The organism is Dyella sp. 2RAB6 (genome assembly GCF_052115385.1).
Taxonomy (GTDB): Bacteria; Pseudomonadota; Gammaproteobacteria; order Xanthomonadales; family Rhodanobacteraceae; genus Dyella_D.
The window spans coordinates 280,568-335,427 of sequence record NZ_JBFRGP010000004.1; the positions used below are offsets into that span (position 1 = coordinate 280,568).

Sequence of the window (54,860 nt, forward strand, 5' to 3'; positions counted from 1 at the left end):
ATCGGGTGGTCATCGCTGAATCCTCATGAGTAGGTGGCAAAGGACGCCGCAATGTGGCGTTCCATCCAGGCGACGAACGGGGAAATCGGGAATCGACCAGGGGACGGAAAAATATTTCGTCCCCTGGTCGTGAGCTTCAGCGCGCGAAATCGATCCCGGCCAGGCCTTGCGCCTTGGCCTCCGCCAGCACGTGGGCGACCGACTGGTAGGCCGCGCCGTCGGCGGCATCGATGACCAGGCGCGGCGGTTCGGCCTGTTGCGCGGCCACCGCGAGCTGGGTGTCGAGCTGGGTCTGGTCGATCGGTGTGTCGTTCCAGTACAGCGAGCCGTCGGCCTGGATCGCCAGCCGGATCGGCTCGGCCGCCGGCAGCGCCTTGCCGCCTGCGGTGGGCAGGTCGATACGGGTGCGGTGGGTGATCACCGGCGCGGTGATCATGAAGATGATCAGCAGCACCAGCAGCACGTCCACCAGGGGCGTGACATTGATGTTGGAGATGGCACTGCTTTCGGCACGAACAGAGAAAGCCATGTTCTTCCTCCTGGGCGAAGCGTCGATGTGGACCTGCGAATGCCGCGGCCAATGGGGGATGCCGCGGCGATTGCAGGTTACTGCGGTCCGCGCGGCGCTTGCCATGGGGGGCGCCGCGGCCACGCGGGATGAACCATCCGGGACCGGGCCAGTCTCACCCTGGGGGTCTTGAAGCTGAGGTGCGAAGCAGTGAAGAAGCAGCAGAACTCGTTCGGTGCGTGGTTGTTGGCGGTGATCGTGATGGCGGCGGCCATCGCCGGCGGCATCTATCTCTGGCGCAAGGGCCTGCAAGGCCCGCAGAACGCGCCACCCTCACCCGTTGCAGCGACCAGCAGCGCCACGCCGGCGTCGTCGTCATCGGTCATCCGCCACCCGATCGCCGACGCGGGCCCGGCGTCCGCTTCCACGGCGCCGCTCCCAGCGCTGGACGGCAGCGACGGCACCGTCGCCGACCAACTGGCGCAACTGGGCGGCGACGATCTCACCGGCCTGCTGCTGCGCGAGCAGATCATCCCGCGCATCGTCGCCACCGTGGACGCGTTGCCGCGCCAGGGCGTGGCCACGCGGATCCTGCCGCTGCGCACGCCGCGCGGTGCGTTCGCGGTGGACGAGCAGGAGGGCAGCATCGAACTGTCGCCGCGCAATGCAGAGCGCTATGCCCCGTACGTGCGCGTGGTCGAGGCGGTCGATGTGCACAAGGCGGTGGCGTGGTACGTGCGCTATTACCCGCTGTTCCAGCAGGCGTATCGCGAACTCGGTTATCCCCATGGCTACTTCAACGACCGCCTGGTCGCGGCGATCGACGACATGCTGGCCGCGCCCGACGGCAACGCGCGGATCGCGCTGGTGCGCGGCGATACCTACTACCGTTACGCCGATCCTTCGCTGCAGGGACTTTCCGCGGGGCAGAGGCTGATGTTGCGCATGGGGCCGGCGAATGCGGGAAAGCTGAAAGCGAAGCTGCGCGAGATCCGCGCGGCGCTGGCGGGGCAGGGGCCTGCAAAAACGTGAGGCGTAGGTTGGGGTGAGCGCAGCAAACCCCAACGAAACCTTGCCAGGCCGCCGCAGCGTTGGGGTTCGCCTTAGGCTCACCCCAACCTACGCCGGTCGCATAGGGTAAATTCCCATTTGCTCCGCCGCGCAAGGCGGCAGGCTTGCATTTCTATACCTGTTGGTTCAATAATTCGCGCCTCGCCGAGGCTTCTCTCCGTGCCGCCACGCCAGCCTGTCCTGACGGTTCCGGCGGTGCCGCCTCGTCCGTTGCATTCGCTCTCGCAAGGAACCCCCCACCCATGAATACCCGGCTTTTCGGGGCGGCGCTCATTCTGGGCCTGCTGTCGGCCATCGGGCCGTTCGCCATCGACATGTACCTGCCGGCGCTGCCGACCATCCGCGAAGCGCTGCACACCAACGTGGACACCGCGCAGCTCAGCCTGATGGTGTTCTTCGCCGCGGTCGGCATCGGCCAGCTCATCTATGGGCCGGTGTCGGACATGGTGGGGCGCAAGCCGCCGATCTATTTCGGCCTGGTGCTGTTCGCGCTCGGCAGCATCGGCTGCGCGATGGCGCCGGATATCCACACGCTGATCCTGTTCCGCTTCGTGCAGGGCCTGGGCGCCTGCGCCGGCATGGTGATCCCGCGTGCGATCGTGCGCGACATGCACACCGGCCATGACGCCGCGCAGCTGATGTCGCTGCTGATGCTGGTGTTCAGCGTGTCGCCGATCCTGGCGCCGTTGACCGGCAGCCTGGTGATCCGCCTGGCCAGCTGGCGCGGGATCTTCTGGACCGTGGCCGTCGCGGCCGTGCTCGGCCTGGTGCTGGCGGCAACCGCGCTGAAGGAAACCCGGCCGCGCGAAGCGCGCGTAGCGAGCAACCTGCGCAGCGCGGTGGCTGCCTACGGCACGCTGCTGCGCGATCCGCATTACCTGGGGCTGATCTTCATCTGCTCGTTCGGCGTGGCGAGTTTCTTCGCCTACCTGGCCAACTCGTCGTTCGTGCTGATCGACCACTACGGCCTGTCGCCCACGCTGTACGGCCTGGCGTTCTCGGTGAATGCAGTGGCTTTCATCGGCGCGGCGCAATTCACCGGCGCGCTGGGCAAGCGCTACGGCCTGCCGCGGCTGGTGCGCACCGCGGTGGTGGGCTACAGCGTGGTGATGGTGGCGCTGCTGCTGCTCAATGTGGCGGGCGTGGACAACCTGGGCGTGCTGATGGCGCTGCTGTTCGTCGGCTACGGCTTCCTGGGCCTGGTCATCCCCAGCTCCGCCGTGCTGGCGCTGGAGGAGCACGGCAAGATCGCCGGCACCGCCTCGGCCTTGCTCGGCACCATGCAGTTCGTCACCGGCGCGTGCGTGATCGGCGTGGTCGGGCGCTTTCTCGACGGTACCGCGCGGCCGATGCTGGCCGGCATCGCGGCATGCTCGGTGATTGCCCTGGTGCTGGCGCAACGCACCCTGCGCCACCGGCCGGCGCCGGCGGTGGCGGAAGCCTCGGCGGACTGACCGGCTCAGGTCAGCCAGCTTTAAGTGAGCGCGGTATGCGCGTGGAACGGCAATAGCGTGGCGCCGGTGCGCGCCACCGCCGGTTCGGCCAGCTCCAGTTTGTCCCTGCGCGCGTCGAGCACGACCAGGATGTGACCGGAAGCGATTTCATCGCGGAAGCGGCGATGGATCACGTCCGGCACTTCGCTGCCGATCAGCGCGCCGGTCCAGCAGCCCACCGCCGCGCCGGCCACCGCCGCGAAACCGGCGCCGACCAGCGGCACGCCCAGCGGCGGCACCGCCACTGCAAGCAGGCCCAGCAGCAGGCCGGAACCGCCGCCGCAGGCCACGCCGCGCAGCGCGGACGGCATGAAATCGGTGCGGCCGGTCATGCGGTGATCGGGGATCCCGGCCAGCTCGATATCGTCGCGGGCGACGAAGCAGATATCGCCGTCGTCGATACCGGCATCGAGCGCGGCACGCATGGCGGCGCGCGCCGCATCCAGGTTCGGCGTGCTGAACACGCAACGGGTCTTCATGGCGACCTCCCGCCGGCGAACCGGCGCGGTGTGCCCCGCGCACTGCGGTCGTCCAGGCCGCCGCGCGAGGCGTGGCTTCCTGGCGGGCATTGTTGGCCCGCATAAGTGAGCACGATGTGCGCTGCGTGTTATCGCCGCGTGGCGCTCCCCGCGCTGGAACGCTTGCGCTAAGGTGCGTGCCGATGCACAGCGAATGTCGCCATGACGCCCAACCTGTTTGATTCGCCCCAGCTGGACCTGCTGGGTGGCCAGGCCGAACCCGCGCAGACTCACCGCCTGTTCTTCGCGCTGCTGCCGGACGAAGCCACGCGTGCCGAGTTCGCGCGCGTCGCCGACACGCTCAAGGCCAGCCAGCCCGGCCTGCGCGCGCGCTGGGTGGCGCCGGCGCGCTACCACGCCACCGTGCATTTCCTCGGCGACCATCCGATGCTGCGCGGCGATATCGTGCAGGCCGCCACGCGCGCCGGCGCCGCGCTGCAGGCGGGCGCGTTCGACTGGACGCTCGATTGCATCGCAAGTTTCCACGGTCGCGAGCCGCCTTGCGTGCTGCGTTCCAATGAAGTGCCCGCGCCCTTGCAGCAGCTATGGGTCCAGCTGCGCGAAGCGCTGATCCGTGCCGGGCAGGGCGCGCACCTGTCGCGCAGCTTTACGCCGCACGTCACGCTGGGCTACAGCCGCGGCGGCCTGTTGCCGGAGCTGCCGGTGGGGCCGTTGGCATGGCGGGTGGATCAGCTCGCGCTGGTGCACAGCGTGGTCGGGCAGGGGGATTACCGGTTGCTGCACGCCTGGCCGCTGTCCTGAAGCGCGGCTCGACCTGCTGGTGTTTCCATGGGCGCCGGCGCATCACTGTGCCGAAGGTCCTGGCTCCGCACCTGCGGTTTAGGCGCACAATGCCGCTCCCAACCGATCGCGGAGTTCCGTCATGCGTACGACCGTTCTCGCTGCGTTGATCGCCATCGCGCTGCCGCTCGCAGCCGCCGCGCAGCCGCCTAAGCCCGCCGGCGCCATTCCCGCCAATGTCTCCGCTGCGGTCGCCGATCCGGCGCGCAAGGGCGATGCCGCCAACGACGCGCGCCGCAAGGGCGGCGAGTTGCTGGCGTTCGCCCAGGTCAAGTCCGGACAGAGCGTGGTCGACCTGATTCCCGGCGGCGGTTACTTCACCCGCTTGTTCAGCGCTGCCGTCGGCGACGGCGGACAGGTCTATGCCGTGTGGCCCAACGAGTACGCGCAGGAAGCCGATTCCGACGTGAAGGGTTCCAAGACGCTCGCCGCGCAGCCGCACTACAAGAACGTCAGCGTGCTGCTGCAGCCGGGCAACCAGTTCAGCGTGCCGCATCCGGTCGACATGGTGTTCACCTCGCAGAACTACCACGACTATCCGGACAAGTTCATGGGCAGCATCGATCCGGCGGTGCTCAACAAACAGGTATTCGATGCGCTCAAGCCGGGTGGCTTGTTCGTGATCGTCGATCACGTGGCCGAAGCCGGCTCCGGCATGCGCGACATCGAGACGCTGCATCGCATCGATCCGGCCATCGTGAAGAAGCAGGTGGAAGCGGCCGGCTTCGTGTTCGATGGCGAGAGCAACGTGCTGCGCAATCCCGCCGACACGCACGGCATCAAGGTGTTCGACAAATCCATCCGCGGCCATACCGATCAGTTCGTGTACCGGTTCCGCAAGCCGGGTTGAGCGGTTGACCGATTCTGACGAGCAAGCGCCAGGAGGCTCCGTGCCTCCTGGCGATCCACGGCCGGTAAAGCCCATCGAGCCCGATGCGCTCGACTGCTGCGGCGAGGGCTGCGTGCCCTGCATCTACGATCTCTACGAAGCAGCGCTGGACCGTTACAAGGCCGCGCTGGCGGCGTGGCTGGAACGCCATCCGGAAGCGCCGAAGGATTAAAGCCACGAACGAGTTGCGACCCCGTCACCCCAGCTTGACCAGCTTCGCTGTTGAGAAGCGCCTCGCTGGGGTGACGGTGGTTTTCTCGCGAGTCTAGAAGCCTTTCTCGCGCGGCACCGAATCGAACTGGTGCTGCAGGTCCTGCTGGCAGCGCGCGACCTGCGCGGGTGCGAAGCGCGCCGGCCAGGCTTCGCTCAGATCGGGCATGCTGTCGAGCGCGCGATGGTCGCGCAGCAATTGCGCCATCGACAGGTAATGCGCCACGTGCAAGGTCTTGCCCAGCGGCGAGAGTGTTTCGGGCGCTTGCTCCTGCGCGTGTTCCGACAGCGCCTGGATCACCGCGCCGGGCAGGTCCCAATGGCGCGCGGCACGCAAGGTCAGGCTCGCACCCAGTTGCGCGCAAGCATCGAGGAAGACCGGGCTCAGCGTGTCGGGCCTGGCGATCTCCTCCATGCTCAGCAGGTGGATCATCGCGCCGGTGCCGGTATTGCACACGATGCCGGCGAGATAGGCCTCGAACGGATCGCAGCCGGCGAACTTGCCGAGAAAGGCGCTGGCATGCGCGCAGCGTTCGGCGTGGTCCCACAGCCGCTGTCCCGCCACCAGGCCGTGCACGCCGGCGCTGGCCTGCAGGATCGGTTTCATCATGTGCTGGGTGGCGACGCGGCGCAGCCCGTCCTGGCCGAGCAGCACCACGGCGTGCTGCAGGCTCTGGATCGAATGCAGGGTGCGGTAGTAGATGCTGCGGCTCACCCGCATCACTTCGCCGACCAGCATCGGGTCGCGTCCGACCAGCCGTGCCAGCTCGGCGCCGGCGACGTCGTCGTTCTTCAGCGCCAGCAGCAGCTGCGGCAGCACCGCGGGCAGCCGCGGCAGGCTGCGCACGTCGAAGCGTTCGGCCACGATCTGCAGGCGCCGCTGCAGCGCGGCCTCGTTCGGGTTGGCGCCTTCGCGCGCATCGGGCAGGCCCAGCATGAAGCGCTGGAAGCGTTCGGCCAGCGCCGCCAGTTCGGGTGCAGGCGTGGGCACGGGCGGCGCGGCGGACACCGCCGGCATCCGTGCCGGGCGCTGGAACTGCGCGCGTGCCAGCGGCTGCACGGCGGGCAGGGGCGAGGGGGCGAAAAAGCGCCTTAGCCAATACATCGTGTCGTTCTCCCCAGCCGCCGCGGACGCGGTCTCCCCGCCGGGTTATCGGCGCTCCGGATGAAACCTGTAGATCGGGCGCGGCCCGGATCGCCCGCTTTGCAGGCTGGGCCACATTTTCTGTACCGGCGAGGCTGGCAATGCCCGGGTCCGCCCCCAGATCGGAAGCTTCGTCGCGAGGACACTCCATGATTCCGTTTTCCGTACTCGATCTGGCGCCGGTCACCCAGGGCAGCACGCCGGCGCAGGCCTTCGCCAACAGCCTGGACCTGGCCCGCCTGGCCGAGCGCCTGGGCTACCAGCGCTACTGGCTGGCCGAGCACCACAACATGCCCGGCATCGCCAGCGCCGCCACCTCGGTGCTGATCGGCCACATCGCCGGCGGTACCTCGACCATCCGCGTCGGCGCCGGCGGCATCATGCTGCCCAATCACGCGCCGCTGCAGGTAGCCGAGCAGTTCGGCACGCTGGCCTCGCTGTATCCCGGACGGATCGACCTGGGCCTGGGCCGCGCGCCCGGTACGGACCAGCCGACGGCGCGCGCGCTGCGCCGCTATTACGAGAGCGCGGATGCCTTCCCCGAGGACGTGCAGGAATTGCTGATGTATTTCCAGCCCGCGCAGCCGGGGCAACCGGTGCGTGCGGTGCCCGGCGCGGGAATCGACGTGCCGGTGTGGATTCTCGGTTCCAGCCTGTTCGGTGCGCGCCTGGCCGCGGCGCTGGGCCTGCCGTATGCATTCGCCTCGCACTTCGCGCCGGATGCGATGGACGAGGCGCTGGCTCTGTATCGACGCGACTTCAGGCCGTCGGAACGATTGGCGCGACCGCACGCGATGCTGGGCATCAATGTGATCGCGGCAGAAAGCGATGCGGAAGCGCGCCGCCTGTTCACCACCCAGCAGCAGAGCTTCATCAATCTGCGCCGCGGCATGCCGGGGCTGATTCCGCCGCCGATCGACGATATCGAGAACTATTGGGCGCCGGCGGAGAAGTTCGGCGTGGAGCGCGCGCTGGCCTGTTCGGTGGTCGGCGATGCGCGTTCGGTGCGCGAAGGCTTGCTTGCGTTTATCGAACGGCACCAGCCGGATGAGTTGATGATCACCGCGAACGTCTTCGAGCACGCCTTGCGGCGCAGGTCGTACGAGATGGTGGCGGCAATCCGCGAAGAACTCGCCGCCGCGGCCTAGGCCATACCGCCGGCGTAGGTTGGGGTGAGCCGCAGGCGAACCCCAACGTGTGCCACCGCCATGCGTATCGCAATGTTGGGGTTCGCCTGCGGCTCACCCCAACCTACGGCTGGCTATTGTCGACGCGCCCCTGCAGCGCCATCGCCGCGGCCGGATTCAGATGCTTCGCCGCACTGATGAAATAAATAAACACGTCGCGCGGCTCCGCCTTCGCCAGCGGCGCCGCGAAGTGCGGCAGCTCTTCGCAATCTTCCCCGCGCGCCCAGCGGTGCGCACGATCCGCCCACGCATCCAGTGCATCGGCGGGATAACCCGCCGCTTCGCCATCCGCACTACGCATCAGCCGCGCATAGCTGAAATCGCCGGTCAGGTCGGCGAGATTCGGATACTCCGGCGAATCGGTGTACACCGTGGGAATGCGCTGGGCGCGCGCCAGCGTCACATACGCTGCGCTGAGAAAACTGCGGTGGCGCACTTCCAATACGTGGCGCAGCGGCTTGCCGTTCAAGCTGCGCGGCAGCAGTTCGAGAAACGCGGCGATGTCGTCCGCATCGAAGGCGCGCGACGGCGGCAGTTGCCACAGGATCGGCCCCAGCCGATCGCCCATCTCCGCCAGGCCGCCATGCACGAAGCTGTCGATGCCTTTGCCGGTGGCGGCCAGGCGCTTTCCTTCCGTGACGTAGCGCGGCGCTTTCAAGGAAAACACAAACCCTTCCGGCGTCTCCGCCGCCCAGCGCCCATAGGTCTCGGCTTTCTGCGCGCCGTAATACGTGCCGTTGATCTCGATCGCGCGCAGGTGCCGGCTGGCGTATTCCAGCTCGCGGCGCTGGATCAGCCCATCCGGGTAGAAGTTCTTGCGCCAGGGCGCGTAGTTCCAGCCGCCGATGCCGGCGCGGATGCGTTCGGCGCGGGGCGTGGCGCTGCTGAAGAGATCGTCCATCGGTGGGGATCGCAGAGGTTGCGTGGGCGGCGATCATGCCATGGCCGCGCGTGAACCCGCGGTCGTGACTTCAGGCACGCGCCGCGCGCCGGGCCGAAGCGTATCCAGGCGCATTGCCGTTACGGCATCGACGGGTCCGTCCATGAAGCCGCTCGCTTACGCCTTGCTGTCCCTGGGTCTTGCCATGGCGGCGAACGCCATCGCCGATACGCGCGACGCCGCGCCGGAGATCTTCGCGCCGGGCGTGGTTTCCGGGCCCGCCAACGAAGACTCCGCGGCGTTCTCGCCGGACGGCCATACCGTGTTTTTCGATCGCATCAGCTGGCCCAATGCGGTGATCCTGGAATCGCACAAGATCGGCCACGCCTGGTCGGAGCCGAAGATCGCGCCGTTCTCCGGGCAATGGCTGGACCACGATCCGGCGATGGCGCCGGACGGCTCCTTTATCGTGTTCACTTCCAACCGCCCCGACACACCCGGCGGCAAGGCGCTGGACGGGGTGATGGCGAACGGCAAGGTGCAGCACGCGGCGGGCGGGCATCTGTGGCGGGTGGAGCGCAAGGGCGACGGCTGGGGCGAGCCGGTGCGCCTGCCGGATGCGGTCAACAGCAGCACGCGTACCTATGCACCCAGCATTGCCGCCGATGGCAGCGTGTATTTCCAGCGCCCCGGCGAAGACGACGATTTCCGCTTGTACCGTTCGCAATACAGCGGCGGCGCTTACCAGGCGCCCGAGCTGGTGGTGCTGGGCGATCCGGCGGCGCACAAGCTCGATCCGGCGGTCGCGCCGGATGAATCCTTCATCGTGTTCGACGCCGACTACGCGGGGAAGGGCAAGTCCGACCGCCTGTACATCGCCTTCCGCGAAGGCCGCGGCTGGGGTGCGCCGGTGGACCTCGGCGATGCGGTCAATGTCGGCGACCCCTGGGGCGCGCACCTGGGGCCCGACGGCCGCACGCTGTACTTCAGCAGCCATCGCGCGGAAAAGGTCAGCTATCCGCGTTCGCGCGAACAGGCCGAGAAGGACCTGGCGCGTATGCAGGCCTGGGACAACGCCAGCGAGAACATCTGGTCGGTGTCGCTGGCGCCGTGGCTGGAAGCCCGCGGCAAGGCTGCGCACGACTGAGTTGGCAAATGCCGGCAGCAGCCCCGTGACTTCCCGCGCTGGCGCCGGCGCGGCTTTGCCGCGATAGTTGGCCGCTTTCGCCAAGCTGGAGCCGACGATGTCCCGACCCGTCCTGTCCCTGCGCCTGGCCTGCTGCGCCGCGCTGCTGGCCTTTACCGCGGCTCCCGCATGGGCGCAGCCGCCGCTGCCGGATGCCGTGCCCGCAGCCGCCGGCAGCGCCGCCTTGCCTGCGCAATTGCAGGACTTCAGCGCCTACGTCGACAGCGCCCGCAAGCAGTTCGAGGTGCCGGGCATCGCGGTGGCCATCGTCAAGGATGGCAAGGTGGTGCTGGAGCAGGGCTTCGGCGAAAAGGAAGTCGGCAAGCCCGGCGCGGTCGACGCGCACACGCTGTTCGCCATTGCTTCCAACACCAAGGCCTTTACCGCGGCGGCGCTGCAGATCCTGGCCGAGCGCGGCAAGCTGAAGATGGACGACCGGGTGATCGACCATCTGCCCTGGTTCCAGATGTCCGATCCGTACGTCACGCGCGAGATGCGCATCCGCGACCTGCTGGCGCACCGCAGCGGCTTGGGCCTGGGCGCGGGCGACCTGCTGTACTGGCCGCCGACCAAATACAGCACCAAGGAAGTGGTGCAGCGCCTGCGCGAGGTGCCGCTGGCCACCAGCTTCCGCAGCGCCTACGCCTACGACAACATCCTGTTCGCGGTGGCCACCCTGGTGATCGAGGAAAGCTCGGGCCAGAGCTATGCGGACTTTATCCGCGACAACCTGTTCAAGCCGGTGGGCATGGACGAGTCGCTGGTCGACATGACCTACCTCAAGCCCGGCATGGACGTGGCTATGGGCCACGCCAAGTTCGACTTCAAGGACTTGAAGCCGGTGCCGCCGATGGCCTGGGTCAACAATCCCGGCGCCGGCGGCATCTACGCCAGCGTGCACGACCTGGCCAAGTGGATGAATGCGCAGCTCGCCGGCGGCGCACTGCCGGACGGCAAGTCGCGGCTGTTCAAGGAAGACAGCCAGAAACAGATGTGGTCGATGCTCACCCCGATGCGCATCGGCGAGCCGCCGGTGCCGGAGCTGGCCGCGATCAAGCCGAATTTCGCCGGCTACGGCGAGGGCTGGTTCCTGTCCGACTATCGCGGGCAGCGCCTGGTGTGGCACACCGGCGGCTGGCCGGGCATGGTCTCGCGCCTGACCCTGGTGCCGGAGCTCAAGCTCGGCGTGGTGGTGCTGACCAACCAGGAATCCGGCGCCGCGTTCAACGCCGTGACCTATCGCGTGCTCGATGCCTACCTGGGCCGCGACAACACCGACTGGGTGGCCGTCTATGCCGCGGCGGTGAAGAAGTCGGAAGCCAAGGCCGACGATAGCTGGAGTAAGCACGAGGCCGCGCGCGACAAGAACAGCAAGCCCTCGCTGGCGACGGCGAAGTACGCCGGCACCTATCGCGACCGCTGGTACGGCGACGTGGTCGTCGCGCAGGAAGGCGGCAAGCTGCGCCTGCGCTTCAGCAAGACCCCGCAGCTGGTCGGCAGCATGACGCCGTGGCAGCACGACACCTTCGTGGTGCGCTGGGACGACCGCTCGCTCAACGCCGATGCCTTCGTTAGCTTCACCCTGGATGCCGATGGCACGATCCGCGAGGCGCGCATGCAGCCGATCTCGCCGCTTACCGACTTCAGCTTCGACTTCCAGGATCTGCGCCTGGCGCCGGTCGAGAACGCCAAAGAAGATTGAACCGCTACGGCGGCGGCGCAGGGGGCTGCGCCGCCGCTTCTTCGTCCAGCTTTTCAGGGAGAACGCCATGCTGCTTCGCCGTCCCGTCGCCGCCGCGCTGCTGGGCCTTGCGCTCATCGGCAGTGCGCAGGCCCGCAACGATGCGCCGAGCGCGCATCACTATGTCCAGGTGCAACTGGGCGGTGCGCAGAACGCGCCCGTCGGCGGCCGCCTGCTGCTGTTCGTCACCAGCGCCGCGGCGGCCAAGGCCGAGGCGAAGGATGGCAAGGTTGAGGAAGTCGACGTCAATCCGCTGCAGCCGAACCAGACCCTGGTGGCCGGACGCGAAGTGACGCGGCTGGCGCCGGGCGAAGCGGTGACCATCGATGCGGACGACGTCGCCTTCCCCGGTCCGCTGGCCAAGCTGCCGCCCGGCGATTACCTGGTGCAGGCGGTGCTCGACGTCAATCGCAACTACAACTACAGCGGGCGCGGCGCCGGCGATCTGGTCAGCGAGGTGACGCCGCTGCATCTGCCCGCGGCCACGCTGCCCGCCTTGCAGTTGAGCAAGACGCTGCCGGTGCGCGAAGCGTGGACGTTGCCGCCTTCCGCGTCGAAGGAGCTGCACGATGCGCTGGCGGGCGCGCGCGAACATGCGCAGGCGATCGACTTCGTCAGCCCCGCGCTGTCGGCGTTCTGGGGCCGGCCGATCCATATGCGCGGCTGGGTGCTGCTGCCGCCGGACTACGACGCGAAGAAGGCCGAGCGTTATCCGGTGGTGTACTACACGCACGGTTTCGGCGGCGGTGGCGATCGCCTGTACGGTCCGATCGTCAACAGCTACGCGGCTACCGCCAAGGGCGAGATGCCGCCGATGATCTGGGTCTTCCTCGACGAGTCCAGCGCCACCGGCACGCACGAATTCGCCGACTCGGTGAACAACGGACCCTGGGGCAAGGCGCTCACCGAGGAACTGATCCCGTCGCTGGAAAAGCAATACCGCATGGACGGCAAGCCGCAGGGGCGTTTCCTCAACGGCCATTCCTCCGGCGGCTGGGCCACGTTGTGGTTGCAGACGCGTTATCCGAAGGTGTTCGGCGGTACCTGGTCGACCTCGCCGGATCCCAGCGATTTCCACGACTTCACCGGCGTCGACCTGTACCGGTCCGACGCCAATGCTTTCCATAAGCCGGATGGCTCGGCCAATCCGCTGATCCGCGACAAGGGCAAGGTGCTGGCCACGTTCGAGCAGTACGCCAAGCTGGAGCGCGTGCTCGGCGAATACGGCGGCCAGCTCGCCTCGTTCGACTGGGTGTTCTCGCCGCGCGGCGCCGACGGGCGGCCGCAGCCGATGTTCGATCGCGATACCGGCGCGGTGGATCCGGCGGTGGCGAAGTACTGGATCGAGCATTACGACATCGCGCATCGCCTGCAGCAGGAATGGCCGGCGTTGAAGCCGGACCTCGACGGCAAGATCCATTTGATCGTGGGCACGGCGGATACGTTCTATCTCGACGGCGCGGCGCATCGCTTGAAGGCAGTGCTCGACGGCCTGCATGCGAAGGCCGAGGTGCGGTTTATCCCGGATCGAACGCATTTCGATCTGTATGTGCAGGGTGAAGATCGCTGGGCGCTGCTCAAGCAGATCACCTGGGAGATGTATGGGATTGCGCGTCCGGGTTCGAAGTTGAAGCCGCCGGCGAAATAAGGCGTGCGGCGTAGGTTGGGGTGAGCCGCAGGCGAACCCCAACACGGCCAGATTCAGAGGTATCGCATCGTTGGGGTTCGCCGACGGCTCACCCCAACCTACGCCGGCCGGTTTGCGACGGGCCGGTGAAAGCCCCGCGCAAAACCTTGCGAAACAGCACGATGAATGATGAACGCGCCATGCCTTCACGGATGGCGCGTCGTTTTTTTTGAGGCATAGTCGCGCCGCGTGCGCCGGTCGGCGCATGTGTTTCGCGGCGGCATGGGGCACCGAATTCATCGGGCATGGACGGCACCGCGGCGAAGCAACGGAAGGTCAATCGCGCTGGAGGGAGTACTGATGAAATCGTTCGTTTCGATCGCAGTGATGGCGGCCTGCCTGTTGGCCGGTCCGGCGGTGTTCGCGCAGCAGGCGTCGGCGCCGGCTGGTTCCACCGGTCAGTGCAAGGACGGCAGCTATACCGATCACGCCACCAAGAAGGGTTCCTGCTCCGGCCATAAGGGTGTGAAGGAGTGGTACGCCGCCACCGCAGCAGCTGCGGCCGCCGCACCCGCTGCCGCATCGGCCGCAGCGCCGGCGGCTCCTGCAGCCGCGGCTCCCGCGCCCACGCCGCAGGCCGCGCCTGCCGCTCCGGCGCCGACGGCCGCCGCCGCGCCGAAGAAGCCGATGCCGATGCCGCCTTCGCCGAACTCCACGCCGGCGCCGGGCGGTGGTCCGGGCATGGTGTGGGTGAATTCGAGCAGCAAGGTCTATCACTGTCCGAGCGACAAGTGGTACGGCAAGACCAAGCAGGGCTCGTATATGAGCGAAGCCGATGCCAAGGCCAAGGGCTATCACGGCGATCACCAGAAGGCCTGCACGCCGTAAACGTCCGGCACAGGTTGGGGTGAGCGCAGCGAACCCCAACGCTGGTGGCGCAGAAACAGAAAGGGCTGGCGTATTCGCCAGCCCTTTCTTCGTGTTGATCAAGGCGGATGCATGAAGCGTGGCGCGAAGTTGGGGTTCGCTGTGCTCACCCCAACCTACGTCACTTCACCACCGGCAAGCTGATCGCGCTCATCGTCCCCGGCGCATGCCACACGCGCTGCGTCGCCTTGCGGTAGTCGCCCGGCTTGGCATCGAAGATATTCGGCACGAAGGTCTGCGGATTGCGGTCGTACAGCGGGAACAGCGTCGACTGCACCTGCACCATGATGCGGTGGCCGGGCTGGAACACATGGTTCACCGTCGGCAGGCCGAAGCTGTACAGCAGCGGCTGGTCCGCGGCGATCGCCTGCGGATGCTCGAAGCTGGTGCGGTAGCGGCCGCGGAAGATATCCAGCGAGATCGGCAGCTCGTAGCCGCCCATGTCCGGAGCGGAGGCCATCGTGTCCGGATACACGTCGATCAGCTTCACCGCCCAGTCGCTGTCGGTGCCGCTGGTCGATGCGTACAGGTTCACCTGCGGCGCGCCGCCCACGTGCAGCGGCGTCTTCAGCGGTTCGCTGACGTAGGTGAGCACGTCCGGACGGCCATCGACGAAACGCTGGTCGGTGACCAGCCAGCGCGTCCATGCATCGTGATCGGCGAAATGCACCGGGCGCGGCAGGTACGGCACCGGCTTGGCCGGGTCGGAGACGTATTCGTCGTACTTGGCCGCGCCGTCGGCCGGCGCCTCGAACGACAGCTTGCCGTCGGCCTCCAGGTACAGCGCCTTGGGCTTGCTGGCGCAGCCGCTGTCGCAGCTGAGCGGCCAGGTCTTGTAGCGGTCCCAGTGGTTTTCGCCGGTGTTGTAGATCAGTACCGGCGGCGTGTTCGCCTTCGGCGCACTGTCCACCAGGTACTGGTCGAAGAACGGCTTGAGCACGTCGCGGCGGAACTGCAGCGCGGTGTCGCCGTCCCATTTCAACGGGCCGAGCGAGGTGCCGTCGTAGTTCACCTGGCTGTGGCGCCACGGGCCCATCACCAGGAAGTTCTTGTCGTTGCCCTTGTCCTTGGGCTCGGTCGCCGCGTAGCTGTGGATGGCGCCCCACATGTCTTCCTGGTCCCACAGGCCTTGCAGCCACATGGTCGGCACCTTCAGCGGCTGCTGCGCCATGATCTTGTCCAGCGCCTGGCCCTGCCAGAACGCGTCGTAGGCCGGGTGCTCGTCCAGCTTCTTCCAGAACGGCAACTGCTCGAAGCCGTTGGCGCGCGCGTAGTCGCCGGCGGAACCGGCGTCCAGGAAATTGCTGTAGTCGTCGTAGCCGTCGCGCGGCGCGCCGGAGCCCTTGCCCTTCTGCGCGGTCTGGCCGCGGATGTAGTCGAAGTTGGTCTGGCGCCAGGCGCCGTAGTGGAACCAGTCGTCGCCCATCCAGCCGTCCACCATCGGGCTTTCCGGCGCGGCCACCTTCAGCGCGGGATGCGGGTTGATCAGCGCCATCACTACGGTGAAGCCCTCGTAGGAGGAGCCGAGCATGCCGACCTTGCCGTTGGATTCGGGCAGGTTCTTCACCAGCCAGTCGATGCTGTCGTAGGCGTCGGTGGAGTGGTCGACTTCGCTGGAGTTGAGCGGGCCGCGCAGCGGGCGCGTCATCACGTACTCGCCTTCGGAGCCGTACTTGCCGCGCACGTCCTGGAATACGCGGATATAGCCGCCGCGCACGAACACCTCGTCGCCCTGCGGCAGCTGCGAGAGCATGTTCGACGACTCCAGCCGCGCGGCGCGGCCGCTGGCGTTGTACGGCGTGCGGGTGAACAGGATCGGTGCGTATTTCGCGCCCTTGGGGATCACGATCACGGTGTGCAGCTTCACGCCGTCGCGCATCGGGATCATCACGTCGCGCTTGATGTAGTCGAAGCCGCCGGTGGGCGCATCGAACTTGGCGGGGATGTCCGGCGTGAGCGGCGCGGTCTGCGCCTGGGCCAGGCCGGCGCCGAGGACGGCAGTGAGTGCGGCGGCAAGAATGAGCGGACGGTTGATCGACATGAAACCTCCAGGCAGGGCCGCAAGGCGGTCCATCGCGGGCGGCGAGAAGGGGACGGAAGAATGAACGCCGACTTTACGGGCATCGCCGGATGGTGCCCACCATGACTTCTTGCCTAGGTACTGCCGGTGGTGCCTGATGCGCAGGATCGGAACCGCGTAGGGCAGGGCGCTGCCGCGATCCTTGCGATGGCTTGGGGTTGCCACCTCATGGAGAGCCCGCATGAAAGACCAGACACGCCATCGTTACATGCAAGGCATCGACCGCGCGGTCGCCCTGCTGCAGCGCGCCGTCGACAGCGGCAGCGAGCTGCGCGACCTGCGGCTGTTCCACCACTACCTGGACGACCCCGAGCAGACGCCGGAGGCGCTGCTGCGCACCGATATCTACCTGCCGCTGGCCTGGCGCCTCAGCCGGTGGGCGGCTGCGTGGTGGTTGGCGGCGGCGTGAACTGCACGTCGCCGGCCATCCGCGGATCCGACGGCGGGCGGTGCAGCATCATGTCCTGCGGCGTCGACATCGGCAGCTGCGCCGCCGCCAGCCGGTCGAGCATCTCGAACAGCAGGTCGCTCTTCACCGCGGCGACTTCGCGCGGGCTGCCCACATAGGCGGTGCAGACGAAGATCAGCGACTGCCCGTCGATGGTGTCCAGTTGCACGCTCGGCTTGGGCGTTTCCAAGGTCGACGGATGTTCGCCCATCACCCCCAGCAGCACCTTGCGCGCCTTGCCCGCCTCGGTGCTCAGCGGCAGCGGCAGGCGGATCTGCACGCGGCCCAGCGCGCCGGCCTGGGTCACGTTGCGCACGTTCTGGGTGATCAGCTGCGAGTTCGGCACGATCACGGTGGAGCGGTCGCCTTGCTGGATCTCGGTGGCGCGCACGTTGATGCGCTTGATGTCGCCTTCCACGCCGGCGCCGGGCAGGCTGACCCAGTCGCCGACCTTCACCGGGCGCTCGGCCAGCAGGATCAGGCCGGAGATGAAGTTCTGCACGATCGCCTGCAGGCCGAAGCCGATGCCCACCGACAGCGCCGAGGCGACCCAGGTGATGCTCTGCAGGTCCACCTTCAGCGCGCCCAGCACCAGCACGAACACCAGCACGCTGCACACATAGCCGAGCAGGGTGACGATGGACATCTGCATGCCCGGTTCCAGCGCGGTCTTCGGCAACAGCTGCTGCGACAGCCAGCGCTTGACCAGGCGGATCGCCGCCACGCCGGCCACCAGCACTGCCAGCGCGGTGAAGATATTCTCCGGCACGATCGACAGCGTGCCGATGGTGCGACCGGCGAACAGCTGGCTGCCGCGTTCGAACAATTCCTCGGGGCCTGCGTTGTAGGGCGACAGCAGCGATGAGATCGCCAGCAGCAGCAGGAGGGCGCGGGTCACCCCGGACAGCACCACCGCGGCCTGCTCCATCCGCACGGGCGACACGCCGAAGGATTCGTGCATGCGCGCGCCGGTGCGCGACTGCGGCGACAGCAGGCTCTCGAACACGTCGTTGAGGAGGTGCATCAGCAGGTACACGGTGCCGACGATGACGCCGCCGCGCAGCATCTGCCGCGCCTCGAAGAAGGCCAAGGCGATGTAGCCGGTGAGCAGGCTCAGTGCCACCGTGACCACGCCGGCGAACGCCAACGCCACCAGCAAGCCTACCCAGAGCGGCCGCTTGCCCGGCGCGTTGCCGGCGGCGAGCAGGGCGCGCCGCGCGCGGCCCATGCGCAGCAGCGCCACCGCGATCAGCCCGGCCACCAGCAGCGAGAGCAGGCCGTTGACGGCCACGGTGGCCGAGAGGGACGCGGAGACCTGCGCGGTGATGCGCTCGGCCAGTCCGATCAGCAGGGTGCACCAGGCCAGCAGCGGCGGGAACGGACGCAGGCGGCGCGCGAGATCGTCCCTCAGCGCCGGCATGCGCCACGACGGACGGCCGGAGCTGAGCAGCGCGCGGCCCAGACCGGCGATATACGCCGCGACCCAGGCCAGGATCACCAGCGAAGCGAACAGCCCGCCGATCTCCTCGCCCAGAGTGCCGTTCCAGTCCAGCGCCAGGTACAGCAGATAGGCGGCGAAGCCGAAGGTAAGCGTGGTGCCCAGGGTGATGAACAGCGCCAGCGCGCTGCGCCGCAGATGGCCGGCCGGCATGCGGTCGCTGGTCAGGCGCAGCAGGGCTTGTTCCAGCAGGCGGCGGCCGACCGCGAACAACGCGATGGCGGCGAGCGTGCAGATGAAGAACGGCGTGCGGTTGCCCGGCTGCCAGGCCTTGCTCATCGCGGCCCAGGTGTCGCGGCCCAGTTCGGCCAGGCCGGCACGGTCGTCCGGCGCATTGCGCGACAGCGAGGACCAGAACGCGAGGCTGAGCGGCGACGAGGTGCGCTGGCTGAGCCGCGCCTCGAACAGCTGGCGGCGCAGCCCGACGATCTGGCCGGCAAGCTGGGCGCTTTCCAGGCTCACCGTCTTGGCCTGCTTCATCTGCGCGTCGAGGTCGGCCTTGTCCTTGGCCAGCTGCTTGCGCTGGTTGGCCACCTCGGGTGGTTCGCCGGGCTGGCCCTTTTCGGGCGCGGGCCCGAGCACGTCGAGCTTGGCCTTCAGCGCGTCGGACTGCGGCGACAGCGAGGTGACCAGCTGGTCCGCCTGCTGCTGCAGCGCCTGCGCGCGGATGCGCAGGTCCTGCAGGGCGGTGTCGCCGAGCTTGTCGGTGTCGGCAAGCGTCTGGCGCAGCTGCTCGAGCTGGCTGTTGAGCTGGTCGACGGTGACCGGCGCGGCCGCCGCCGCAGGGGCGTCGGGTGCGTCCTGGGCCAGGGCCAGGGAAGCGCCGCCGAGGGCGAGCGAGAGGATCAGCGCGATGCGGGGCAGGATGGACATGACGGCATGATCCGGAGGCGCGGCTGCACGGTCAATCAAGCTTGCGCCCTTTTCTTTGACAGCCTGTTCTTTGACGGCCTGTTCAGTGCCTCGCCGTCAGGCTTCCCCGATGGACTGGATGAAGACGATGGCCGACGCGGTACCCGGACGCGGTACCCGTATGGGATGGCGACGTGGCGAAGGCCCGCGCGATGCAGAGCGCGCTGGCCGAAAGGGTGAGCCTGCTCGAGGACTTCGCAGAGCCGCAGCGCATCGCCGGCGTGGATGTCGGTTTCGAGGAGCAGGGCGCGATCACCCGCGCCGCGGCGGTGCTGCTGGATGCGCGCAGCCTGCAGCCGCTGGCGAATGCGGTGGCGCGGCTGCCGACGCGGATGCCTTACATCCCGGGCCTGCTGTCGTTCCGCGAATTGCCGGCGGTGCTCGAAGCGCTGGCGGGATTGCCGGAGCAGCCCGGGCTGGTGTTTGTCGATGGGCAGGGCATTGCGCATCCGCGCGGGCTGGGGATTGCCGCGCATCTTGGAGTGATCACCGGGCTGCCGACGATCGGCGTGGCGAAGACGATCCTGGTCGGTACGCATGCGCCGTTGGGCGAGCGGCGTGGCGACAGCGTGCCGTTGATGTATCGCGGGCGTGAGATCGGCACGGTGTTGCGCAGCAAGCAGCGGGTACGGCCGTTGATCGTGTCGCCGGGGCATCGGGTGAGTATCGAGGGTGCGGCGCGGCGGGTGCTCGCTGCTTGCACCAGGTATCGGTTGCCGGAGCCGACGCGGTGGGCGGACCGGTTGGCCTCGCGGCGCGCATGACACGCGTGCGGCGCAGGTTGGGGTGAGCCGCCGGCGAACCCCCACGATGCGATGCGTTTGAATGCGCCGGTGTTGGGGTTCGCCTGCGGCTCACCCCAACCTACGCCGGGTCTTCGTTGTTGCCGTGCTCCCGCCGAAACCGCGCCGGCGTGGTCCCCATGTAATGCCGGAACGCCTTTCCGAACGCCGCTTCGGATTGATATCCCACGTCCTGCCCGATATCTCCGGTTCGCCGCCGCGTACGCAACAGCAGGTCCCCCGCGATCTGCATGCGCAGCCGCGCCAGGCATTCGCCCGGCGTCATCCCCGCGCGCTCGCCGAAATGCCGCGCGAAACTGGCGCGCGACATCGCCGCGACACGGCCCAGCTCCTCCAGCGTCCAGGCGCGCGCAGGCTCCGCCAGCATCGCCTGCACCGCGCTGCCGAGGCGGGCATCGGCCAGCAGCGGCAGCAGGCCGTGCACGTCGCCGGTGGCGTAGGCGCGCAGGGCCAGCGCGAACAGCGCATGGGTGAGTGCGGTGACCACCGCCAGCGCACCGGGCTGGCGCTGGCCGGCTTCGTGGCGCATCAGGGCGACCAGGGCTTGCAGGGCTTCCATGCCGGCGGCGTCGCGCAGCGAGACTTTCAGCGTGGCGGGCAGGGTGGACAGCAGCAGGCTGGCGGAGGTCGGCGCGTAGCGGAAGCGGCCGCACAGCAGGTCCAGTTCGGGCGGGCCATCGGCATTGCGGCGCAGCGGCAGCAGGCCGTCGTGCTCGGTCCGCACCGGCGCGGCGCGGGGCTGGCCGCGGCGGTCGCGGACCAGGTGGGCGGCGCCGTGCGGGAAGATCACCAGGTCGCCGGCTTCCAGCTCCAGCGCGGCCTCGCCGGCAGGCTCGATCGCGCAGCCGCCGTCGAGCACCAGATGGAACAGCGCTTCGCCGCGCGGCGCTGCGGCATGGTCGACGGCGAAGCCGCCGGCGAACTGGCAGCGCACGTCCAGGTTGCCTTGCAGTTGCGCGAGCTGGATCAGACGGCTGAGGGCGTCCATGAGACGTTCGCGCCAACAATAGAGTCGCGCGAGTATTCAGCGGAGCGGCGGGCGGCGCAACACTGCGCAGCAAGGCGGGCAGGCAGCCCGCCCTTCCCAAACCAAACCTTCAGGAGAACGGTCATGCTCGACTGGGTCCAATACCGCAACGAACTGCTCGGCCGCATCGGCGAGATCGGCAAGCTCAGCCCCGGCACGCTCGCCGGCTACCAGACGCTCAGCAGCGCCGGCGAGAAGACCGGCCACCTGGATGCGAAGACGCGCGAGCTGATCGCGCTGGCGGTGGCGGTGACCACCCGCTGCGATGGCTGTATCACCGTGCATTCCGCCGCGGCGCTGAAGAACGGCGCCAGCCACGAGGAAATCGCCGAGGCGCTGGGCGTGGCGGTGGCCTTGAACGCAGGTGCGGCGCTGGTCTACTCGGCGCGCGTGCTGGATGCCGTCAGCGCGCACGAAAAGGCCTGACGGACGCGTCCGGCCGCGGGCTCGCGCCACGGCCGGATGTCGCGCGACATACCACTTTCAAAGAGACGCATACATGGAAGCGAAGGATGCGGGCACGGCGGTGCCGTGGCCGGTGGGTTTGTTCGCCAGCGTGATGGGTCTGGCTGGCTTGTCGGTGGCCTGGCGCCTGGCGGCGCGGGCCGGTGCAGCGGGGTGGATCGGCGATGGCATCGCCGTGCTTGCCTGGCTGGTATTCCTGTTGCTGGTGGGCGTGCAGTTGCAGCGCGCGTGGCGCGACGGCAAGGCCTGGCGGGCGGAGTTGCGCCACCCCGCGACGGCGCCGTTCCTGGGCACGTTCTGGATCAGTCTCCTGCTGCTGCCGATGCTGCTGCCGGTCGGCATGCCGGCACGCGCGATGTGGCTGGCCGGTTGTGCCGGCATGCTGGTGTGCGCGTGGCGGAACTTCCTGCAATGGACGGCCGGTACGCTGGAAGAAGGGCAGGTGAGCGCCGCATGGCTGATCCCGGTGGTGGGCCTGCTGGATATCCCGCTGGCGTTTCCGCTGCTGGGGCCGCCGGTGTTGGGCGAAGTCATGCTGTTCGCCCTGGCCGCGGGATTCGTGCTGGCGATACCGGTGTTCTCGCTGGTGTTCGGGCGGCTGGTTTCGCGTGCACCGGTGGCGCAGCCGACTCTGCTGATTCTGCTGGCGCCGTTCGCGGTGGGGTTTTCCGCCTACGTGGCGATGGCCGGTGCGGTGGATGCGCTGGCGCGGTCGCTGTTCTATCTGGACCTGTTCCTGCTCGCGGTGCTGTTGCCGCGCGTGTACTCGATGCTGCGCGGGCAACCGTTCCGCCTCAGCTGGTGGGCATTGAGTTTCCCGCTGGCGGCGAGCGCGGTGGCGGCGCAGCGCTACGCGCTGGCGGTGCCGACGATGTTCAGTCGTGCGATCGCTGTGGCATTGCTTGCGCTGGCCACGGTGGCGATCGGCGCGCTGGCCTGGCGCAGCCTGCGCGGGCTGGTGCGGGGCGAGATGTTGGTGCCGGTCGCGACGGTGCGCTGAGCCCTGTCAGCGCGCGGCGGGCCGATAGTTGCCGGACAGGGTGGCGCCGCCGCGGCAGAAGGCGGCCAGCGAAAAGCGGTCGTCTTCCTGTTCGCTGAAGACATCGACGCTGCCGTTGCCGGCGCGACGCACGGTAAGCACGGCGCCGCTTTTCCAGTCCTGCAAGGAGGCGAGCAGGCGGTCGTCGACGCGTATCGCCGCGGCGCTGAAGCTGCAGCCGCCGGCGCCAGCGTCTTCGAGATCCAGCCAGTAACCGTCGCCACGGCGTGCGATCTCCAGCTGCTGGGTGCCCTGCGCGTAGCGGCCTTCGAACGGCACCGGGGCGGAGGCGGTCACGGGCGGTGCCGGCGCCGGTGCCGGAGCGCAGCTGGCCAGCGCCATGCCCAGGGCGCATGCGAGAAAACGGTACGGGTGGCATGGTGCCGGCTGCATGAAGCGAAGGTAGCGCAAGCGCGACGGCGCGGAACACCGCCGCTCCGCGTAAAATGCCGCCGTTTCCGCTTTCGAAAGGCCGGCCGGTGAATGCTGCCGCACTGTCCTCCGCGCATGTGGCGCTGGAGGCCCTGTTCGTTCCCATCGCCACGGGGCAGTTGCGCCTGCCGCCGGACGGGCGCGTGCTGTTCCTGCATGCGCGCGACGGTTTCCGTCTGCGCGAGATGGTGCAGCCGGGCTGGATCTGCATGCAGAGCTTCAAGCCGTTCGCGGCCGAGCTGGAACGCAGCGGCTTGCAGGGGGGCGATCCGCCGGCCGATGAGCATTTTCCGCTGGTGCTGGTGCTGCCGCCGCGGCAGCGCGACGAAGCGCGCGCGCTGTTCGCCCGCGCGGTGCGGCATGCCACGCCCGGCGGCATCGTGCTGGCGTGCATGCCCAATGCCGGCGGCGCGCGCTCCGGCGAGGCCGACCTGGCGCAGCTGGCCGGCCCGGTGGCGCAGCTGTCCAAGCACAAATGCCGCGTGTTCTGGAGCGCGCCGCTCGGCGATCGCGTGAACGCCGCGCTGCTGGACGAGTGGGCCGCGTTCGACCAGCCGCGCCAGAACCCGGCCGGCTACTGGAGCCGCCCCGGCCTGTTCGCCTGGGACCGCGTGGACGTGGCCTCGGCCTTGCTGGCCGCGCATCTGCCGGCCGGGCTGGGTGGGCGCGTGGCGGATCTGGGCGCCGGCTACGGCTATCTCTCGGCGCAGGTACTGGCGCGCTGCCCGCGGGTGGAGGCGATCGATCTGTACGAAGCGGAAGCGCGCGCGCTGGAACCGGCGCGCTTGAATATGCAGGCCGCGCGGCAGGAAAGCGGCCATGCCGTGCAGATCGGCGTGCACTGGCACGACGTCGCCGCGGGCCTGCCCGAGCGCTACGACGCCATCGTCAGCAATCCGCCGTTCCATCAGCAGGGCCGCGAAGACCTGCCGGAGCTGGGCCGCGCCTTTATCGCCGCAGCCGCATCGGCACTGCGGCCGCACGGAAGTTTCTGGATGGTTGCCAATCGGCACCTTCCTTACGAGGCCACGCTCGCTGGCCGTTTCGCCGAGGTGCGCACGGTCGTGGCGCAGGAGGGTTTCAAAGTGATCGAAGCACGGGGCGTGCGCGCATGAAGCTGGTCAAGCTGATCGCCAATCTTGGCTATGGCAGCCGCAAGGACGTGGCGTGGATGTTCCGCGAGGGGCGCATCACCGATGTGCAGGGCGAGGTGCTGTACGCCGACGACAAGCTGGCGCATGAGCAGATCCTGGTCGATGGCGAACCGCTCGATCCGCCGCCGGGCCTGGCGCTGATCATGCACAAGCCGGTGGGCTATACCTGCTCGCGCAAGGACCAGGGCCGCGTGGTGTTCGACCTGCTGCCGCCGCGCTACCGCATGCGCGATCCGGCGCTGTCCACGGTCGGCCGGCTCGATCGCGATACCTCAGGCCTGTTGCTGTTCACCGACGACGGCGCGCTGCTGCACCGGATCATTTCGCCGCGCGCGCAGGTGGCCAAGGTGTACGAGGTGGAACTGGCCAATGATTTGCGTGGCGACGAAGGCGCGCTGTTCGCCAGCGGCAGCATGCTGCTGGAAGCCGAGCGCGAGCCGCTGGAGCCGGCGCAACTGGAGGTGCTGGGGCCGCGCCGCGCGCGGCTGTCCATCACCGAAGGGCGCTATCACCAGGTGCGGCGGATGTTCGCCGCGGTGGGCAACCACGTGGAGGCGCTGCACCGCGCCTCGGTCGGCGGACTGGTGCTGCGCGAAGAGCTGGCGCCCGGCAACTGGCGCATGCTTGCGCCGGACGAGGTCGAGACGATCTTCGGCTGAGTCTTCAGGACTCGGCGGGCATCGAAAGAACTTGCTGGCGCGCCCGCGCCAGTTCGTCTTCGCGGCGCGAGCGCGCGCCGGGTTGCCAGGAAACCAGATGGAATTCCGCAGCCTTGTTTCTCGTCTTCGCATCCTGGCCCGCTTTCGCGGCAATCATCCCTGCGATCCGCTGGATTCCGCGTCCAAGTGCGAAACCCGCCAATGGCATCTGCATAGTCTGGGATCCCCCAAGGGCTGCCCCCTGGCAGCCGTGAACGCATAGTAAACAGAAAAATTGCTATGTGTGTGAACTGTGAAATCGTCTAGGTCGAAGGTCACGTTCCGGTCTGATTTACCACTAGCAAAGTCCATACCGATGTCGCGCGGCCAGTCTTGCGTTCGTCTTGCAGTGCCGCATATGGAATGCACGTTCATCGCATTTTCCGGCCATGCAAAAACTCCGTTTCGACAATGCCTTCGTGCGCGAACTTCCTGCGGATCCGACGCAAGGTGCTGCGCTGCGTCAGGTCGCGGCGGCGTATTCGCGGGTCGAGCCGACCCCGGTCGCCGCGCCGAGGCTGATCGCCTGGTCGGCGGAGATGGCCGCCACCCTGGGCCTGGCCGAGACGGATCTGGCCCGCCCCGAGTTCGCCCGCGTGTTTGCCGGCAATGCATTGATGCCGGGCATGGAGCCGTGGGCGGCGAATTACGGCGGGCATCAGTTCGGCGCATGGGCCGGGCAGCTCGGCGATGGCCGCGCCATCTCGCTGGGCGAACTGGTGGACGAGCAGGGGCAGCGGCAGGAATTGCAGTTGAAGGGCGCCGGGCCCACGCCGTACTCGCGCGGTGCGGATGGCCGCGCGGTGCTGCGCTCGTCGATCCGCGAATTCCTGTGCAGCGAGGCGATGCATCACCTGGGCGTGCCGACCACACGCGCGCTGAGCCTGGTGCTCACCGGCGACCAGGTGGTGCGCGACATGTTCTACGACGGCCATCCGCGCGAGGAAGCCGGCGCCATCGTGTGCCGTGTGGCGCCGTCCTTTATCCGCTTCGGCAACTTCGAGTTGCCGGCCTCGCGCGGCGATACGGTGCTGCTGCGCCAGTTGGTTGATTTCACCATCCGCCGCGATTTTCCCGAGCTGCAGGGCGCTGGCGAAGCGCGCTACGCCGAGTGGTTCGGCCAGGTTTGCGAACGCACCGCGCTGATGGTGGCGCACTGGATGCGCGTGGGCTTCGTGCACGGCGTGATGAACACCGACAACATGTCCATCCTCGGCCTCACCATCGACTACGGCCCGTATGGCTGGATCGACAACTTCGATCCGGAGTGGACACCCAACACCACCGACGCGGGGCGGCGCCGCTACCGCTTCGGCCAGCAGCCGGGCATTGCCTGGTGGAATCTGAGCCGGCTGGCCGGCGCGCTGGCGCCGCTGTTCGCCGGCGTGGAGCCGTTGCAGGCGGGGCTGGATCGCTATGCCGACGCCTTCGCCGCGGCGGATCGCCGTTTCGTCACCGCCAAGCTCGGCCTGGCCGAATGCCGCGACGAGGACATCGAGCTGATGAAATCGCTGCAGGCGTTGCTGGCGGAAGGCGAGGTCGATATGACTCTGTTCTTCCGCGCGCTGTCCGAATTGGATCCTTACGTGCCTTCGCTGGATCCGCTGCGCCACGCGTTCTACGACGAGGCGGGCCTGTGGCGCACCGACGCCGGCTTCCAAGCCTGGCTGGCGCGCTACACCGCGCGGCTGGTGGAGGACCCGCAGACGCGCGAGGCGCGCCGCGCGCTGATGCACGGCGTCAATCCGCGCTATGTACTGCGCAACTATCTGGCGCAGGAAGCGATCGATCGCGCGGAGCAGGGCGATTACGCCGGCGTCCATGAATTGCTGGACGTGATGCGCCATCCCTACGACGAGCAGCCCGGCCGCGAGCGCTTTGCGCAGAAGCGGCCGGATTGGGCGCGGCAGAAAGCGGGCTGTTCCATGTTGTCGTGCAGTTCCTGACCTTTTCCGGCAGGTCCTGACGCGGTCGGTCTCTCTATGCCACGGCGGCCTGTCACGTCGTTTCGCTAGCCGGCGAAACGATTCGGCGCGGAAGCGATCACGCTAGCGGGTACGTTCCCCACAAGGCCTGTCGCATGTCCCTGTTGCTCGCCATCGGCCTGGCGGCCGCCCTGCCTGCCACCCACACCTACTATCTGCCCGCGGGCGAAGGGCAGCGCGTGGCGCTGCATTGCATCGAGCCGGAGGGTCACGTCCGTCAGGCTGCTTTGTTCGTGCACGGTGCCAGCTTCCCGACCATGCTCGCTGCAGGTTTCGAATTCGCACCCGGCGATTCGTGGATGGGCTTCATGGCACGCCGCGGCTTTGTCTCCTGCGGACTGGATTTCCTGGGCTTCGGCGCTTCCACCCGCCCACCCGCGATGGCCGGCGCCGCCGATGCGGCGAAGCCCGTCACGCGCGCACCGGAGGCGGCGCGGCAGATCGCGCTGGCGGTGGAAGAGCTGCGCGGCAAGCGCCATCTGGACGTCCATCTGATCGCGCATTCCTGGGGCACGATTCCCGCTGCCGAATATGCCGCCGAGCATCCTGGCACGCTGGCTTCGCTCACCTTGTTCGGTCCGGTGGTGCCGACCGGCGCTGCCGACAAGCCGGACACCACCGCGTGGTGGAGCATCACTGCGCAGCAGCGCTATCAACAATTGCTGTTCGAGCAAGTGCTGCCGAAAGATTTGCGCCTGATCGAGCCGGCGGTAACGCAGCGCTGGGCGGCGGCGTTCGACGCCTCGGTGCCGAAAGTGCGAGGCGATGCCGCGGATGCGCTGCGCATTCCCTCGGGGCCGGTGGCCGATATCCCGCAGGTCCAGGGCGGAAGCTATCCGTACGATCCGGCGCGGATCACCACGCCGGTGTTCGCGGTCTACGGCGATTACGACACGGTGGTCAACGATGCGCAGGCCGCGGATTTCCTGAAGCGCTTCAGCGCCAGCCCGCTGGTGTGGCGTCTGCGCATCGACCACGGCACGCACGTGATGCATCTGGAGCGCTATCGCCATTCGCTTTATCGCAGCGTCGCCGCGTTTATCGATGCCGCGGAGGAGGCGAAGCCGTGATCGCGGTGATCTTCGAGGTGTGGCCGGCGGAGGGTTGCCGCGAGACTTACCTGGATATCGCTGCCGAGCTGCGTCCACTGCTGGAGGAGATCGATGGCTTCCTGTCGATCGAGCGTTTCGAGAGCTTGAGCGAGCGCGGCAAGCTGTTGTCGCTTTCGTGCTGGCGCGATGAGGAAGCGGTGGCAGCATGGCGGCAACAGGAGGCGCATCGCACGGCCCAGCTTGAGGGGCGGCAGGGGATTTTGCGCGACTATCGCCTGCGTGTAGCTGGCGTGATGCGCGACTACGGCATGGACGATCGTGGGCAGGTGCCGGAAGACAGCCGGCGATATCACGATGGGTCCATGCAGCCATAGCCGGTGCCAGGCAGCGCGGTACTCAGTTGCCGAAGCATGTGTGCCCGTTCGTCGCGATCGCACGGTCTGTGCCGTCGATTCGTATTTATTCGTAGTGAGGTCAGTTCAAGGTGGCCCCTGGCCAGGAAGGCCGCACTGAACAGGGCCAATCCTTAATGAGGTCATCACTATGAAATGGCGAAACATGTATTTTGTCGCGCTCATCTTTTCGTGTGCCTTTGCAAGCCAGGTTTTTGCTCAGGCTTACTATCATGACAGTGGGGACTTGCCGCAGCGCGCGGACTGGATGAGGCAATTGCCCGATACCACCCGCTTGTCCGAGATGAGTATTCCGGGCACGCACGATTCGGCGGCCTTGAAGTACGGTGGCGATATCGTTCTCACGCAGTCGTTGACGATCACCCGGCAGTTGAATGGAGGAGTCCGTTTCCTGGATCTTCGGGCGCGTCACATCAACAATGTATTCGCGATGCATCACGGTCCCGTCTATCAGGGGGCGATGTTCGGCGATGTGCTTGGCGAGATGATCGACTTCCTGCGCCGGCATCCTTCGGAAACCATCATTGCGCGCCTGAAGGAGGAGCACGATCCGGCTGGAAATACGCGCTCCTTCGAGCAGACCTTCAAGTCCTATTACGATCCGAACCGGCAGTGGTTCGCCAGCCCCGGGGAGAACAATCCATCGCTGGGGACGCTGCGAGGAAAGATTCTGATCCTGGCTGACTACAGTCGCTCCGATCGCAGCTATGGCCGAAGCTATGGTGGGCTGAACGCCCAGGACGCCTATTCGGTTTCGACGAACTGGGATCTTTATGGCAAGTGGGAGAAAGTGAAGAGCCAGCTCAGTAAGGCCGCGGAGAGTCGCAACGGTACGATCCACATCAATTATCTGAGTGCTTCCGGCGGCGCCTTTCCCTACTTCATCGCCAGCGGCAAATCTTCGCCGGGGACCCACGCCCCTCAATTGGTGACGGGACGCACCACGATCGGAGCCTGGGCGGATTCCTGGCCGGACTTTCCGCGAACCGCCTGCCTGGGCAGCTGGTGCACGATCGAGTTTCTCGGCACCAACGGGTTGACCGTCAATTATTTGAACGGCAAGTCATGGCGCGGTCTTGGCATTGTTGCCGCGGATTTTCCCGGTCCGGATCTGATCGGTGCGCTGGTTCGCGCCAATGCCAATACGCGCCTGAACCGGATCGTGCAGGTATCGACGGGACGCTGCATCGATGCGGAAGGGACGCTGAAGCCGGGTGGCAGCTTGCAGCTGATGCCGTGTCGCCGGCATTCCGCGCAGGACATCAGAATCGATGACCTCAACATGGCGGTAGGCGGAGCGTCGAGCCGGCTATGCATGGATGTGCGCTCTGGCATACCGACGGATCATCAATCGGTGATCCTCTACGACTGCCATGGGGATACCAACCAACAATGGGTCACTCGTGAGGATGGCCGTATTCAAAGCCAGCGCAGGTCGTTGTTCTTGCAGCCCATGTGCCTCACCGTTGAAGGGTTTCCTTCGCGCCTGACGGTACGGCCATGCCAGCTTCGTGGCGCTGATCAGGTCTTCGCTGTCAGGCAGGCGCCGTAAGCGAGGGCGATGAATGGTGGCTGGGCCGGGGTGCGCATAGCGCCTCCCGGCCTGCTTCAGCTCAGCGCAATGCGCTTTCGATGAATTGCCGCAGCTGCGCAGGCGGCAGCGCCCCGGCCTGCCGCGCCATCTCGCGCCCGCCGCGAAACACCATCAGCGTGGGAATACTGCGTATCCCATAACGCTGCGCCAACGTTGGCTGCGCATCCGTATCCACCTTGGCGAACCGCACCCGCGGCTCCCACAGCTGCGCGGCTTGCATGAACACCGGCGCGAACGAACGGCAGGGGCCGCACCATGGCGCCCAGAAATCCACCAGCACCGGCATCTCGCCACGCAGGGCGATGGCGTCGAAGCGCGCGCTATCGAGCTCCACCGGCCGGCCTTCGAACAGCGCCTGCTTGCAGCGCCCGCACACGGGTTTTTCGGCCAGCCGCTCGGAAGGCACGCGATTGAGCGCGCCACAATGAGGGCAGGGGACATTCGTGGTGGCGGACATGGCAGACTCCGGCGGCCGGTTTCGGACGCGGAGATGGTGATGGCCGCAGCGGAAACAAGTCGTGGATCGAGTCTTGGGCTGCGCGCGCTTCAGCTCGCGGGTGCGCTGTGGACTTCGCCCAACAGCTTGCTGGGCCTGCTCGCCGGCCTGTGCTGCCTGTGCCTTGGCGCGCGCCTGCAATGGCGTGGCGACGAACTCGCGCTCAGCTTCGTCCGCGTGCGCTGGCCCGGTCGGGGTGGCGGCGCGCTGACCCTGGGCAACGTGATCCTCTACACCGGCGAGGAACTGGACACGCCCTGCCTGACCTATGCCCACCGCGCCGGCCGCGGCGCGGAAGCGCCGGTCTCGCTGGCCGCGCACGAACGCGCCCACGTCTACCAGTACATGCTGCTCGGCCCGCTGTTCCTGCCGCTGTACCTGCTATGCGGCGGGGTCAGCGTGCGCAATCCGTTCGAGCGCGCCGCCGACCGTTATGCGCGCGACGGCGGCGCGGCCTGGTGGCCATGGCTTAAAGCGGGTAGCGCACCACCAGGTTGATGCTGTTGTTCCAATAGCCGGAGCCGCCATTGCTGGCCGACGCGGCGGAGCTGCGCCCCAGTTGCAGGTCGAGGCGGCCGTTGCCGGGCAGGCGCCCTTGCAGTGACAGGCCGACGGTGTAGACGCCCGCGCCGTTGCCGTCGATCACTTGCCGCCCGCCCAACACCACCGCGCGCAGCTTCCACTGCGGATTGATGCTGTACACGCCGACCAGCCCGAACTGGCCCGAGCGGTAGTTGCGCGGATTGAAATACACGCCGCGGCTGGGTTCGCTGCTGTGGAAGATGCGCCCGGAGAACTCGGCGCCGATCGCCGCGCGGGTGCCGGCGATGTCGTAGGGACTGAGCAGCACGCGCAGCACGCCGCCGTCGCGGTGATTGCCGTCGTTGAAGTTCTGCCGGTAATAGGTGGGCAGCACGTACAGCCGCGGCGCGGGCCGCAGGCTCACGCCGGCGCTGAACAGGTTGTAGAGCAGGTGATGGTCGATCGCGGTGTCGGTCGGCACCGGCGCGCGCTCCGCGCCGGCGCTGAAGCTGAAGACGTCGCTGGGCTGCAAGGTCCAGTCGGCATTGCCCTGCAGGTAGTGCCAGCCGTTGGCGCGGCCGGGGCCGGCGTGCAGGTTGATGGTGTTGTCCTCGCCGAGGCGCAGCTGCGCGGTCAGCGACAGGTCGTCCATGCGGCGCGTGCGGCCGTCGTGGTCGAGATGCGTGGTGCCGGCGGCGACGCCCCAGCGCTGGGTGAAGTCCTCGCTCGAAGACGGCGCGAAACGGTAGGCCGCGGCCAGGCGCCAGGTATCCAGGCCGTCGCTGTCGTGGCTGTAGCCGAAGCCGGCTTCCAACTGCGCGGCGCGGTTGAAGGCGACGTCGTCCTTGAGCAGGCCGTACTGCGTGCCGACGTAGCCGCCGGCATCCGGCGCCGGCGCGGCATCCATGTAGGTCTGGCCGCGATCGAGCCAGCCCAGCGCCTGCTCGGCGCGCAGCAGCTCCACCGTGGGGCGGGTCTGGCTCATCGCATACGGCGCGACCAGCGCGCGTGCTTCGCGCGGGTAGTCGCGCGCATTGAGCGCCTGCGCCAGGCCAGTGGAGGCGGCCTGGCGCGCGGCGTCGTCCGGCGCGGCGTCGCGGGCGATGCGGAACGCGCGGTCGGCGGCGGCGTAATCGCCCAGCCACAGCGTGGACTGGCCCAGGCCCATGGCGGCGGCGTAGCGCTCGTCGCGCGAACCCTGGCCGGCCAGGGCGGCGGCGAAACGGTCGCGCGCCTGCGCGGGCTGGTTGGCGGCGAGGGCCGCGCGGCCGGCGCGCAGGTCATCGGCGACCGTAGCGGATTGGGCGTGCAGCGCCGCGACCGGCGCCAGCGACAAGGCGAACAGCAAGCGTGACGTGTTCATTTCGTCCCCCAGCGCTTGCGCGTCTTCAGCAGCTCGGACGCATAGCCCAGCACGCAGCCGGGTTGCAGCACGATGCCGTAGAACAGCGTGTAGACCAGCAACCCCAGCGGGTTGTGGCGTACCTTCAGGCCCTGCGCGCGGAACATGCGCGACTGGATGAAGAACATCAGGTAATTGACCAGGCCGGCCATCGGCAGCACCAGCAGGGTCATCGGGCCGGCCAGCCAGTAGATGCCGAAGCAGGCCAGCACCAGTCCCGGAATGAAGACCAGGGTGTAGACCAGGTCCATGTAGGGAAACAGTAGGTTCCACCAGATGAAGAGCGTGCTCATGCGGCGCCGGAACAGCAGCGCGCCGTGCGCCTTGAACGCTTCGATCAGGCCGCGCGACCAGCGCTGGCGCTGGCGGATGAACTGGCTGAAGGTGGCCGGCGCATTGGTGAAGGCCACCGCGTCCTCGCAATAGCCCACGCGATGGCCCAGGCGCAGGATCGCCCAGGTCAGCACGATGTCCTCGCCGACGTCTTCGGGCCAGCCGCCGACCTCGCGCAGGATGTCGGTGCGGTACAACGAGAACGCGCCCTGCGCCACCAGGGTGCCCTGGAACAGGCTCTGCAGGCGCTTCACCGCGGCGATGCCGTGGAAGTAATCCCACTCCTGCATGCGCGTGATCAGATTCTGCCGCGAATTGCGCACCAGCACCGCGCCGGCCACCGCGGCGGTGTTCGGCGGATCGCTCAGATAGCGCTCGACCAGCCGGCGCAGCGCATGCTTGTAGAGATAGGAGTCGGCATCCAGCGTGATGGTCAGCGGCTGGGTGGCGTGGCGCAGGCCGACGTTGAGCGCATTGGCCTTGCCGCCGTTGCACTTCAGGTCGATCACGTGCAGCCATGGATGATTGACGCTGCGCAGCCGGTCCATGGTGCCGTCGGTGGAGCCGTCGTTGATCACGATCACCTCCAGCACGCCGCCGTAGTACTGGCGCTCGATGCTGGCGATGGTGGAGAGGATCGAATCCTCTTCGTTGTACGCGGCGACCAGCACGGTGAGGCCGGGCAGTTCGGTGTCGGGCAGGTAGCGGCGCTGCGGGCGGCGATCCAGCAGCAGGCCGAACACCAGGAAGGCGTTCATGAAGCCGGGCAGGATCGCGACGCCGAAGATCATCGCCATCGCCAGCAGCTGGCCTTCCATCGCGGCCAGGTCGTGCAGCCAGCGGCGCGCCAGCAGGTACGACACGATCGACCAGGTCAGCGCCAGCGCGACGGTGAGCGCGAACTTCATGCGCACCGAGAGGTAATGGCGCCGGTACGACGTGCTGTCGACGGGCTTGGCGGATGCCGATGCGATCGGCGGCAGAGGCCGCGGATAGCTGGACCAGTCTTGGGCTTGCGTGCTCATAGGCTTTCCCCTGGATGGCCGGTACTGGCGCAGCACTCCCTGCCGCTGCCGGCCTGGCGCCGGAGTGGAACGTGTCGCTGGTCGATGGAGTGGGCCCGCGTCCCCTGTAGCGAGTGCGCTGTCGGCGGGCTTTCCGCTGGTGTTTCACTGGATAAGCGGCAAAAGCTATGCCACGTACGGCACAGTGAAAATGTTCAGCTAAAACATAGGGCTGCGCGTGAATCCTGGCGCAAAAGGCTGAACGGGATGCGCGAAATGTATGCGCCAGGTCACAAAATGACAGGGCCTGACTCGGCCGGAAGTGATAGGCGCGGTCAGCGCTCCGGCGATACCCGCGGCCGCGCCGGGCGATAGCGCTGCCACAGGTATACCGGCAGCCCCAGCAGCAACAGCACGCCGCCCCACAGCAGCGCCTCCGCGCCGGTGCCGACCAGCGCCCACAGGCTGTAGGCCAGCGCCAGCGCGGCCGCCGTGCGGCGCGCCACGCTGGCCGTGCGGTCGATGCGCCACCACGCCAGCACGCTCAGCACATAGGGCAGCAGGGTGGCCGCGGTCGACAGCAGGATCGACAGGGTGAACAGCGCCACCAGCGACTTGCTGCCGTTGGCGGCGATCAGCACGCTGGCCAGCACGCTGCTGAGCAACAGGCCGAACCACGGCGTGCCGCGTGCGTCGGTGCGCGCGAACGGCGCGGGAAACAGGCCGTCCTGCGCGGCGGCGTACGGCGTCTGCCCCTGCAGCAGCACCCAGCCGTTCAGCGCGCCCAGGCACGAGACGGTAGCCACCAGCCCCATCGCCCAACCCGCGGCCGGGCCCCAGGTCTGCGCCGCCGCTGCCGCCATCGGCGCGGCCGACGCCTGCGCCACGCCATGCGGCAGCAGGCCGATCACCGCGGTGCAGGCGAGCATGGTGGCGATGCCCGCCACCAGCATGCCGGCCACGGTGGCGCGCGGCACCGTGCGCTGCGGATCGCGCACCACGCCGGTGGGCACGGTGGCCGCTTCCAGGCCGAGGAAGGCCCACAGGGTGAGCGCTGCAGTGGCGGTGGTGACCGAGGTCAGCGCCTGCCCGCTAGGATTGAACGGGCGGTACGCCGCGCCATGCACCAGCGCGAGTCCGCACACGCCGAACACCAGCAGCGGGATCACCTTCAGCGCGGTGGTGACCAGTTGCATGCGTCCGGCTTCGCGCACGCCGGCGGCATTGATCGCCGTGCACAACCACAGCACGCCCAGCGCCGCCGCGGTGCCGCGCCAGGGCGTGGCATTGGCAGCGGGCCAGATCGCGCCGAGGCTGCCGGCGAAGGCCACCGCGATCGCCGCGTTGGCCGTCCAGACGCAGGTCCAGTAGCTCCATGCCGCGACGAAGCCGGCAGTGTCGCCGAAGGCCAGCCGCGCATAGGCATACGCGCCGCCGTGGTTGGCCACGATCTGCGCCAGCCACGCATGCACCAGCGCCAGCAGCAGCGCGCCGCCCAGGGTGAAGCCCCAGCCGAGCAGGCTGGCTGCGCCGAACGGCGCCAGCGCCGCCGGCAGCACGAACACGCCAGAACCGATCATGTTGCCCACCACCAGGGCGGTGAGCATCCACGGACCCAGCAGCCGCGCCGGTGCCTTCATGCCTGCGCGCTTTCGCGGTAGGCGCGGCGCAGCAGTTCGTGGAAGTGATGCACGGCGTTTTCGCGCAAGGGATTGAGCCGGCCCGCTTCGTACGAGCCCGAAGCCAGCCCGCGCTGCACGTCTTCGCAGATGGTCACGTCTTCCACCTGCACCTCGTCGCTGAAGGCGATGTCGGCGGCGCGGCGCGCGTGCGCGGCGTCGCCCGGTGCCGGCGCGTAGTAGAAATCGAACTCCACCCGGCAGCGGTCCACGCCCAGCGGCAGCACGCGATTGGTCTGCAGGCGGCCGGGCAGGATATTGAGCATGGCGTTGGGATAGAGGAAGTAATACAGCGCCTCGCCGCTGCCGTAGAGATCGGACGCACTTTCCAGCGGGCTGTACTGGTACGAGTACCACTGCGCCGTTTCGGTGATGTAGCTGCGGTAGTCGAGCAGGCTGTTCAGGCCAGGATGGATGTGCGGTACGTGGTAACCCTCCAGGTAGTTGTCCACGTAGACCTTCCAGTTGCAGGCGACGTCGTAGCCGACGCGGTGGTGGAATTCGAACTCGGCGAGCGAGCGATCCGGCCCCAGCCGCTGGTCGATGCCGGCGACGAACTGCTCGAACGGCGGCGCCTCGCCGACCGCCACGAACACCAGGCCCTGCCACACCTGCACGCGCACTTCCGGCAGGCGGATCTGCGCGGGATCGAAATCCGGCGTGCGCCCCATTTCCGGCGCGCCGCGCAGTACGCCGTCCAGGCCGTAGGTCCAGCCGTGGTAGCGGCAGCGCAGCGCCGTCGCGCCCTTGCCGTCGCAGCTGGCGATCGGGCCGGCGCGATGGCGGCAGACATTGTGGAAGGCACGGATCGTATGTTCGTCGCTGCGCACCACCAGCAGCGGCAGGCCGGCGATCTGGGTCACCAGGTGATCGCCCACCTCGGCCAGCTGCGCGCGATGGCCGACCAGCTGCCAGCTGCGCGCGAACACGGCGCGCGCATCGAGCGCCGGAGCGGCGGGGTGGTTGTAGAACCGCGCGGACAGCGCCAGCGCATGGTCGAGCGCCTGCGGCGCGAGGACGTCGGGCGAAAGCAGTTCGGTCATGAGGGCATCCGTCGGCGGCGATAGCCGAGTATCGGTCCGACCCGCCGACGGCGTGAAGGAGCGCCGCAGCATGCGGCGCCAGAGCGCGCAGGTTGGGGTGAGCGCAGCGAACCCCAACAACCCCCCACGCAGGCGGCCACACCCGTCGCGACGATCGACCGGATGCAGGTTAGCGCAGTCGCAGACGCCCGTTGGGGTTCGCTGCGCTCACCCCAACCTACGCGAGTTGGGTCTGCACGTCGTTGATCGAGTGGCGGATGCGCACGGTGAAGATCGAATCGGCGTGGTGGATCATCACCAGCCGCTCGGTCGCGCGCGTCATCGCCACGTACAGCAGGCGCGCTTCCTCCGCCTCGTCCTTGCCCGGCATCGGCAGCGAACCCAGGCCCGGGATGATCACCAGCGGGAATTCCAGCCCCTTGCTGGAATGCATGGTGACCAGCTTGACCGTGTCCTGGCCCGGCTCGAACAGCGCACGCTTGCCGTCGCCTTCGGCCAGCGTGCTGGGAATCTCCGCACGCTGCAGCGCCTCGTGCAGCCGCTCGCCTTCCCACTTGTTGCGGAAGATCACCGCGATATCCGCCAGCGGCCGGCCCAGCGTGCGTTCCTCGCGCAGGCGCTCGATGATCGCCGGCAGCTGGTCCTCAGTGCGTTCGACGCGGACCAGTTCGGGCAGGGCGCCGCGGCGGCCGGCGCTTTGCGGGGCGACCAGCGGCACGCCGTCTTCGTCGTCGTCGTCGTGGCCGAGCAGCAGCTCGTTGGCGAAGCCGCGCGCCACCGACAGGATCTCCAGCGTGTTGCGGTAGTTGAGCTTCAAGATGGTGGTGCGGCCCTGCGCCTGCACGCCCAGGCTTTTCCAGCTCAGGCGCTTGCGGTCCGGCTTGCCGTAGATGTTCTGCGCGTCGTCGTACAGCACCAGCAGCGAGTTGGTGTTGGGGTCGATCATCTGCACGATCAGCTTGTACCAGTCCGGCTCGAAGTCGTGGCCTTCGTCGATCAGCACCGCGCCGTACTGGAAGCGCGGGATCTGGCCCTTGTCCACGCCGGCGATCACCGCCGGCGGCAGCGCATCGAAGAAGCCGCGCCCTTCCGGCGGCAGCGGCACGTGGTAGGCGCTGAGCATGGCGCGGCACCACTTGTGGAAGTTGTAGACCTGCACCTTGTCGCTCAAGCCGCGCTCGCCCATCAGCTGATCAAGGCGTGCGGCCAGCGTCTTGTTGTAGCAGAGCACCAGGATCGGCTTGCTCAGCGCGCGCGCCAGATGCATGGCGCGGAAACCCAGGATCATGGTTTTGCCGGAGCCGGCCACGCCGTGGATGATGCGGTGCTCGTCGCCGAGCGAACGCGCCAGCTGTTCCTGCTGCGCGTCCATCACCTTGATCAGGTCGGGGATCTCCACCGTGGCCACGGCGCCGGCGGTGGAGGGGTCGAACAGGCCGAACTGGCCGGAACCCGGTTCCACGCGGATCTCCGGGAACAGGTGCCAGCGCACGCGATCGATCTGCGGCAGGGTCAGCGCGGTGGGGAAGATCTGCGGATACATCGCCCACAGGCGTTCCTGGAAACCTTCGGCGTCGACCGACTCGTACATCTCGTCCTGGCAGATCACCAGGTGGGCGGGGATCACCGCGTCCAGCCCGCCGGCGTCGAACTGCTTGCGGCTGATATTGGCCAGCACCACACCGTAGCCCCACGGCATGATCAGCTTGCCCTCGTAGGGATGGCCGGGCGGGTGGCGCAGGGCGGGGTCGCGCTGCAGCAGCTTGTAGACCTCGCTGGCGCAGTCGCGGGCCTGCATCAGCGGATTGTGCTCCTTCACGCTGAGGCGGCCGGTGAGCAGGGTGAACAGGGTGGGGTCGGCCTGCTGGATGGTGTCCGGCTTCCAGTCCTTCACCTCCAGCACGAGCAGGCCGCGGCGGGGGTGGAACACGATGAAGTCCGGGCGGCGCTGGCGCGGGCCGATCGGCACGTCGTACCACAGCAGGTAGTCTTCCTCGAGCTTCTGTTCCAGGCGCTCGGAAAAGCGCTTTTCGCCGCTGGTCATGCGCGACAGGCAGCTGTTTCTGGTTGGAATGAGCGTCGCCACCTGCGCTTCCCTTATTGCGTGTGGCGGCGACGTTAGCGGATCGCGGGTCCGTGTCAATTCGCGGTTGGCATGCCGGACCGCATGGGACGGGGGCTGGCGGAGGGTGCATGATGCCCGTTGCCATCCCAAGGAGCCTGTCATGGACGCCTCTTCCTTGCCCCAGATCCACGAGCTGTACCCCTACCTGCGCGTGCACGATGCCCAGGCCGCGCTGGACTTCTACCAGCAGGTCTTCGGCGCGCGCCTGCAGTTGCGCCTGGACGAAGCCGGCACCGGCAAGATCGGCCATGCCGAGCTGGTGTTCGGCGAAAACATGGTGCTGATGGTGTCCGACGAATACCCCGAGTACGGCATCGTGGGGCCGAAGTCGGTCGGCGGCACCAGCGTCACCTTGCACCTGCATGTCGACAATGCGGACCGCCTGATCGATCGCGCGGTGGCAGCCGGCGCCGAGCTGGTGCGGCCGCCGGCGGATGCGTTCTATGGCGAGCGTGGCGGCACGGTGCGCGATCCGTTCGGGCACGAGTGGCTGATCGGGCATTCGATCGAGGATGTGAGCCCCGAGGAAATGCAGCGGCGCTACGACGCGATGATGGCCGGAAATTGATCGGTTGCCACGACGTAAGCCCCTCTCCCTCCGGCGACCCGAAGGTAGTCCCGTGGGAGAGAGGGGTTGGGGTGAGGGTACGGGCGGAGCGCAGCGTTACCCTCTGTCCTCTGTCCGTACCCTCATCCGGCTGCCGCCACCTTCCTCGCTCCTCAAAGCCGGGCACAGTCCTGTGCCCTCTCCGCGTGCTCCCGAAGGGAGAAGGACTCACGCTCGAAGGTTTACGAGTGCCAGGCGTTTGGATGTCCAGACACGTCAGTTGCGTTCGTAACCGAATAAAAGGGTTTGCATCGACCGGATGCTGTGTTATCCATACGCCCCATGACCTTCTCCTCCGCCCGCTATTACTTTTGGTTTTACGGCTATCCGGTGCCGGCGGCGGAGGAAGAGGTGCGATCGTAAGCAGAATCAACGACCACTCTCCCGAAAAGCCGCCAGCCTCCACTGGCGGCTTTTTTCATGGCCGCCACTGGATCCCCACCCAGGAAACCGCGCCATGACCACCCCCCACACCGACGACCTGCGCATCCGCGCGATCACTCCCTTGAGTCCACCGGCCGAGGTGATGCGCGACTGCCTTGCCGGCGAACGCGCGCTCGACACCGTGGCGCATGCGCGCACCGCCGTGCACGACATCCTCGCCGGCCAGGACGACCGGCTGGTGGTGGTGATCGGGCCCTGCTCGATCCATGACACCACCGCGGCGATGGAATACGCGCGCCGCCTGCTGGCGCAGCGGCGGCGCTATGCGGACACGCTGGAGATCGTGATGCGCGTGTATTTCGAGAAGCCGCGCACCACCGTGGGCTGGAAGGGCTTGATCAACGATCCGGACCTGGACGGCAGCTTCCGCATCGACAAGGGCCTGCGCCTCGCGCGCACCGTGCTGCGCGACATCAACGAGCTGGGCGTGCCGGCCGGTTGCGAATTCCTGGACATGATCACGCCGCAGTACATCGCCGACCTGGTGGCCTGGGGCGCGATCGGCGCGCGCACCACGGAAAGCCAGGTGCATCGCGAGCTGGCCTCGGGGCTGTCCTGCCCGGTGGGTTTCAAGAACGGCACCGACGGCAACGTCAAGATCGCGGTGGACGCGGTGCAGGCCGCCTCGCAACCGCACCATTTCATGGCAGTGACCAAGGACGGCCGCACCGCCATCGCCAGCACCATCGGCAACGAGGACTGCCACGTGATCCTGCGCGGCGGCAAGCAACCGAACTATGACGCGGCCAGCGTGGATGCCGCCTGCGAAGCGATCGCCCGCACCGGTCTGGTGCCGCGCCTGATGGTCGACGCCAGCCACGCCAACAGCAGCAAGCAGCCGGAAAACCAGCCGCGGGTGATCGACGATATCGCGCTGCAGCTGGAGGACGGCGAGCGCCGCATCATCGGTGTGATGGTCGAAAGCCATCTGGTCGGCGGCCGCCAGGAGCTGGTGCCGGAGCAGCCGCTGCGCTATGGCCAGAGCATCACCGACGGCTGCATCGACTGGGAGACTTCGCTTGGCGTGCTGGAGCGGCTGGACGAAGCGGTGCGCCGGCGCCGCGCGGGTTCCGGCGTGGCGGCGCGGTTGCGGCAGGCGGTGGGATGTTGAGCCGCGTGCTCAGGAGCGTTCGCGGCGGCTCTGGCGGGGATCGAGCGCGAGCGTGAGGCGCGCGAGATGCTTGCCTTTCACGACTGCAGGCACGCAGCGTGCCCTAAGCTGCCCGCTTCATCCGCATCGGTCCACGTCATGAGCTACGCGATCCAGCATCAACCCAACGAACGCCGTTTCTCCGTCTCGGTCGAGATGGAGCTATGCGTGCTCGACTACACGCTGGCACCTACGCCTGCGGGCGAAGTGATGACCATCACCCATACCGAAGTGCCGCCGCCGCTGGAAGGGCGCGGCATCGCGTCGGCGCTGGTGCAGGCTGCGCTGGACCATGCGCGCGAGCAGCGCTGGAAAGTGCGTCCCGCATGTTCCTACGCCAATGCATGGATGCGCCGCCATCCGGAGTACGAGGATCTGCGCGCAAGCTGATCTCCTCGCTATCATCGGCGCGGTCGCAGGAACCCCAAGGAGATCCGCATGAACAGCACCGCCCCGGGCAAGACCCGGCCAAGGACGTACCGGCGCTTCCACTACCTGCGTGCGCGGCCGCGGCTGATGGTGTCGATGGGGATCTTCGCCGCCGCGCTGGCGGCCTTGCTGGTCTATGGCATGCGCCCTTCGATGGCGCTGCTGCTGGCGTTCGATGCGGCGGCGCTGGTCTATCTGAGCCTGCTGGCCGTGCTGTTCGGCCGCGCCACGCCGGAGCTGATGCGCTGCCAGGCGCGCGCGCAGGACACCGGGCGCTGGGGCTTTCTGTGGAGCGCGATCATTTTGACCGCCGTGGTGATGGTGGCCCTGGGGGCGGAACTGCATGGCGGCGCCGAAGGCGGCATGGCCTCCATTGCCTTGGCCGGCGGCAGCATCGTGCTGTCGTGGCTGTTCATGAACACCATGTTCGCCATGCATTACGCGCATGGCTATTACGGCGACTTCGGCAAGAAGCACGAAGGGCTGCAGTTTCCCGAGACGCCGGAGCCGGATTACTGGGACTTCGCGTATTTCGCGATCGTGATCGGCATGACGTTCCAGGTCTCGGACGTGCAGATCACCAGCCGTTACCTGCGCCGCGTGGCGCTGCTGCACAGCGTGATCGCGTTCTTCTTCAACGTGTTCATCATTGCGTTGAGCGTGAACGTGGTGGCCGGCAAGGCCTGAGGCGTTCCACGTAGGTTGGGGTGAGCCGCAGGCGAACCCCAACGATGCGAGGCAATGAAGGCCGCGATGTTGGGGTTCGCCTGCGGCTCACCCCAACCTGCACTGCGCTGGACTTCAATCGCGGAAGTTGTCGAACTGCAGCGGCAACTCCACCTCGGCCTTGCGCAATACCTGCATCGCCGACTGCAGGTCATCGCGCTTCTTCCCGGTCACGCGCAGCTTGTCGCCATTGATCTGCGCCTCGACCTTCAGCTTCGCCTCTTTCAGCGACGCCACCAGCTTCTTGGCGATCGGCTGCTCGATCCCCTGCTTGACGGTGATCTTCTGCCGCGAGCCGGCCAGGTTGGTCTCCGGCTCCGCCACGTCCAGGGCGAGCACGTCGATCTTCCGCGACACCAGCCGTCCGCGCAGGATGTCCAGCATCTGTTCGAGCTGGAATTCGCTGGGCGCGCTCTGGGTGATCACGAACTTGTCCAGCTCGAACTTCGCGTCGGTGCCCTTGAAGTCGAAACGGGTGGCCAACTCGCGGTTGGCCTGGTCGACGGCGTTGGTCAGTTCGTGCTTGTCGACTTCGGAAACTACGTCGAAGGAAGGCATGTTTGCATCTCGCAAGGGAAACCGGTGGGGAAGTGTACGCGGGTAGGGGATAATCCGTCCCCTCGCAACCAGGGTGGGTGATGGCGTGAAGGTGGACGTATTGGTGATCGGCGCGGGTGCGGCCGGCCTGATGTGCGCGATCGTGGCCGCGCAGCGCGGGCGCGAGGTGCTGGTGCTCGACCATGCCAACAAGCCGGGCAAGAAGATCCTGATGTCCGGCGGTGGGCGCTGCAATTTCACCAACCTGGGCGTGACGCCGGCGCAGTACCTGTCCGCCAACCCGCATTTCGCCAAGTCCGCGCTGGCGCGCTACACGCCGGCGGATTTCATCGCGCTGGTGGAGAAGCACCGCATCGCCTATCACGAGAAGGAGTTGGGGCAGCTGTTCTGCGACGAGTCCTCCAAGCTGATCGTGCGCATGCTGCTGGACGAGTGCGCGGCGGCCGGCGCGCGGGTGGAGACCAGTTGCGCGGTCGATCGCGTGCGCAAGACCGACGAGGGCTTCGCCGTGCATACCGCGCGCGGCGAACTGCACGCGCAGTCGCTGGTGGTGGCCAGCGGCGGCCTGTCGATTCCCAGCATGGGCGCCACCGGTTTCGGCTACGAGCTGGCGCGGCAGTTCGGCCACCAGGTATTGCCGACCAGTGCCGGGCTGGTGCCGCTGACCTTGAGCGGCAAGCACCAGGAGCGCTATCAGGACCTGTCCGGCCTGGCCTTGCCGCTGGTGGAGGCGCGCGTCGGCAAGCGTGCTTTCCGCGCGGGGATGCTGTTTACCCATCGTGGCGTGAGCGGGCCGGCGATCCTGCAGATTTCCTCGTATTGGCAAGCGGGCGACGATCTGCGTATCGATCTGCTGCCGGACCAGGATGCGGCCGGTTGGCTGCAGGCGCAGCGCAATGCGCGCCCGGCGATGGAGCTGAAGAACGTGCTCGGCGACCTGCTGCCGCGCCGCCTGGCGCAGCGCATGTGCGAGCTGTGGTTCGAGAGCCGCCCAATGAAGCAGTACCGTCCCGCCGAGCTGGACGCGATCGCCGCGCAGTTGCGCGACTGGCCGTTGATCGCCAGCGGCACCGAGGGTTATCGCACCGCCGAGGTGACCCTGGGCGGCGTCGATACGGACGGGTTGTCGTCCAGCACCATGCAATCGAAGCTGGTGCCCGGCCTGTACTTCATCGGCGAAGTGGTGGACGTGACCGGTTGGCTGGGCGGCTACAACTTCCAGTGGGCATGGGCCTCGGGCCATGCGGCGGGGCTGGCGGCCTGAGTCACGCCCCATCCATCCGGCGTGGCGCACGGTGGCAGACCTGTTTTTTCCAGTTCACCGGTTGAGGAGTTATCCATGAAAGTCGGTTTTATCGGCCTCGGCGCCATGGGCAGCGCCATGGCCAGCAACCTGCTCAAGGCCGGTCACAGCGTGACGGTGTGGAACCGTTCGCCGGCAGCAACCGAGCCGCTCGCCTCGCTGGGCGCCAAGGTGGCCAGCACGCCGGAGCGCGCGGCGCAGGGCGATGCGTTGTTCAGCATGTTGTCGAATGACCAGGCCGTGCGCGATGTGGTGCTGGACAGCGGCCTGCTCGAGGCGATGGACAAGGGCACCGTACACGTCAACCACGCCACCGTGTCGGTGGCGCTGGCGCGCGAGCTGGCATCGGCGCATGCACAGCGCGGGCTGGACTACCTGGCCGCGCCGGTGTTCGGACGGCCGGACGTGGCTGCCGCCGGCAAGCTCAATATCGTCGCTGCCGGCAAGCCCGCCGTGCTCGAACGCATGCGGCCGCTGCTGGAAGCGATGGGCAGCGCGATCTGGCCGATGGGCGAGGAGGCCGAGCGCGCCAATGTGGTGAAGATCGCCGGCAACTTCATGCTCGGCGCGGCGATCGAGAGCATGGCCGAGGCCTCGGCATTGACCCGCGCGCATGGCGTGAGCGCCGGCGATTTCCTGCATCTGATGACCAGCACGCTGTTCGCCTCGCCGCCGTACCAGGGCTACGCCAGGCTGATCGCCGAGCAGCGCTTCAAGCCGGCCGGTTTCGCGCTGCCGCTGGGCTACAAGGACATCAACCTGGCGCTGTCCGCCGCCGATGCGGCGCGCGTGCCGCTGCCGTTCGCCAGCGTGCTGCGCGACAGCCTGCTGGAGACGCTGGCGCTGGGCGACGAGGACGTGGACTGGTCGGCGCTGTCGCTGGTGGCGGCGCGCCGCGCGGGACTGAAGGACTAAGGCGCGGCTTTGCGCGGGGTCTAAGGCGACGGGCGCGCCTTGCGCGCCTGCCGCAGCCGCGCCAGCCACACATCGAGCTGGTTGGCGAAGGCCTGCTTGTCGCGCGGATGGAAGGCGGCCGGGCCGCCGGTGTCGACGCCGGCGCCGCGCAGTTCTTCCATGAAATCGCGCATCCCCAAGCGCTGCGCGATGGTGTCGGGGGTGAACAGTTCGCCGCGCGGATGCACCGCCAGCGCGCCCTTGGCGATCACCTGCGCGGCCAGCGGAATGTCCTGCGTCACCACCAGGTCGCCCACCGCCACGCGGTTGGCGATCTCCGCATCGGCGACGTCGAAACCGCCAGGCACCTGGATCGCGCGCACGAAACGCGACGGCGGCGTGCGCAGGAACTGGTTGGCGACCAGGGTCACCTGCACCTGTTCGCGCTCGGCGGCGCGGAACAGGATCTCCTTGATCGCCACCGGGCAGGCGTCGGCGTCGACCCAGATGCATGCGTCCGCATTAGCGGCGGGCAGCTTCACGCGAGCCCGTTCCAGTGCAGGGCGCCGTCGATCACCGTGTTCGTACGGCCGCCGATCCATACCGTGCCGTCGATGATGCGCACGCGCAGGCTGGCGTCGTGGCCGATCTCGCGGCCCTGGCTCACCGTATAGCCGGCGGCCAGCGGGCCGTGCGGCTCGGCGTGGGCGATATAGGCGGCGATCAAGCCGTTGGCGGCGCCGGAAGCCGGGTCTTCGACGATGCCGACACCGGCGGGGAAGGCGCGGACCACCAGCTGGTAATCCGCCAGCTGGTAATCCGGATGCGCGGCGCGGGCGAACGCGCACAGGCCCAGGCTGTCGGTGGCGCGGGCCAGCGCGCCGATGGCGGCGTGGTCCGGCTGCCAGGCGCGCAGGCTGGCTTCGTCGGCGCATTCGGCCAGCCACCAGTGGCGGCCGCCGGCGACGTAGGCGGGCGGCAGCGCGCCGAGCCCGATGCCGGACAACGCCGCGGCGAGCAGCGGGTGCGCGTCGGTGCCGGTCTTTTCGACCGTGGCCTGCGGTGATTGCAACAGCAACTGTCGCGTGTCGCCCGCACCTTCGATGCGGATCGGCAGCACGCCGGCGCCGCATTCCTGCCACAGCACGCCGTCGCGCGGCGTGGCCAGGCCGCATTCGAGCACCGCATGCGCGCTGCCGATGCTGGGATGGCCGGCAAAGGGGATTTCCTTGTGCGGAGTGAAGATGCGCACGCGGTAGCTGGCGTCCGGCGTCGACGGCGGCAGCAGGAAGGTGGTCTCGACCAGGTCGGTCCAGCGGGCGAAACGTTGCATCTGCGCATCGCTCCAGCCGGTGGCGTCGGTGACGACGCCGAGGTGGTTGCCGCCGCCGTGGGCAGCGGCAAAGACGTCCAGATGCAGATAGCGGATGGGGGGCATGAGGGCAAGCGTGTGGCGGGGAAGAAGCGCGTAGCCGCGCATCATACGTCGCCGGGGGCCGCGAGGGCGAGGTCGGCGCCGCCCTGGTGACAAGCGTGCGCCCGCCCGCCAAGATGCGCGCTTTGCCGTACCCGCGCACGGAAACCGTACATGCTGATCACCCTGCTCATCATCGCAGTCACCTGCATCGTGTCCTTTATCGCGTTGAACAACGCGCGCCTGCTGGACGATCTGATCCTGTGGCCGCCGGCGATCGAGAAGAAGAAGGAATACCACCGGCTGGTGACCTACGGCTTCATCCACGCCGACTTCTTCCACCTGCTGTTCAACATGATCACGCTGTTCTTCTTCGGCCGCGCGATGGAGCCGATCTACACCGCCTACATGGGCACGATGGGCTTCCTGCTGTTCTATGTCGGCGCGCTGGTGGTTTCGATCCTGCCGACCTATATCGCCAACCGGCACAACGCCAGGTACCGCAGCCTGGGTGCGTCCGGCGCGGTATCGGCGGTGCTGTTCGCCTTTATCCTGGTGGCGCCGTGGGCGCGCATCGGGGTGTTCTTCGTGCCGATGCCGGCGATCGTCTACGCGGTGCTGTACGTGGCCTATTCGATCTGGATGGACCGCCACGGCCAGGACAACGTCAATCACAGCGCGCATCTGTGGGGTGCGGCGTATGGGGTGGCCTTCACCCTGATCATGAAGCCGGACCTGATCTCACACTTCCTTAGCGAACTGGCGCGGCCGCGTTTCTGAACGCGGCGGACCCGGACTGAAACGCCACCGGGCAGGGGGCATTTCCGCTCAGTGCGCATTCAACGCAGCGGGCCTAGCGTGGCGCCATCAACCCCCGAGGTGCGCCATGAAACGCCTGCTAGCCGGCCTGACCCTGGTCGCCGCCACCGCGGCCCTGTCGGGTTGTTACTACGATCCGGGCTATAGCTACGTCCGCAGTTCCAGCTATGTGGGCGACGCCTATTACGGCTCCGGACGCACGGTGGTCTACGACGACGGCTATTACGCGCCGGCCTATCCCAGCTACTACAGCGGCGGCTACTACGGCTGCTGCTACGCCCCGCCGGTGACGGTGGGCATCAGCGGCGTGTGGTACGGCGGCGGTTCGCGCTGGCACGATCGCGGCGGCCGCTACTACCGCGGCGGTGGTGGCAACTGGCGCGGCGGCAACTGGAGCGGGCATCGCGGCAACTGGAGCGGCGGCCGCGGCGGTCACTCCTGGAGCGGTCACGGCCGCTGAGCCCGCCCTGGCCGGCTGAGGGCCGGCCCGGCACAATCGCCGGATGAGCTATCCGGGCAAGCGCTTGCCGCAACGACTCAACAGGCTCATCGCCCTCGCGGCGGTGGGCCTTTTGCTATCCGCCTGCGGCGGGCTGCGCTACTACGCCCACGTGGCGCATGGACAAAGCCAGCTGCTGCTGCACCAGCGCGCGGTGCAGCAGGTGATTGCCGACCCGGCGACCCAGCCCGCCCTGGCCAGGCGCCTGGAGCTGGCGCAGCAGGCGCGCCGCTTCGCCACGCTGAAGCTGGGGCTGCCGGATAACCGCAGCTATACCCGTTACGTCGAACTCGGCCGCCCCTACGTGGTGTGGAACGTGTTCGCCACCCCGCGCTATTCGGTGGATGCGGTGCGGCACTGCTTTCCGATCGCCGGCTGCGTGGCCTACCGCGGCTATTTCGACGAGGCCAGGGCCAAGGGCGAGGCCGCGCGCATGAAAGGCGAGGGCGACGACGTCTATGTCGGCGGCGTCTCCGCCTATTCCACCCTGGGCTGGTTCGCCGACCCCATCCTCAGCAGCATGCTGCGCTGGGACGACGATGAGCTGGCCGGCACCATCTTCCACGAGCTGGCGCACCAGCGGCTGTATGTGCAGGACGACAGCGCTTTCAACGAATCCTTCGCCAGCTTCGTGCAGGAGCAGGGCCTGAAGGAGTGGCGTGCCTCGCGCGATCTGCCGCCGCTGCTGGGACGGGACCAGGCCGAGGACGACGGTTTCACCAGGCTGGTGCTGGAGCTGCGCGACCGTCTGCGCCAGGCCTATGCCAATGGCGGCGACGAGGCCGCGCTGGAGGCGGCCAAGCAGGCGCAGATCGCCGCGTTCCGCGAGCGCTATCGCCAATGGCGCGAAACGAACTGGCCCAGCGATCACCGCTACGACGCGTGGGTGGCGGCGCCGATCAACAATGCGCGCCTGCTGCCGTTCGGCTTGTACGACCAGTGGAAGCCGGCTTTTGCGGCCTTGTTCCGCGCGTCGGAAGGGCAGTGGCCGCTGTTCTACGCCGACGTGCGCCGGCTGGCGCAGTTGCCGAAGGAAGACCGCGATCGCGAGCTGCGGCGTCTTGCCGCCACGGTGGCCGTTGCACCGGCCCCGCAAGCCTAGATCGTTCCTAAAAAGAAACGCTGTGTTGCCGTTTGGACGTCCAGACGGCCATTGCCGGTGTATGGTCGGGCCTTTCGCGTGGCTGGAGAAGGCTCTTGAAGCTGGTGTCCTGGTGGCTCGGTATCCGTTTCTGGAAGCGCGTGCTTGCGGGCTTCGTGCTGGGCGCGCTGGCCGGCTGGGCCTGCGGGCCGGGTGCGCTGGCGTGGTTCCAGCCGCTGGGCGAGGTGTATGTGGCGCTGATCAAGATGATCGCGGTGCCGCTGGTGTTCTTCGCCGTGGTCAACAGCGTCGCCAGCCTGCGCGGCGTGCAGCGCATGGCGGCGCTGGGCGGGCGCACCTTCCTGTGGTTCGCGGTGACCGCGGCGCTGGCGGTGGGCGTGGGGCTGCTGGTGGGCCATCTGACCAACCCGGGGCTGGGCGTGGGGCAGCTGGCGATGGCCGCCGACTACAAGGTGCGCGAGCTGCCGTCGGCGGTGAAGGTGCTGCTTGACGTGGTGCCGACCAACCCGTTCCGCGCCTTGTCCGAAGGCAAGATCCTCCAGGTGATCTTCTTTGCCGGCCTGCTCGGCCTGGCCCTGGTCAAGATCGGCGATAAGTCCGCGCGCCTGCGCGAGCTGTTCGGCGAGGCCAACGAAGCCATGATCCAGGTCACCCGCTTCGTGCTGGAGATGACCCCGATCGGCACCTTCGGCCTGATCGCCGCGCTGGTCGCCGGCTACGGTTTCGAGAAGCTGCTGCCGCTGGGCAAGTTCGTGCTGGCCCTGTATGCCGCCTGCGCGGTGCAGATCGTGCTGGTCTACGGCGGCCTGCTGCTGGCGCATGGGCTGAGCCCGCGCCGCTTCTTCCGCGGCGTGCTGCCGGCGATGCAGGTGGCTTTCACCTCGTCCTCCAGCTTCGCCTCGATGCCGGTGGCGCTGCGCAGCGTGACGCAGAACCTGGGCGTGTCGCCGGCCTATGCCTCCTTCGCGGTACCGCTGGGCGCCAGTATCAAGATGGACGGCTGCGGCGCGATCTATCCGGCGATCAGCGCGATCTTCGTGGCGCAGTATTTCGGGCTGACGCTGGAGCCCGCGCAGTATTTCGTGATCCTGCTGGCCTCGGTGCTCGGTTCGTTCGGCACCGCCGGCGTGCCGGGCACGGCGACGGTGATGGTCACCCTGGTGCTCAGTTCGGCCGGCCTGCCGGTGGAGGGCATCGGCTATCTGGTGGCGATCGACCGCGTGCTGGACATGATGCGCACCATGACCAATGTCACCGGCCAGATGCTGGTGCCGGTGCTGGTGGCGCGCGAGCAGGGGCTGCTGGATATGGACGTCTATTTGGGCGAGGCCGCGCCGGCCGGCTTGCCCGCCGGACAGGAGCCCGCGCGCTGACTCAGGGGCCGCGCTTGCGCCCGGCCATGTGGCGCAGGTAGGCGAACAAGGTGTCCAGGTCGGCGTCGCTCAGCACCTTGGCATCGAAGCCCGGCATCTTCGCCTGCGGCCAGTGGCGCAGCGCCTGCGGGTTGCGCACATAGGCGCGCAGCAGGTCGGCGCGCAGGTATTCGGTGGGGTTGTAGGGCAGGTTGAGGTCCGGCCCCAGTTTGGCGTCGCCCTGGCCGTTGAGGGTGTGGCAGGCCAGGCAGATGCGCTGGAACACCTCGAAGCCGCGCCGCTCCGGGCTGCCGGCGGCCAGGGCCGGATCGGGCGCCATGGCGGGGAAGCGCGCGGCCACCGCGTCCAGCTTGCGGATCGCAGCCAACTGGTACGGCCATTGTTCCGGATTGATGCCGCCGGCCTCCGGCTGGGTCCACACGACGTAGAACGGCCCGGCGCCCTGGGTCTTGCCGGGCAGGGCGGGCCAGGGCAGGTGGGTGTCCTCAATGGCCAGCCAGGCCTGCGCGCCATGTCCGTCCAGGATCAGCGCAGCCGGCACTTCGGCGGCAAAGCCGTCGTTGGCGACGAACTGCAGATGGTCGCCCGCCGCCGCCCCGGCCAGCAGCGCCTTCAGCGGCACGGCGCGGTAGCGCATGGTGCGGCGGTAGGCCACGTCCTGCGGGATCTCGATGCTGCGCGCATCCGGGCGGGCCGCGAGCTGGCTGCTGTCCAGCGTCTTCGCGCCATGGCCCAGGTCGATCTTCAGCTCGGCCGCACCCGCCGGCAGGGCAAGCAGCAGGGCGAGCAGGCACAGGCGGCGCAGCAGCAGGGGCATGGCGGGGGTTCTTCCCGGGGGGGGGGGCGAGCGGGGCATTGTGGCATGTGCCCCGGGCGCGCCATGGCCAGCGGGAACCGATGGTTTGCGGCGGAAACCAGATCCCGGATTTTGCCCGGGTTTCCCGAAGCTGGCGGAAACCTGAACCGATCTAAATTCGCACTTGAACTATGTCCGGACCGACCGCACTAACCATTCGTATCGCCGTGAGGCGAAATGAGATGGGGCAGCAGATCGCACCATCGGGGGCCGCCTCGGTTTCTCCCCCTCTTTGTAGAGGACGGCCTGACAAGACCCCGGTAGCTACTCCCCTGGCTACCGGGGTTTTCATTTTTCCGGCTCATGCAAAGCTTCCGGGCTCGCGTTCCGACGCGACCCACGGGGATAATCGCGAACGGCTCGCGCCGCTCTTCCCCCGCCGGATCCCCGATGATCATCCGCTCCCTGCTCGACACCGACCTGTACAAGTTCTCCATGATGCAGGTGGTGCTGCACCACTATCCGGCTGCCCAGGTCGAATACCGCTTCAAGTGCCGCAACCCGGGCATCGACCTGGTGCCGTACATTGAGCAGATCCGTGCCGAACTCGCCGCGCTGTGCAGCCTGCGCTTCAGCGAGGAAGAGCTGGACTACCTGCGCTCATGGCGCTTCATCAAGAGCGACTTCGTCGATTTTCTCGGGCTGTTCCAGCTCAATGCGAAATACGTGAGCATCGAGCCGGCGGCCAGCGGCAACGGCGAGATCGAGATCCGCATCGTGGGGCCGTGGCTGCACACCATCCTGTTCGAAGTGCCGCTGCTGGCCATCGTCAACGAGGTCTACTTCCGCAACACCGCTCCCGGCCTGGACCTGACCGAAGGGCGTCGCCGCCTGCGCGACAAGATCGCCCTGCTGCGCGACACGCCCGGCTACGAAGGCTGCCGCATCGCCGACTACGGCACGCGCCGCCGCTACTCGCGCGAATGGCACGCCGAAGTGGCGCAGGAGCTGCGCGACGGGCTGGGGCCGAAGCTGGCCGGCACCAGCAACGTGTGGCTGGCCTGGAAGCTGGGCCTGACCCCGCTGGGCACGCTGGCGCACGAATACCTGCAGGCGCACCAGGCGCTGGGTCCGCGCCTGCGCGATTCGCAGGTGGCGGCGCTGGAGACCTGGGCCAGGGAATACCGCGGCGACTTAGGCATAGCGCTGTCCGACGTCTACGGCCTCAATGCCTTCCTGCGCGATTTCGACATGTACTTCTGCAAGCTGTTCGACGGCACCCGGCACGACTCCGGCGATCCGTTCGCCTGGGGCGAGCGCGTACTGGCGCATTACCGCGCCAACCGCCTCGACCCGAGCAGCAAGGTGCTGGTCTTCAGCGACGGCCTGGATATCCCCAAGGTGATGCAGCTGTACGCACACTTCCGCGGCCGCTGCCTGCTGGCCTTCGGCGTGGGCACCAACCTCACCAACGACGTCGGCCCGAAGCCGCTGAACATCGTGATCAAGATGGTCCGCTGCAACGGCCAGCCGGTCGCCAAGCTCAGCGATTCGCCGGGCAAGAACATGTGCGAGGACAAGGCCTACGTGGCCTATCTGCGGCAGGTGTTCGAGATTCCCTTGCCGGATGAAGAAGCTGCCTGAGAGACAGGTTGCGGTTCGCCACACGCTCGTCATTCCGGCCTGCGCCGGAATGACGAGCAAAAAAAACGCCGGGCGATGCCCGGCGTTTTTTGTTGATGCGGAAGAAAAAGCTCAGAACGCCGGCAACACCGCACCCTGGTATTTCTGCTCGATGAACGCCTTCACCTCGGGGCTGTTCAGCGCCTTGGCCAGCTTCTGCACGCGCGGGTCGTCCTTGTTGTCGGGACGGCCGACCAGGTAGTTCACGTACGGCGAATCCTTGCCTTCGATCAGCAGTGCGTCCTTGGTCGGATTGAGGCCGGCCGCCAGCGCGTAGTTGGTGTTGATCAGGGCCAGGTCCACCTCGTCCAGCGTGCGCGGCAGCATCGCCGCCTCGAGCTCGCGGAACTTCAGGTGCTTCGGGTTGGCGGTGATGTCCTTCTGCGTGGCCAGCTCGTCGTTCGGGTCCTTCAGCGTGATGATCCCGTGGCGCGCCAGCAGGAGCAGGGCGCGGCTGTTGTTGCTGGGGTCGTTCGGCAGGGTGACGGTGGCGCCGTCGGGCAGTTCGGCGATGTTCTTGAGCTTGCGCGAGTAGGCGCCGAACGGCTCGATGTGCACGCCGGTGACGATGGTCAGCTGGGTGCCGCGCTGGCGGTTGAATTCGTCCAGGTAGGGCTTGGTCTGGAAGTAATTCAGGTCGATCGCCTTCTCGGCCACCTGGGTGTTCGGCTGCACGTAGTCGGCGAACACCTTGATTTCCAGCTCCACGCCTTCTTTGGCCAGCAGCGGCTTGACCTGCTTGAGGATCTCCGCGTGCGGCACGGCGGTGGCGGCGACGATCAGCTTCTGGCTGCCGCTGGAAGCGTCGCCGGAACCGGAGGACGAGCAGCCGGCCAGCGCGAGCAGGGCGGCGAGGGCGACGAGCAGCTTCTTCATGAGCGGTCAGGATCCTTGATGCGATGCACCAGAATAGCCGTCCATACGGCCGCTTGCAAAGCCGGCCGCCGGGCGGGTGTTTGCCCCGTCACTGGCGGGTGTAGCGGGCCACCACGCGGTCGCCGACCATCTGCAGCAGCTGCACCAGCACGATCAGCAGCACCACGGTGACGAACATATAGTCCGACTTGTAGCTCAGGTAACCGTAGCGGTAGGCCAGGTCGCCCAGGCCGCCGGCACCGATCGCGCCGCCCATGGCGGTATAGCCGACCAGGGCGATGGCGGTGACGGTGGTGCCGGCGATCAGGCCGCCGCGGGCTTCCGGCAGCAGCACGTGGCGCACGATCTGCCAGGTGCTGGCGCCCATCGCCTGGCTGGCTTCGATCACGCCGCGCTGCACTTCGCGCAGCGCCGTCTCCACCAGGCGCGCGAAGAACGGCGCCGCGCCGATCACCAGCGGCGGGATCGCGCCGCGGATGCCGAGCTTGGTGCCGACCAGCGCATAGGTCAGCGGCATCAGCACGATCATCAGAATGATGAAGGGGATCGAGCGCAGGATATTCACCACCAGCGACAGCGCCGCATACAGCGCTGGCATCGCGCGCAACTGGCCCTTGCCGGTGAGATACAGCAGCACGCCCAGCGGCAGGCCGATCAGCACGGTAAGCGCCAGCGAGCCGCCGAGCATCAGCAGCGTGTCGATGCAGGCGTGGCCCAGCTCGGCCCAGTCGTCGATATTCGGAAACAGGCTTTGCAGCAGTGGCGCGCTCATCGGTTCAATTCCTCGATCTCGATCCCGGCGGCGCGCAAGGCGACCAGCGCCTGGTCCAGGTTGGCGCCCTGCATCGCCAGCGTGAGCTGGCCATAGGGCAGGTCCTTGATGCGGTCGATGCGGCCGGCCAGGATGTTGAAGTCCACGCCGGTATCGCGCGCCACGCGGCCCAGTGCCGGCGTCCAGGTGGCTTCGCCGCGGAAGGACAGGCGCAGGATGCGGCCCGGCACCTGCGTGTACGGGGCCAGTTCGCCGGCGGCTTCTTCCGGCAGCGCTTCGTTGACGAAACGCCTGGTGGTGGGGTGTTGCGGATGCAGGAACACATCCGCCACCGCGCCGTGCTCGACGATGCGGCCGGCATCCAGCACCGCCACGCGGTCGCATACGCGGCGCACCACGTCCATCTCGTGGGTGATCAGCACGATGGTGAGTTTCAGCTCGCGGTTGATCTCGGCCAGCAGGTCCAGCACCGAGGCGGTGGTCTGCGGATCGAGCGCGCTGGTGGCTTCGTCGCACAGCAGGATGGACGGCCGGTTGGCCAGCGCGCGGGCGATGCCGACGCGCTGCTTCTGGCCGCCCGAAAGTTGCGATGGGTATTTGGCCGCATGCGCTTCCAGGCCCACCCGGCGCAGCAGTTCGTCGACCCGCGCGCCGATCTTGCCCGCGTCGCGCTCGCCGGCCAGGCGCAGCGGGAAGGCGATGTTGTCCGCCACCGTCTGCGAGCTGAGCAGGTTGAAGTGCTGGAAGATCATGCCGATGCGCCGCCGCTGCGCGCGCAGCGCGGCATCGCCCAGGGTGGTCATCTCGGTGCCGTCGATCTGGATGCCGCCGCCGCTGGGGCGCTCCAGCAGGTTGATCAGCCGGATCAGCGTGGACTTGCCCGCGCCGGAATGCCCGATGATGCCGAACACCTCGCCGTCGGCGATGTCCAGGCTGAAGGGCAGCAGGGCGGGGATGTCCTTGCCGTCGACGCGGTAGGACTTGTGGACTTCGGCGAAACGGATCACGACGGACCTTGGACAGTGACCG

The 54,860-nt window shown here is 67.8% G+C and carries 56 protein-coding genes (1 of these 56 cut by a window edge); 32 read left to right on the plus strand and 24 right to left on the minus strand.

Features of this window, described 5'->3' with window-relative positions:
• Both AB4083_RS09080 and AB4083_RS09085 read right to left on the minus strand, forming a co-directional pair.
• A protein-coding gene (locus AB4083_RS09080) for a VOC family protein (RefSeq protein ID WP_441607466.1) crosses the window boundary here: on the minus strand, positions 1-13 show its start. 482 nt of this gene lie to the left of the window's left edge; only the first 13 of its 495 coding nucleotides appear in the window; it begins with the start codon at positions 11-13; the stop codon falls past the left edge of the window.
• 123 nt (positions 14-136) lie between these two features.
• Positions 137-529, minus strand: coding sequence for an ExbD/TolR family protein (locus AB4083_RS09085; RefSeq protein ID WP_441607467.1), 393 nt, complete (start codon positions 527-529; stop codon positions 137-139).
• Positions 530-718: 189 nt separating this feature from the next.
• On the opposite strand from AB4083_RS09085, the gene AB4083_RS09090 reads away from it, so the two are divergent.
• Together AB4083_RS09090 and AB4083_RS09095 are read left to right on the plus strand one after the other, a co-directional pair.
• Positions 719-1,540, plus strand: a complete 822-nt coding sequence (locus tag AB4083_RS09090; protein ID WP_441607468.1) for a DUF3014 domain-containing protein — start codon at positions 719-721, stop codon at positions 1,538-1,540.
• A 281-nt stretch (positions 1,541-1,821) separates the two neighbouring features.
• Entirely contained in the window at positions 1,822-3,033 is a 1,212-nt protein-coding gene (locus tag AB4083_RS09095) for a multidrug effflux MFS transporter (RefSeq protein ID WP_441607469.1), read from the plus strand.
• Between the two features lie 20 nt (positions 3,034-3,053).
• Here the strand turns inward: AB4083_RS09095 and AB4083_RS09100 are convergent, their stop codons facing one another.
• Entirely contained in the window at positions 3,054-3,551 is a 498-nt protein-coding gene (locus AB4083_RS09100) for a hypothetical protein (protein WP_441607470.1), read from the minus strand.
• A 201-nt stretch (positions 3,552-3,752) separates the two neighbouring features.
• Here AB4083_RS09100 and AB4083_RS09105 point away from each other — a divergent pair, with 201 nt between their 5' ends.
• The 3 genes from AB4083_RS09105 (at position 3,753) to AB4083_RS09115 (ending at position 5,452) form a co-directional block, all read left to right on the plus strand.
• Positions 3,753-4,352 carry a 2'-5' RNA ligase family protein gene (locus AB4083_RS09105; protein WP_441607471.1) on the plus strand — a complete coding sequence of 200 codons (600 nt, stop codon included), beginning with the start codon at positions 3,753-3,755 and terminating at the stop codon, positions 4,350-4,352.
• 121 nt (positions 4,353-4,473) lie between these two features.
• The gene (locus tag AB4083_RS09110) at positions 4,474-5,241 is read left to right on the plus strand and encodes a class I SAM-dependent methyltransferase (RefSeq protein ID WP_441607472.1); all 768 of its coding nucleotides are present in this window, start codon (positions 4,474-4,476) and stop codon (positions 5,239-5,241) included.
• Between the two features lie 40 nt (positions 5,242-5,281).
• On the plus strand, positions 5,282-5,452 hold the full coding sequence (locus AB4083_RS09115) for an oxidoreductase-like domain-containing protein (RefSeq protein ID WP_441607473.1): 171 nt from the start codon (positions 5,282-5,284) through the stop codon (positions 5,450-5,452).
• A 93-nt stretch (positions 5,453-5,545) separates the two neighbouring features.
• Here the strand turns inward: AB4083_RS09115 and AB4083_RS09120 are convergent, their stop codons facing one another.
• Complete coding sequence (locus AB4083_RS09120; protein WP_441607474.1) at positions 5,546-6,595, minus strand: HDOD domain-containing protein; 1,050 nt, start codon at positions 6,593-6,595, stop codon at positions 5,546-5,548.
• Between the two features lie 188 nt (positions 6,596-6,783).
• Between AB4083_RS09120 and AB4083_RS09125 the strand changes: the two genes are divergently transcribed.
• On the plus strand, positions 6,784-7,782 hold the full coding sequence (locus tag AB4083_RS09125; RefSeq protein WP_441607475.1) for an LLM class flavin-dependent oxidoreductase: 999 nt from the start codon (positions 6,784-6,786) through the stop codon (positions 7,780-7,782).
• 103 nt (positions 7,783-7,885) lie between these two features.
• Here the strand turns inward: AB4083_RS09125 and AB4083_RS09130 are convergent, their stop codons facing one another.
• Entirely contained in the window at positions 7,886-8,722 is an 837-nt protein-coding gene (locus AB4083_RS09130) for a DUF72 domain-containing protein (protein ID WP_441607476.1), read from the minus strand.
• Between the two features lie 142 nt (positions 8,723-8,864).
• Between AB4083_RS09130 and AB4083_RS09135 the strand changes: the two genes are divergently transcribed.
• From AB4083_RS09135 to AB4083_RS09145, 3 genes are all read left to right on the plus strand, one after another.
• Positions 8,865-9,848, plus strand: coding sequence for a TolB family protein (locus AB4083_RS09135; RefSeq protein WP_441607477.1), 984 nt, complete (start codon positions 8,865-8,867; stop codon positions 9,846-9,848).
• Between the two features lie 97 nt (positions 9,849-9,945).
• A complete protein-coding gene (locus tag AB4083_RS09140; RefSeq protein WP_441607478.1) occupies positions 9,946-11,589 on the plus strand; it encodes a serine hydrolase in 1,644 nt (547 codons plus the stop codon).
• Between the two features lie 67 nt (positions 11,590-11,656).
• A complete protein-coding gene (locus AB4083_RS09145; RefSeq protein ID WP_441607479.1) occupies positions 11,657-13,276 on the plus strand; it encodes an alpha/beta hydrolase in 1,620 nt (539 codons plus the stop codon).
• Between the two features lie 88 nt (positions 13,277-13,364).
• Here AB4083_RS09145 and AB4083_RS09150 read toward each other — a convergent pair whose 3' ends face one another.
• The gene (locus AB4083_RS09150) at positions 13,365-13,562 is read right to left on the minus strand and encodes a hypothetical protein (RefSeq protein ID WP_441607480.1); all 198 of its coding nucleotides are present in this window, start codon (positions 13,560-13,562) and stop codon (positions 13,365-13,367) included.
• Between the two features lie 53 nt (positions 13,563-13,615).
• On the opposite strand from AB4083_RS09150, the gene AB4083_RS09155 reads away from it, so the two are divergent.
• Complete coding sequence (locus tag AB4083_RS09155; protein ID WP_441607481.1) at positions 13,616-14,143, plus strand: DUF3761 domain-containing protein; 528 nt, start codon at positions 13,616-13,618, stop codon at positions 14,141-14,143.
• 160 nt (positions 14,144-14,303) lie between these two features.
• Here the strand turns inward: AB4083_RS09155 and AB4083_RS09160 are convergent, their stop codons facing one another.
• Positions 14,304-16,223, minus strand: a complete 1,920-nt coding sequence (locus AB4083_RS09160) for a CocE/NonD family hydrolase (RefSeq protein WP_441607482.1) — start codon at positions 16,221-16,223, stop codon at positions 14,304-14,306.
• A 220-nt stretch (positions 16,224-16,443) separates the two neighbouring features.
• Here AB4083_RS09160 and AB4083_RS09165 point away from each other — a divergent pair, with 220 nt between their 5' ends.
• Positions 16,444-16,671 (plus strand): hypothetical protein, encoded by a 228-nt coding sequence (locus AB4083_RS09165; protein ID WP_441607483.1) that lies wholly within the window; start codon positions 16,444-16,446, stop codon positions 16,669-16,671.
• On the opposite strand, the gene AB4083_RS09170 is transcribed toward AB4083_RS09165, so the two are convergent.
• Complete coding sequence (locus AB4083_RS09170) at positions 16,631-19,081, minus strand: DUF3772 domain-containing protein (RefSeq protein WP_441607484.1); 2,451 nt, start codon at positions 19,079-19,081, stop codon at positions 16,631-16,633. The genes AB4083_RS09165 and AB4083_RS09170 overlap by 41 nt on opposite strands.
• Before the next feature lie 173 nt (positions 19,082-19,254).
• Here AB4083_RS09170 and nfi point away from each other — a divergent pair, with 173 nt between their 5' ends.
• Positions 19,255-19,884, plus strand: a complete 630-nt coding sequence (nfi, locus tag AB4083_RS09175; protein ID WP_441607485.1) for a deoxyribonuclease V — start codon at positions 19,255-19,257, stop codon at positions 19,882-19,884.
• 100 nt (positions 19,885-19,984) lie between these two features.
• Here the strand turns inward: nfi and AB4083_RS09180 are convergent, their stop codons facing one another.
• Positions 19,985-20,911, minus strand: coding sequence for a cupin domain-containing protein (locus AB4083_RS09180; RefSeq protein ID WP_441607486.1), 927 nt, complete (start codon positions 20,909-20,911; stop codon positions 19,985-19,987).
• Between the two features lie 123 nt (positions 20,912-21,034).
• Between AB4083_RS09180 and AB4083_RS09185 the strand changes: the two genes are divergently transcribed.
• Entirely contained in the window at positions 21,035-21,376 is a 342-nt protein-coding gene (locus AB4083_RS09185; RefSeq protein ID WP_441607487.1) for a carboxymuconolactone decarboxylase family protein, read from the plus strand.
• 73 nt (positions 21,377-21,449) lie between these two features.
• On the plus strand, positions 21,450-22,415 hold the full coding sequence (locus AB4083_RS09190) for a C4-dicarboxylate ABC transporter (RefSeq protein WP_441607488.1): 966 nt from the start codon (positions 21,450-21,452) through the stop codon (positions 22,413-22,415).
• A 6-nt stretch (positions 22,416-22,421) separates the two neighbouring features.
• On the opposite strand, the gene AB4083_RS09195 is transcribed toward AB4083_RS09190, so the two are convergent.
• A complete protein-coding gene (locus AB4083_RS09195) occupies positions 22,422-22,751 on the minus strand; it encodes a hypothetical protein (protein WP_441607489.1) in 330 nt (109 codons plus the stop codon).
• Between the two features lie 197 nt (positions 22,752-22,948).
• On the opposite strand from AB4083_RS09195, the gene AB4083_RS09200 reads away from it, so the two are divergent.
• Both AB4083_RS09200 and AB4083_RS09205 read left to right on the plus strand, forming a co-directional pair.
• The gene (locus AB4083_RS09200; protein ID WP_441607625.1) at positions 22,949-24,001 is read left to right on the plus strand and encodes a class I SAM-dependent methyltransferase; all 1,053 of its coding nucleotides are present in this window, start codon (positions 22,949-22,951) and stop codon (positions 23,999-24,001) included.
• Positions 23,998-24,699 carry a pseudouridine synthase gene (locus AB4083_RS09205; protein ID WP_441607490.1) on the plus strand — a complete coding sequence of 234 codons (702 nt, stop codon included), beginning with the start codon at positions 23,998-24,000 and terminating at the stop codon, positions 24,697-24,699. The genes AB4083_RS09200 and AB4083_RS09205 overlap by 4 nt, the downstream gene beginning before the upstream one ends.
• Before the next feature lie 4 nt (positions 24,700-24,703).
• On the opposite strand, the gene AB4083_RS09210 is transcribed toward AB4083_RS09205, so the two are convergent.
• Complete coding sequence (locus AB4083_RS09210; protein ID WP_441607491.1) at positions 24,704-24,913, minus strand: hypothetical protein; 210 nt, start codon at positions 24,911-24,913, stop codon at positions 24,704-24,706.
• Positions 24,914-25,127: 214 nt separating this feature from the next.
• On the opposite strand from AB4083_RS09210, the gene AB4083_RS09215 reads away from it, so the two are divergent.
• The 4 genes from AB4083_RS09215 to AB4083_RS09230 all read left to right on the plus strand — a co-directional run bounded on the left by AB4083_RS09215 (position 25,128) and on the right by AB4083_RS09230 (position 29,740).
• Positions 25,128-26,684 (plus strand): protein adenylyltransferase SelO, encoded by a 1,557-nt coding sequence (locus AB4083_RS09215; RefSeq protein WP_441607492.1) that lies wholly within the window; start codon positions 25,128-25,130, stop codon positions 26,682-26,684.
• Positions 26,685-26,818: 134 nt separating this feature from the next.
• Positions 26,819-27,793: an alpha/beta hydrolase gene (locus AB4083_RS09220; protein ID WP_441607493.1), complete on the plus strand. Its 975-nt coding sequence runs from the start codon at positions 26,819-26,821 to the stop codon at positions 27,791-27,793.
• On the plus strand, positions 27,790-28,149 hold the full coding sequence (locus AB4083_RS09225; protein WP_441607494.1) for an antibiotic biosynthesis monooxygenase family protein: 360 nt from the start codon (positions 27,790-27,792) through the stop codon (positions 28,147-28,149). Before AB4083_RS09220 ends, AB4083_RS09225 begins: the two co-directional genes overlap by 4 nt.
• Positions 28,150-28,333: 184 nt before the next feature.
• Entirely contained in the window at positions 28,334-29,740 is a 1,407-nt protein-coding gene (locus AB4083_RS09230) for a phosphatidylinositol-specific phospholipase C domain-containing protein (RefSeq protein ID WP_441607495.1), read from the plus strand.
• A 61-nt stretch (positions 29,741-29,801) separates the two neighbouring features.
• Here the strand turns inward: AB4083_RS09230 and trxC are convergent, their stop codons facing one another.
• Positions 29,802-30,239, minus strand: coding sequence for a thioredoxin TrxC (trxC, locus tag AB4083_RS09235; RefSeq protein WP_441607496.1), 438 nt, complete (start codon positions 30,237-30,239; stop codon positions 29,802-29,804).
• 39 nt (positions 30,240-30,278) lie between these two features.
• Between trxC and AB4083_RS09240 the strand changes: the two genes are divergently transcribed.
• Complete coding sequence (locus AB4083_RS09240) at positions 30,279-30,776, plus strand: hypothetical protein (protein WP_441607497.1); 498 nt, start codon at positions 30,279-30,281, stop codon at positions 30,774-30,776.
• On the opposite strand, the gene AB4083_RS09245 is transcribed toward AB4083_RS09240, so the two are convergent.
• From AB4083_RS09245 to AB4083_RS09265, 5 genes are all read right to left on the minus strand, one after another.
• The gene (locus AB4083_RS09245) at positions 30,748-32,163 is read right to left on the minus strand and encodes a hypothetical protein (RefSeq protein WP_441607498.1); all 1,416 of its coding nucleotides are present in this window, start codon (positions 32,161-32,163) and stop codon (positions 30,748-30,750) included. The two genes, AB4083_RS09240 and AB4083_RS09245, sit on opposite strands and share 29 nt — an antisense overlap.
• Entirely contained in the window at positions 32,160-33,560 is a 1,401-nt protein-coding gene (locus AB4083_RS09250; RefSeq protein WP_441607499.1) for a glycosyltransferase family 2 protein, read from the minus strand. The genes AB4083_RS09245 and AB4083_RS09250 overlap by 4 nt, the downstream gene beginning before the upstream one ends.
• Positions 33,561-33,874: 314 nt before the next feature.
• Positions 33,875-35,179, minus strand: coding sequence for an amino acid permease (locus AB4083_RS09255; RefSeq protein WP_441607500.1), 1,305 nt, complete (start codon positions 35,177-35,179; stop codon positions 33,875-33,877).
• The gene (locus AB4083_RS09260) at positions 35,176-36,261 is read right to left on the minus strand and encodes an aromatic ring-hydroxylating oxygenase subunit alpha (protein WP_441607501.1); all 1,086 of its coding nucleotides are present in this window, start codon (positions 36,259-36,261) and stop codon (positions 35,176-35,178) included. Before AB4083_RS09260 ends, AB4083_RS09255 begins: the two co-directional genes overlap by 4 nt.
• A 217-nt stretch (positions 36,262-36,478) precedes the next feature.
• Entirely contained in the window at positions 36,479-38,305 is a 1,827-nt protein-coding gene (locus AB4083_RS09265) for a DEAD/DEAH box helicase (RefSeq protein ID WP_441607502.1), read from the minus strand.
• 181 nt (positions 38,306-38,486) lie between these two features.
• Between AB4083_RS09265 and AB4083_RS09270 the strand changes: the two genes are divergently transcribed.
• From AB4083_RS09270 to AB4083_RS09285, 4 genes are all read left to right on the plus strand, one after another.
• Positions 38,487-38,954 carry a VOC family protein gene (locus tag AB4083_RS09270; RefSeq protein ID WP_441607503.1) on the plus strand — a complete coding sequence of 156 codons (468 nt, stop codon included), beginning with the start codon at positions 38,487-38,489 and terminating at the stop codon, positions 38,952-38,954.
• A gap of 496 nt (positions 38,955-39,450) precedes the next feature.
• A complete protein-coding gene (locus tag AB4083_RS09275) occupies positions 39,451-40,548 on the plus strand; it encodes a 3-deoxy-7-phosphoheptulonate synthase (RefSeq protein WP_441607504.1) in 1,098 nt (365 codons plus the stop codon).
• A gap of 138 nt (positions 40,549-40,686) precedes the next feature.
• Positions 40,687-40,977: a GNAT family N-acetyltransferase gene (locus AB4083_RS09280; RefSeq protein WP_441607505.1), complete on the plus strand. Its 291-nt coding sequence runs from the start codon at positions 40,687-40,689 to the stop codon at positions 40,975-40,977.
• Between the two features lie 48 nt (positions 40,978-41,025).
• The gene (locus AB4083_RS09285; protein ID WP_441607506.1) at positions 41,026-41,703 is read left to right on the plus strand and encodes a DUF1345 domain-containing protein; all 678 of its coding nucleotides are present in this window, start codon (positions 41,026-41,028) and stop codon (positions 41,701-41,703) included.
• A 114-nt stretch (positions 41,704-41,817) separates the two neighbouring features.
• Here AB4083_RS09285 and AB4083_RS09290 read toward each other — a convergent pair whose 3' ends face one another.
• Complete coding sequence (locus AB4083_RS09290) at positions 41,818-42,300, minus strand: YajQ family cyclic di-GMP-binding protein (protein ID WP_441607507.1); 483 nt, start codon at positions 42,298-42,300, stop codon at positions 41,818-41,820.
• 85 nt (positions 42,301-42,385) lie between these two features.
• Here AB4083_RS09290 and AB4083_RS09295 point away from each other — a divergent pair, with 85 nt between their 5' ends.
• Together AB4083_RS09295 and AB4083_RS09300 are read left to right on the plus strand one after the other, a co-directional pair.
• Positions 42,386-43,564, plus strand: coding sequence for an NAD(P)/FAD-dependent oxidoreductase (locus tag AB4083_RS09295; RefSeq protein ID WP_441607508.1), 1,179 nt, complete (start codon positions 42,386-42,388; stop codon positions 43,562-43,564).
• A gap of 75 nt (positions 43,565-43,639) precedes the next feature.
• Positions 43,640-44,518, plus strand: a complete 879-nt coding sequence (locus AB4083_RS09300) for an NAD(P)-dependent oxidoreductase (RefSeq protein ID WP_441607509.1) — start codon at positions 43,640-43,642, stop codon at positions 44,516-44,518.
• A gap of 20 nt (positions 44,519-44,538) precedes the next feature.
• On the opposite strand, the gene AB4083_RS09305 is transcribed toward AB4083_RS09300, so the two are convergent.
• Both AB4083_RS09305 and AB4083_RS09310 read right to left on the minus strand, forming a co-directional pair.
• Complete coding sequence (locus AB4083_RS09305) at positions 44,539-45,039, minus strand: YaiI/YqxD family protein (RefSeq protein WP_441607510.1); 501 nt, start codon at positions 45,037-45,039, stop codon at positions 44,539-44,541.
• Positions 45,036-45,935 (minus strand): PhzF family phenazine biosynthesis protein, encoded by a 900-nt coding sequence (locus AB4083_RS09310; protein WP_441607511.1) that lies wholly within the window; start codon positions 45,933-45,935, stop codon positions 45,036-45,038. The genes AB4083_RS09305 and AB4083_RS09310 overlap by 4 nt, the downstream gene beginning before the upstream one ends.
• A 150-nt stretch (positions 45,936-46,085) precedes the next feature.
• Between AB4083_RS09310 and AB4083_RS09315 the strand changes: the two genes are divergently transcribed.
• The 4 genes from AB4083_RS09315 (at position 46,086) to AB4083_RS09330 (ending at position 49,704) form a co-directional block, all read left to right on the plus strand.
• Positions 46,086-46,691, plus strand: a complete 606-nt coding sequence (locus tag AB4083_RS09315; RefSeq protein WP_441607512.1) for a rhomboid family intramembrane serine protease — start codon at positions 46,086-46,088, stop codon at positions 46,689-46,691.
• A gap of 106 nt (positions 46,692-46,797) precedes the next feature.
• On the plus strand, positions 46,798-47,190 hold the full coding sequence (locus AB4083_RS09320; RefSeq protein WP_441607513.1) for a hypothetical protein: 393 nt from the start codon (positions 46,798-46,800) through the stop codon (positions 47,188-47,190).
• Between the two features lie 103 nt (positions 47,191-47,293).
• Complete coding sequence (locus AB4083_RS09325) at positions 47,294-48,331, plus strand: aminopeptidase (RefSeq protein WP_441607626.1); 1,038 nt, start codon at positions 47,294-47,296, stop codon at positions 48,329-48,331.
• A gap of 95 nt (positions 48,332-48,426) precedes the next feature.
• Positions 48,427-49,704: a dicarboxylate/amino acid:cation symporter gene (locus tag AB4083_RS09330; RefSeq protein ID WP_441607514.1), complete on the plus strand. Its 1,278-nt coding sequence runs from the start codon at positions 48,427-48,429 to the stop codon at positions 49,702-49,704.
• A 1-nt stretch (position 49,705) separates the two neighbouring features.
• On the opposite strand, the gene AB4083_RS09335 is transcribed toward AB4083_RS09330, so the two are convergent.
• Positions 49,706-50,521, minus strand: coding sequence for a c-type cytochrome (locus AB4083_RS09335; protein WP_441607515.1), 816 nt, complete (start codon positions 50,519-50,521; stop codon positions 49,706-49,708).
• A gap of 429 nt (positions 50,522-50,950) precedes the next feature.
• Between AB4083_RS09335 and pncB the strand changes: the two genes are divergently transcribed.
• Complete coding sequence (gene pncB / locus AB4083_RS09340; RefSeq protein ID WP_441607516.1) at positions 50,951-52,144, plus strand: nicotinate phosphoribosyltransferase; 1,194 nt, start codon at positions 50,951-50,953, stop codon at positions 52,142-52,144.
• A 111-nt stretch (positions 52,145-52,255) separates the two neighbouring features.
• On the opposite strand, the gene AB4083_RS09345 is transcribed toward pncB, so the two are convergent.
• The 3 genes from AB4083_RS09345 to AB4083_RS09355 all read right to left on the minus strand — a co-directional run bounded on the left by AB4083_RS09345 (position 52,256) and on the right by AB4083_RS09355 (position 54,838).
• On the minus strand, positions 52,256-53,059 hold the full coding sequence (locus AB4083_RS09345) for a MetQ/NlpA family ABC transporter substrate-binding protein (protein ID WP_441607517.1): 804 nt from the start codon (positions 53,057-53,059) through the stop codon (positions 52,256-52,258).
• 88 nt (positions 53,060-53,147) lie between these two features.
• Positions 53,148-53,831: a methionine ABC transporter permease gene (locus AB4083_RS09350; protein ID WP_441607518.1), complete on the minus strand. Its 684-nt coding sequence runs from the start codon at positions 53,829-53,831 to the stop codon at positions 53,148-53,150.
• Positions 53,828-54,838 (minus strand): methionine ABC transporter ATP-binding protein, encoded by a 1,011-nt coding sequence (locus tag AB4083_RS09355; protein WP_441607519.1) that lies wholly within the window; start codon positions 54,836-54,838, stop codon positions 53,828-53,830. The genes AB4083_RS09350 and AB4083_RS09355 overlap by 4 nt, the downstream gene beginning before the upstream one ends.
• Between the last annotated feature and the right edge of the window lie 22 nt (positions 54,839-54,860).

Coding starts and splice junctions, on each gene's coding strand:
- AB4083_RS09180 (WP_441607486.1), bottom strand. CDS start 20,911: ATGGACGCCCTCAGCCGTCTGATCCAGCTCGCGCAACTGCAAGGCAAC.
- AB4083_RS09320 (WP_441607513.1), top strand. CDS start 46,798: ATGAAACGCCTGCTAGCCGGCCTGACCCTGGTCGCCGCCACCGCGGCC.
- AB4083_RS09310 (WP_441607511.1), bottom strand. CDS start 45,935: ATGCCCCCCATCCGCTATCTGCATCTGGACGTCTTTGCCGCTGCCCAC.
- AB4083_RS09155 (WP_441607481.1), top strand. CDS start 13,616: ATGAAATCGTTCGTTTCGATCGCAGTGATGGCGGCCTGCCTGTTGGCC.
- AB4083_RS09135 (WP_441607477.1), top strand. CDS start 8,865: ATGAAGCCGCTCGCTTACGCCTTGCTGTCCCTGGGTCTTGCCATGGCG.
- AB4083_RS09105 (WP_441607471.1), top strand. CDS start 3,753: ATGACGCCCAACCTGTTTGATTCGCCCCAGCTGGACCTGCTGGGTGGC.
- AB4083_RS09140 (WP_441607478.1), top strand. CDS start 9,946: ATGTCCCGACCCGTCCTGTCCCTGCGCCTGGCCTGCTGCGCCGCGCTG.
- AB4083_RS09230 (WP_441607495.1), top strand. CDS start 28,334: ATGTATTTTGTCGCGCTCATCTTTTCGTGTGCCTTTGCAAGCCAGGTT.
- AB4083_RS09335 (WP_441607515.1), bottom strand. CDS start 50,521: ATGCCCCTGCTGCTGCGCCGCCTGTGCCTGCTCGCCCTGCTGCTTGCC.
- AB4083_RS09250 (WP_441607499.1), bottom strand. CDS start 33,560: ATGAGCACGCAAGCCCAAGACTGGTCCAGCTATCCGCGGCCTCTGCCG.
- AB4083_RS09130 (WP_441607476.1), bottom strand. CDS start 8,722: ATGGACGATCTCTTCAGCAGCGCCACGCCCCGCGCCGAACGCATCCGC.
- AB4083_RS09290 (WP_441607507.1), bottom strand. CDS start 42,300: ATGCCTTCCTTCGACGTAGTTTCCGAAGTCGACAAGCACGAACTGACC.
- AB4083_RS09260 (WP_441607501.1), bottom strand. CDS start 36,261: ATGACCGAACTGCTTTCGCCCGACGTCCTCGCGCCGCAGGCGCTCGAC.
- AB4083_RS09255 (WP_441607500.1), bottom strand. CDS start 35,179: ATGAAGGCACCGGCGCGGCTGCTGGGTCCGTGGATGCTCACCGCCCTG.
- AB4083_RS09120 (WP_441607474.1), bottom strand. CDS start 6,595: ATGTATTGGCTAAGGCGCTTTTTCGCCCCCTCGCCCCTGCCCGCCGTG.
- AB4083_RS09205 (WP_441607490.1), top strand. CDS start 23,998: ATGAAGCTGGTCAAGCTGATCGCCAATCTTGGCTATGGCAGCCGCAAG.
- AB4083_RS09085 (WP_441607467.1), bottom strand. CDS start 529: ATGGCTTTCTCTGTTCGTGCCGAAAGCAGTGCCATCTCCAACATCAAT.
- trxC (WP_441607496.1), bottom strand. CDS start 30,239: ATGTCCGCCACCACGAATGTCCCCTGCCCTCATTGTGGCGCGCTCAAT.
- AB4083_RS09095 (WP_441607469.1), top strand. CDS start 1,822: ATGAATACCCGGCTTTTCGGGGCGGCGCTCATTCTGGGCCTGCTGTCG.
- AB4083_RS09220 (WP_441607493.1), top strand. CDS start 26,819: ATGTCCCTGTTGCTCGCCATCGGCCTGGCGGCCGCCCTGCCTGCCACC.
- AB4083_RS09100 (WP_441607470.1), bottom strand. CDS start 3,551: ATGAAGACCCGTTGCGTGTTCAGCACGCCGAACCTGGATGCGGCGCGC.
- AB4083_RS09170 (WP_441607484.1), bottom strand. CDS start 19,081: ATGTCCATCCTGCCCCGCATCGCGCTGATCCTCTCGCTCGCCCTCGGC.
- AB4083_RS09190 (WP_441607488.1), top strand. CDS start 21,450: ATGGAAGCGAAGGATGCGGGCACGGCGGTGCCGTGGCCGGTGGGTTTG.
- AB4083_RS09275 (WP_441607504.1), top strand. CDS start 39,451: ATGACCACCCCCCACACCGACGACCTGCGCATCCGCGCGATCACTCCC.
- AB4083_RS09145 (WP_441607479.1), top strand. CDS start 11,657: ATGCTGCTTCGCCGTCCCGTCGCCGCCGCGCTGCTGGGCCTTGCGCTC.
- AB4083_RS09280 (WP_441607505.1), top strand. CDS start 40,687: ATGAGCTACGCGATCCAGCATCAACCCAACGAACGCCGTTTCTCCGTC.
- AB4083_RS09110 (WP_441607472.1), top strand. CDS start 4,474: ATGCGTACGACCGTTCTCGCTGCGTTGATCGCCATCGCGCTGCCGCTC.
- AB4083_RS09350 (WP_441607518.1), bottom strand. CDS start 53,831: ATGAGCGCGCCACTGCTGCAAAGCCTGTTTCCGAATATCGACGACTGG.
- AB4083_RS09215 (WP_441607492.1), top strand. CDS start 25,128: ATGCAAAAACTCCGTTTCGACAATGCCTTCGTGCGCGAACTTCCTGCG.
- AB4083_RS09315 (WP_441607512.1), top strand. CDS start 46,086: ATGCTGATCACCCTGCTCATCATCGCAGTCACCTGCATCGTGTCCTTT.
- pncB (WP_441607516.1), top strand. CDS start 50,951: ATGATCATCCGCTCCCTGCTCGACACCGACCTGTACAAGTTCTCCATG.
- AB4083_RS09165 (WP_441607483.1), top strand. CDS start 16,444: ATGAAAGACCAGACACGCCATCGTTACATGCAAGGCATCGACCGCGCG.
- AB4083_RS09265 (WP_441607502.1), bottom strand. CDS start 38,305: ATGACCAGCGGCGAAAAGCGCTTTTCCGAGCGCCTGGAACAGAAGCTC.
- AB4083_RS09240 (WP_441607497.1), top strand. CDS start 30,279: ATGGCCGCAGCGGAAACAAGTCGTGGATCGAGTCTTGGGCTGCGCGCG.
- AB4083_RS09160 (WP_441607482.1), bottom strand. CDS start 16,223: ATGTCGATCAACCGTCCGCTCATTCTTGCCGCCGCACTCACTGCCGTC.
- AB4083_RS09210 (WP_441607491.1), bottom strand. CDS start 24,913: ATGCAGATGCCATTGGCGGGTTTCGCACTTGGACGCGGAATCCAGCGG.
- AB4083_RS09150 (WP_441607480.1), bottom strand. CDS start 13,562: ATGCCCGATGAATTCGGTGCCCCATGCCGCCGCGAAACACATGCGCCG.
- AB4083_RS09285 (WP_441607506.1), top strand. CDS start 41,026: ATGAACAGCACCGCCCCGGGCAAGACCCGGCCAAGGACGTACCGGCGC.
- AB4083_RS09270 (WP_441607503.1), top strand. CDS start 38,487: ATGGACGCCTCTTCCTTGCCCCAGATCCACGAGCTGTACCCCTACCTG.
- AB4083_RS09300 (WP_441607509.1), top strand. CDS start 43,640: ATGAAAGTCGGTTTTATCGGCCTCGGCGCCATGGGCAGCGCCATGGCC.
- AB4083_RS09245 (WP_441607498.1), bottom strand. CDS start 32,163: ATGAACACGTCACGCTTGCTGTTCGCCTTGTCGCTGGCGCCGGTCGCG.
- AB4083_RS09345 (WP_441607517.1), bottom strand. CDS start 53,059: ATGAAGAAGCTGCTCGTCGCCCTCGCCGCCCTGCTCGCGCTGGCCGGC.
- AB4083_RS09125 (WP_441607475.1), top strand. CDS start 6,784: ATGATTCCGTTTTCCGTACTCGATCTGGCGCCGGTCACCCAGGGCAGC.
- AB4083_RS09185 (WP_441607487.1), top strand. CDS start 21,035: ATGCTCGACTGGGTCCAATACCGCAACGAACTGCTCGGCCGCATCGGC.